The 57,671-nt window shown below is 69.0% G+C and carries 48 protein-coding genes, 2 tRNA genes and 1 pseudogene (1 of these 51 running past the window's edge); 29 read left to right on the forward strand and 22 right to left on the reverse strand.

The features are described 5' to 3' along the window. The coding region (locus tag ACWDLG_RS41465) for a cytochrome P450 (RefSeq protein WP_449930595.1) at nucleotides 1–216 on the forward strand (216 nt) is incomplete at its 5' end. Between the two features lie 76 nt (nucleotides 217–292). Here the strand turns inward: ACWDLG_RS41465 and ACWDLG_RS41470 are convergent. The 3 genes from ACWDLG_RS41470 to ACWDLG_RS41480 form a co-directional block, all read right to left on the reverse strand. After that, a complete protein-coding gene (locus ACWDLG_RS41470) occupies nucleotides 293–3,436 on the reverse strand; it encodes a BTAD domain-containing putative transcriptional regulator (RefSeq protein WP_449930597.1) in 3,144 nt (1,047 codons plus the stop codon). A gap of 818 nt (nucleotides 3,437–4,254) precedes the next feature. Further along, nucleotides 4,255–4,620, reverse strand: a complete 366-nt coding sequence (locus ACWDLG_RS41475) for a DUF2809 domain-containing protein (protein ID WP_449930599.1) — start codon at nucleotides 4,618–4,620, stop codon at nucleotides 4,255–4,257. A 149-nt stretch (nucleotides 4,621–4,769) separates the two neighbouring features. Next, on the reverse strand, nucleotides 4,770–4,904 hold the full coding sequence (locus ACWDLG_RS41480; RefSeq protein WP_449930601.1) for a hypothetical protein: 135 nt from the start codon (nucleotides 4,902–4,904) through the stop codon (nucleotides 4,770–4,772). Nucleotides 4,905–6,211: 1,307 nt separating this feature from the next. Between ACWDLG_RS41480 and ACWDLG_RS41485 the strand changes: the two genes are divergently transcribed. Together ACWDLG_RS41485 and ACWDLG_RS41490 are read left to right on the forward strand one after the other, a co-directional pair. Beyond that, nucleotides 6,212–13,549 carry an RHS repeat-associated core domain-containing protein gene (locus tag ACWDLG_RS41485; RefSeq protein ID WP_449930603.1) on the forward strand — a complete coding sequence of 2,446 codons (7,338 nt, stop codon included), beginning with the start codon at nucleotides 6,212–6,214 and terminating at the stop codon, nucleotides 13,547–13,549. 101 nt (nucleotides 13,550–13,650) lie between these two features. Then, the gene (locus ACWDLG_RS41490; RefSeq protein WP_449930605.1) at nucleotides 13,651–14,082 is read left to right on the forward strand and encodes a hypothetical protein; all 432 of its coding nucleotides are present in this window, start codon (nucleotides 13,651–13,653) and stop codon (nucleotides 14,080–14,082) included. Nucleotides 14,083–14,801: 719 nt separating this feature from the next. Here the strand turns inward: ACWDLG_RS41490 and ACWDLG_RS41495 are convergent. The 4 genes from ACWDLG_RS41495 to ACWDLG_RS41510 all read right to left on the reverse strand — a co-directional run bounded on the left by ACWDLG_RS41495 (nucleotide 14,802) and on the right by ACWDLG_RS41510 (nucleotide 16,638). Further along, complete coding sequence (locus ACWDLG_RS41495) at nucleotides 14,802–14,936, reverse strand: hypothetical protein (RefSeq protein WP_449930607.1); 135 nt, start codon at nucleotides 14,934–14,936, stop codon at nucleotides 14,802–14,804. Between the two features lie 793 nt (nucleotides 14,937–15,729). Continuing rightward, a complete protein-coding gene (locus ACWDLG_RS41500) occupies nucleotides 15,730–16,047 on the reverse strand; it encodes a hypothetical protein (protein WP_449930609.1) in 318 nt (105 codons plus the stop codon). A 121-nt stretch (nucleotides 16,048–16,168) separates the two neighbouring features. Then, on the reverse strand, nucleotides 16,169–16,378 hold the full coding sequence (locus tag ACWDLG_RS41505) for a hypothetical protein (RefSeq protein ID WP_449930611.1): 210 nt from the start codon (nucleotides 16,376–16,378) through the stop codon (nucleotides 16,169–16,171). Between the two features lie 23 nt (nucleotides 16,379–16,401). After that, nucleotides 16,402–16,638, reverse strand: a complete 237-nt coding sequence (locus ACWDLG_RS41510; protein ID WP_449930613.1) for a hypothetical protein — start codon at nucleotides 16,636–16,638, stop codon at nucleotides 16,402–16,404. A gap of 90 nt (nucleotides 16,639–16,728) precedes the next feature. Between ACWDLG_RS41510 and ACWDLG_RS41515 the strand changes: the two genes are divergently transcribed. After that, a complete protein-coding gene (locus ACWDLG_RS41515) occupies nucleotides 16,729–17,016 on the forward strand; it encodes a GntR family transcriptional regulator (RefSeq protein ID WP_449930615.1) in 288 nt (95 codons plus the stop codon). 117 nt (nucleotides 17,017–17,133) lie between these two features. Here the strand turns inward: ACWDLG_RS41515 and ACWDLG_RS41520 are convergent, their stop codons facing one another. Genes ACWDLG_RS41520 through ACWDLG_RS41530 form a run of 3 tightly spaced genes read right to left on the reverse strand, consistent with a single transcriptional unit; the run spans nucleotide 17,134 to nucleotide 18,343 of the window. Then, entirely contained in the window at nucleotides 17,134–17,457 is a 324-nt protein-coding gene (locus tag ACWDLG_RS41520; protein ID WP_449930617.1) for a hypothetical protein, read from the reverse strand. Between the two features lie 8 nt (nucleotides 17,458–17,465). Next, nucleotides 17,466–18,014, reverse strand: coding sequence for a hypothetical protein (locus ACWDLG_RS41525; protein ID WP_449930619.1), 549 nt, complete (start codon nucleotides 18,012–18,014; stop codon nucleotides 17,466–17,468). Beyond that, nucleotides 18,011–18,343, reverse strand: coding sequence for a hypothetical protein (locus ACWDLG_RS41530; RefSeq protein ID WP_449930621.1), 333 nt, complete (start codon nucleotides 18,341–18,343; stop codon nucleotides 18,011–18,013). The genes ACWDLG_RS41525 and ACWDLG_RS41530 overlap by 4 nt, the downstream gene beginning before the upstream one ends. A 136-nt stretch (nucleotides 18,344–18,479) precedes the next feature. Between ACWDLG_RS41530 and ACWDLG_RS41535 the strand changes: the two genes are divergently transcribed. From ACWDLG_RS41535 to ACWDLG_RS41575, 9 genes are all read left to right on the forward strand, one after another. Further along, the gene (locus ACWDLG_RS41535) at nucleotides 18,480–18,653 is read left to right on the forward strand and encodes a hypothetical protein (protein WP_449930623.1); all 174 of its coding nucleotides are present in this window, start codon (nucleotides 18,480–18,482) and stop codon (nucleotides 18,651–18,653) included. 84 nt (nucleotides 18,654–18,737) lie between these two features. Next, a complete protein-coding gene (locus tag ACWDLG_RS41540) occupies nucleotides 18,738–19,052 on the forward strand; it encodes a WhiB family transcriptional regulator (RefSeq protein ID WP_449930625.1) in 315 nt (104 codons plus the stop codon). Continuing rightward, nucleotides 19,052–19,813 (forward strand): hypothetical protein, encoded by a 762-nt coding sequence (locus tag ACWDLG_RS41545; RefSeq protein ID WP_449930627.1) that lies wholly within the window; start codon nucleotides 19,052–19,054, stop codon nucleotides 19,811–19,813. The genes ACWDLG_RS41540 and ACWDLG_RS41545 overlap by 1 nt, the downstream gene beginning before the upstream one ends. A 128-nt stretch (nucleotides 19,814–19,941) precedes the next feature. Beyond that, complete coding sequence (locus tag ACWDLG_RS41550) at nucleotides 19,942–22,158, forward strand: cell division protein FtsK (protein ID WP_449930629.1); 2,217 nt, start codon at nucleotides 19,942–19,944, stop codon at nucleotides 22,156–22,158. Between the two features lie 140 nt (nucleotides 22,159–22,298). Beyond that, nucleotides 22,299–22,517 (forward strand): hypothetical protein, encoded by a 219-nt coding sequence (locus ACWDLG_RS41555; RefSeq protein WP_449930631.1) that lies wholly within the window; start codon nucleotides 22,299–22,301, stop codon nucleotides 22,515–22,517. 13 nt (nucleotides 22,518–22,530) lie between these two features. After that, nucleotides 22,531–23,391, forward strand: coding sequence for a bifunctional DNA primase/polymerase (locus ACWDLG_RS41560; RefSeq protein ID WP_449930633.1), 861 nt, complete (start codon nucleotides 22,531–22,533; stop codon nucleotides 23,389–23,391). Continuing rightward, complete coding sequence (locus ACWDLG_RS41565; protein WP_449930635.1) at nucleotides 23,388–24,971, forward strand: YfjI family protein; 1,584 nt, start codon at nucleotides 23,388–23,390, stop codon at nucleotides 24,969–24,971. Before ACWDLG_RS41560 ends, ACWDLG_RS41565 begins: the two co-directional genes overlap by 4 nt. Then, the gene (locus ACWDLG_RS41570) at nucleotides 24,968–25,195 is read left to right on the forward strand and encodes a helix-turn-helix transcriptional regulator (RefSeq protein WP_449930637.1); all 228 of its coding nucleotides are present in this window, start codon (nucleotides 24,968–24,970) and stop codon (nucleotides 25,193–25,195) included. The genes ACWDLG_RS41565 and ACWDLG_RS41570 overlap by 4 nt, the downstream gene beginning before the upstream one ends. Nucleotides 25,196–25,198: 3 nt before the next feature. Continuing rightward, entirely contained in the window at nucleotides 25,199–26,575 is a 1,377-nt protein-coding gene (locus ACWDLG_RS41575; RefSeq protein ID WP_449930639.1) for a tyrosine-type recombinase/integrase, read from the forward strand. A gap of 150 nt (nucleotides 26,576–26,725) precedes the next feature. Here the strand turns inward: ACWDLG_RS41575 and ACWDLG_RS41580 are convergent. After that, nucleotides 26,726–26,802: transfer RNA gene (locus tag ACWDLG_RS41580), tRNA-Ser, on the reverse strand. A 140-nt stretch (nucleotides 26,803–26,942) separates the two neighbouring features. Between ACWDLG_RS41580 and ACWDLG_RS41585 the strand changes: the two genes are divergently transcribed. The 4 genes from ACWDLG_RS41585 (at nucleotide 26,943) to ACWDLG_RS41600 (ending at nucleotide 31,739) form a co-directional block, all read left to right on the forward strand. Continuing rightward, complete coding sequence (locus ACWDLG_RS41585; RefSeq protein WP_449930641.1) at nucleotides 26,943–27,911, forward strand: restriction endonuclease; 969 nt, start codon at nucleotides 26,943–26,945, stop codon at nucleotides 27,909–27,911. A 342-nt stretch (nucleotides 27,912–28,253) separates the two neighbouring features. Further along, the gene (locus ACWDLG_RS41590) at nucleotides 28,254–29,408 is read left to right on the forward strand and encodes a DNA sulfur modification protein DndB (protein WP_449930643.1); all 1,155 of its coding nucleotides are present in this window, start codon (nucleotides 28,254–28,256) and stop codon (nucleotides 29,406–29,408) included. Between the two features lie 403 nt (nucleotides 29,409–29,811). Continuing rightward, entirely contained in the window at nucleotides 29,812–30,690 is an 879-nt protein-coding gene (locus ACWDLG_RS41595; RefSeq protein ID WP_449930645.1) for a P63C domain-containing protein, read from the forward strand. 569 nt (nucleotides 30,691–31,259) lie between these two features. Next, nucleotides 31,260–31,739: a helix-turn-helix domain-containing protein gene (locus ACWDLG_RS41600; RefSeq protein ID WP_449930647.1), complete on the forward strand. Its 480-nt coding sequence runs from the start codon at nucleotides 31,260–31,262 to the stop codon at nucleotides 31,737–31,739. A gap of 8 nt (nucleotides 31,740–31,747) precedes the next feature. Here the strand turns inward: ACWDLG_RS41600 and ACWDLG_RS41605 are convergent. Next, a tRNA-Arg gene (locus ACWDLG_RS41605) sits at nucleotides 31,748–31,819 on the reverse strand. Nucleotides 31,820–31,936: 117 nt separating this feature from the next. Here ACWDLG_RS41605 and ACWDLG_RS41610 point away from each other — a divergent pair. After that, nucleotides 31,937–32,323 (forward strand): response regulator transcription factor, encoded by a 387-nt coding sequence (locus ACWDLG_RS41610; protein ID WP_449930649.1) that lies wholly within the window; start codon nucleotides 31,937–31,939, stop codon nucleotides 32,321–32,323. Between the two features lie 295 nt (nucleotides 32,324–32,618). On the opposite strand, the gene ACWDLG_RS41615 is transcribed toward ACWDLG_RS41610, so the two are convergent. After that, nucleotides 32,619–35,354 (reverse strand): helix-turn-helix transcriptional regulator, encoded by a 2,736-nt coding sequence (locus tag ACWDLG_RS41615; protein WP_449930651.1) that lies wholly within the window; start codon nucleotides 35,352–35,354, stop codon nucleotides 32,619–32,621. Nucleotides 35,355–35,454: 100 nt separating this feature from the next. On the opposite strand from ACWDLG_RS41615, the gene ACWDLG_RS41620 reads away from it, so the two are divergent. From ACWDLG_RS41620 to ACWDLG_RS41630, 3 genes are all read left to right on the forward strand, one after another. Next, the gene (locus ACWDLG_RS41620) at nucleotides 35,455–36,060 is read left to right on the forward strand and encodes a LysE family translocator (protein ID WP_449930653.1); all 606 of its coding nucleotides are present in this window, start codon (nucleotides 35,455–35,457) and stop codon (nucleotides 36,058–36,060) included. 150 nt (nucleotides 36,061–36,210) lie between these two features. Next, nucleotides 36,211–36,762, forward strand: coding sequence for a TetR/AcrR family transcriptional regulator (locus ACWDLG_RS41625; protein WP_449930655.1), 552 nt, complete (start codon nucleotides 36,211–36,213; stop codon nucleotides 36,760–36,762). Nucleotides 36,763–36,782: 20 nt separating this feature from the next. Next, nucleotides 36,783–37,916, forward strand: a complete 1,134-nt coding sequence (locus ACWDLG_RS41630; RefSeq protein ID WP_449930656.1) for an alpha/beta hydrolase — start codon at nucleotides 36,783–36,785, stop codon at nucleotides 37,914–37,916. 135 nt (nucleotides 37,917–38,051) lie between these two features. On the opposite strand, the gene ACWDLG_RS41635 is transcribed toward ACWDLG_RS41630, so the two are convergent. The 6 genes from ACWDLG_RS41635 to ACWDLG_RS41660 form a co-directional block, all read right to left on the reverse strand. Continuing rightward, entirely contained in the window at nucleotides 38,052–39,239 is a 1,188-nt protein-coding gene (locus tag ACWDLG_RS41635) for a hypothetical protein (protein WP_354911376.1), read from the reverse strand. Between the two features lie 9 nt (nucleotides 39,240–39,248). Next, nucleotides 39,249–39,629 (reverse strand): RidA family protein, encoded by a 381-nt coding sequence (locus ACWDLG_RS41640; protein WP_449930658.1) that lies wholly within the window; start codon nucleotides 39,627–39,629, stop codon nucleotides 39,249–39,251. Between the two features lie 9 nt (nucleotides 39,630–39,638). Further along, a complete protein-coding gene (locus tag ACWDLG_RS41645; protein ID WP_449930660.1) occupies nucleotides 39,639–40,724 on the reverse strand; it encodes an alanine racemase in 1,086 nt (361 codons plus the stop codon). A gap of 150 nt (nucleotides 40,725–40,874) precedes the next feature. Then, nucleotides 40,875–42,416: an N-acyl-D-amino-acid deacylase family protein gene (locus ACWDLG_RS41650; protein WP_449930662.1), complete on the reverse strand. Its 1,542-nt coding sequence runs from the start codon at nucleotides 42,414–42,416 to the stop codon at nucleotides 40,875–40,877. Nucleotides 42,417–42,529: 113 nt separating this feature from the next. After that, nucleotides 42,530–46,174: a DUF4153 domain-containing protein gene (locus ACWDLG_RS41655; RefSeq protein WP_449930664.1), complete on the reverse strand. Its 3,645-nt coding sequence runs from the start codon at nucleotides 46,172–46,174 to the stop codon at nucleotides 42,530–42,532. Then, nucleotides 46,171–46,854, reverse strand: coding sequence for a response regulator (locus tag ACWDLG_RS41660; RefSeq protein ID WP_449930666.1), 684 nt, complete (start codon nucleotides 46,852–46,854; stop codon nucleotides 46,171–46,173). Before ACWDLG_RS41660 ends, ACWDLG_RS41655 begins: the two co-directional genes overlap by 4 nt. A gap of 74 nt (nucleotides 46,855–46,928) precedes the next feature. Between ACWDLG_RS41660 and ACWDLG_RS41665 the strand changes: the two genes are divergently transcribed. Then, a complete protein-coding gene (locus ACWDLG_RS41665) occupies nucleotides 46,929–47,777 on the forward strand; it encodes an arylamine N-acetyltransferase family protein (RefSeq protein ID WP_449930668.1) in 849 nt (282 codons plus the stop codon). Nucleotides 47,778–47,921: 144 nt separating this feature from the next. On the opposite strand, the gene ACWDLG_RS41670 is transcribed toward ACWDLG_RS41665, so the two are convergent. Beyond that, nucleotides 47,922–48,137, reverse strand: coding sequence for a hypothetical protein (locus tag ACWDLG_RS41670; protein ID WP_449930670.1), 216 nt, complete (start codon nucleotides 48,135–48,137; stop codon nucleotides 47,922–47,924). A gap of 216 nt (nucleotides 48,138–48,353) precedes the next feature. On the opposite strand from ACWDLG_RS41670, the pseudogene ACWDLG_RS41675 reads away from it, so the two are divergent. From ACWDLG_RS41675 to ACWDLG_RS41695, 5 genes and pseudogenes are all read left to right on the forward strand, one after another. After that, nucleotides 48,354–48,683, forward strand: a pseudogene (locus tag ACWDLG_RS41675) (serine/threonine-protein kinase); the annotation flags it as partial. Nucleotides 48,684–51,392: 2,709 nt separating this feature from the next. Beyond that, on the forward strand, nucleotides 51,393–51,998 hold the full coding sequence (locus ACWDLG_RS41680; protein WP_449930725.1) for a hypothetical protein: 606 nt from the start codon (nucleotides 51,393–51,395) through the stop codon (nucleotides 51,996–51,998). 344 nt (nucleotides 51,999–52,342) lie between these two features. Then, nucleotides 52,343–54,046 carry an alpha/beta hydrolase gene (locus ACWDLG_RS41685; RefSeq protein ID WP_449930672.1) on the forward strand — a complete coding sequence of 568 codons (1,704 nt, stop codon included), beginning with the start codon at nucleotides 52,343–52,345 and terminating at the stop codon, nucleotides 54,044–54,046. A 553-nt stretch (nucleotides 54,047–54,599) separates the two neighbouring features. Further along, nucleotides 54,600–55,364: a S1 family peptidase gene (locus ACWDLG_RS41690; protein WP_449930674.1), complete on the forward strand. Its 765-nt coding sequence runs from the start codon at nucleotides 54,600–54,602 to the stop codon at nucleotides 55,362–55,364. A 220-nt stretch (nucleotides 55,365–55,584) separates the two neighbouring features. Beyond that, nucleotides 55,585–55,776, forward strand: coding sequence for a hypothetical protein (locus ACWDLG_RS41695; protein WP_449930676.1), 192 nt, complete (start codon nucleotides 55,585–55,587; stop codon nucleotides 55,774–55,776). Between the two features lie 186 nt (nucleotides 55,777–55,962). On the opposite strand, the gene ACWDLG_RS41700 is transcribed toward ACWDLG_RS41695, so the two are convergent. Both ACWDLG_RS41700 and ACWDLG_RS41705 read right to left on the reverse strand, forming a co-directional pair. Beyond that, nucleotides 55,963–56,271: a DUF3817 domain-containing protein gene (locus tag ACWDLG_RS41700; protein WP_449930678.1), complete on the reverse strand. Its 309-nt coding sequence runs from the start codon at nucleotides 56,269–56,271 to the stop codon at nucleotides 55,963–55,965. Further along, nucleotides 56,271–57,038: an SURF1 family protein gene (locus ACWDLG_RS41705; RefSeq protein WP_449930680.1), complete on the reverse strand. Its 768-nt coding sequence runs from the start codon at nucleotides 57,036–57,038 to the stop codon at nucleotides 56,271–56,273. The genes ACWDLG_RS41700 and ACWDLG_RS41705 overlap by 1 nt, the downstream gene beginning before the upstream one ends. A gap of 105 nt (nucleotides 57,039–57,143) precedes the next feature. Between ACWDLG_RS41705 and ACWDLG_RS41710 the strand changes: the two genes are divergently transcribed. Together ACWDLG_RS41710 and ACWDLG_RS41715 are read left to right on the forward strand one after the other, a co-directional pair. Beyond that, the gene (locus tag ACWDLG_RS41710) at nucleotides 57,144–57,317 is read left to right on the forward strand and encodes a flagellar basal body-associated FliL family protein (protein WP_354911351.1); all 174 of its coding nucleotides are present in this window, start codon (nucleotides 57,144–57,146) and stop codon (nucleotides 57,315–57,317) included. Nucleotides 57,318–57,501: 184 nt separating this feature from the next. Further along, nucleotides 57,502–57,671: the start of a metal-dependent hydrolase gene (locus tag ACWDLG_RS41715; protein WP_449930682.1), read on the forward strand. The gene runs 700 nt beyond the window's last position; the window shows 170 of its 870 coding nt (coding positions 1–170); it begins with the start codon at nucleotides 57,502–57,504; the stop codon falls past the right edge of the window.

Consider the following 57,671-nt stretch of genomic DNA (forward strand, 5'->3'; position numbering starts at 1 on the left):
CGGCAGGACGGCGGGCACCTGGCCTTCGGCCACGGCATCCACCAGTGCCTGGGCCAGCAGCTGGCCCGCGTCGAGATGCGGGTCGCCTTCCCCGCACTGGTCAACCGCTTCCCCACGCTGCGCCTGGCCGTACCGGCCGACGAGGTCGCCCTGCGCCCGGAGACGGCGGACGTCTACGGGGTGAAGAGCCTCCCGGTCACCTGGGACGTGGCATGAGTACCAAGAACCCGCGGCTCCTCCGGCGAGTGGGGGTCACGGCAGCGTGATCTCGGCCGGCTCACGCCTGCGTCGTTCAGGGAGCGAGCGTGATCTCGGCCAGCTCACGCCAATCCCACCGCGCACCGTCACGGGTCGCCTCGGCGAACACGGTTTCACCGAGGCGCTTGCGCGTGTCCGTGACGATCCTGGCAACGTCCGGCAGCGAACGATCCGGCGTACCGCGCACCCCGTCGCTCGCCGCGAGCAGTCGCACGGCCTGCTCGTCCTGCCCCTGGCGCATGGCGAGATCCGCGATCCCGATCAACACCTCGGCGATCGTCGGCGGATACGTCGTCCCGATGGCCGCGCGCAACGCCTCGGTCCGATGCGCGCGGGCCTGCTCGAGATCCTCGGTGAGGTAGCCGTACAGGTCCATGGCATAGGCGAGGACGGAGTCGCCTGTCTCCGCGTCGCCCAGCGCCGCCCGCACCGTGGCCAGGTGCTCGCGTGCCTGGTCCGGCTCGCCGCGCCAGCGCGCCAGCTGCGCCTTCGAAAGCGCCAGCCCGGCGAGCGTGCCCGACCAGGCGATCCCGTCCGCGTACCGCTCCGCTTCGGCCATGGCCGACGTGCTGGAACGCTCATCGCCGAGCAGCCAGTACAGCTGAGCCTGCCGCGCCCGCATGCCGACCACGTCCTCGCTCGCACCCAACTCGGTCAGCGCCGTGACCGCCTCGTCGTAGTACTCACAAGCGCGTGCGAACTCGCCGCGCGTGGCGAGCCGGTCGGCCAGGAAGCTCAGCGCCAACGAGATCCCCCACCGGTCGCCCAGCGTGCGGAACTCGGCAAGACCGATTTCGAGGTCGACGTCCACGTCGGTCTCGTCGCGGCCGAGCGTGAGCCGGAATCTGGCACGACTGAGCCTGGCCTGCGCGCGCGCCCATGGATCGTCGCCTGCGATGAGCGGCTCGAACGCGGACAGGACCTCCGTCGGCTCCTCCAGCAGCCGCTCCAGCGGCGCGACGAACCCGAGCAGCGGATGGCGGTACTCGCCGCGCTGGGTGAGCCGGTGCGCCCCGTGGATCCACTCCCGCGCCTGATACTGATCACCACCCGGCCCGGAGGACACGAACACCGCCACGATGCCGTACGCCATCGCCCGCACCTCATCGGACACCTCACCGTGCAGCGAGGCCGCCGCGATGCTCAACGCGGTGCCCTCGGCCCTGTGCCCGCTGAGGAACCAGTACCAGCCCACGGCCGCGACCAGCCGCATCGCCTCCTGGGCCCATCCTTCGGCGATCGCCCCGCGCAGCGCCGCATTGATGTTGTCGTGCTCGGCCTTGAGCGTGGACAGCCACTCCAGCTGCTCGGCCTGACGAAGGTGCGGCTCGGCGGTCTCGGCCAGCTCGGTGACGTAGGCGAGGTGCGCCCGCCGCGCCGGCTCGGTCTCGCCGGCTTCGGCGAGCCGGTGCGCCGCGTACTCCCTGATGGTGTTGAGCATCCGGTAGCGCGGCGTGCCCTCGCCGTCGGCGAGCACCAGGGACTTCTCGATCAACGCGGCCAGCACGTCGAACACCTGCTCCCCGGCGAACGCCTCGTCCCCGCACACCCGTTCGGCCGCTTCCAGGCTCGCCCCGCCGGAGAACACCGAGAGCCGCCGCAGCACGCCGCGTTCGGCCTCGGTCAGCAGATCCCAGCTGTAGTCCACGACCGCGCGCAGCGTCTTGTGCCGGGGAAGCGCCGTACGGCTGCCGCCGGTCAACAGCCGGAAACGGTCATCGAGCCCGCCGGCCAGCTGATCGATGGACATGGTGCGCAGCCGGGCCGCGGCCAGCTCGATCGCCAGCGGCATCCCGTCCAGCGCCCGGCAGATCCGCGCCATGGTCGACAAGGTGTGCGCGTCGGCGCCGATGTCCTGGCGCACCAGACCCGCGCGGTCCCGCAGCAGCCGCACCGCGGGCGAGGACCCGACGTCGGAGAGGTCCGCCCCCTTCGCGGGCAGCGCGAGCGGCTCGACCTGCCACAGCACCTCCCCGGTGATGCCGAGCGGTTCCCTGCTCGTGGCCAGGATCCGCAGCCTCCGGCACTCCCCCAGGAGCCGATCGGCGAAGGCCGCGGCCGCCTCGATCACGTGCTCGCAGTTGTCCAGGATCAGCAGGATCGCGCGCTCCCTGACCGCGGCGATGAGCCGATCCATCGGCTCCCCACCCCGCCCGTCACCGAGCAACGGCTGCTCACGCAGGCCGATCGCGGTCAGGGTGGCCTGCGCCAGCTCACCGCCTGCCCGCACCGAGGCCAGTTCGACCAGCCACGCCCCATCCGGCAGTTCGGCGAGCATCGTCCGCGCGGTCTCCGTGGCCAGCCTTGTCTTGCCCGAGCCACCCGCCCCCGTCAAGGTGACCAGCCGGTGTTTGACGGCCAGACCGGCGACCGCGGAGATGTCGTCATCCTTGCCGACGAAACTCGTCAGCTCGGCGCGCAGGTTCGTCCTGCGGTTCTCCGCCCGCCCGCCCAGCTCGCCGCGGAGCAACGCGGTGTGCAGCGCGGAGAGCTCGGCCGACGGGTCGGCACCCAACTCCTCAGCGAGCCGCTCGCGCGTCCGCTGGTACAGGGTCAGCGCCTCGTTCCCACGCCCCGCCTCGGCGAGCGCTCGCATCAAGGCTGCCACGAACCCCTCCCGCAGCGGGTACGTGGCGACCAGCTCGGTCAGCTCCGAGACCAGCTCCGAGCCATGGCCGAGGCGAATGTCGGCATCCACCCGATCCCCGAGCGCGGCGACGTGGAGTTCGTCCAGACGCGCGACCGCGGCGTCGAACGCGTCGCTGCCCTGCAGTGCGATGTCCGCCATGGCCGTACTGCGCCACAACGCCAGGGCCGAGCGCAGCAGATCCGCCCGCGCCGCGGGCTCGGCGGCACGGGCCTGACCGACCAGGCGCTCGAACCGGTACACGTCCACGGCATCAGGCGCCACAGCCAGCCGGTACCCGCCGGAATCGGCCTCGATCACGCCGTCCGGCAACACCCTGCGCAGCCGGGACACCAACGCCTGCAAGGCGTTCACCTCGTCCGCGGGCGGCTGCTCCCCCCAGATCCAGTCCACCAGCCTCGCCCGCGTGACGACCCGGCCAGGTTCGAGGGCAAGGGCGGCCAGCAACGCGCGCAGCCGAACCCCAGGAACCTCCACCACGGCCTCATCGTGGTTACGGACCTCGAACGGTCCCAGCAATCCGACTCGCACGTCAGCAATTGTGCCGAACCACGGCGACAACCGGCCAACCGCCGCCGAGCACAAGCCACGAACACCGCCGACCTTCACCGGATCGTTATCCCCGCAGGTCGAGCGAATGTGCTGGATATTTCCAGCGGCTGCTACGGCGACCGCCGACTCAAGGACGTCCGCCGACGCGTGATCAGCACCGAGCGAGAGTCCGCGCGGGCTGGCCCGCCTTGCCATCGCGCTGAACCGCCTCGATCAGGCCGCTGGAGATGGAGATCGTGAGTGCCCCCTGGAGGATTCGAACCTGCCCACCCGGCTCCCGAGGCCTATCCACGATCACCGTTCTACCCGCGCCTTCCAGGGGCCGGCCGTAGATCCGGCTGGCAACCGGCCCGAAAGGCCCTCCAAGCCGCGCCGGGTCGAGCACCCACCACCGGTTCGTCCATATTCATGGGAGCCGTGGACCGAGAGCACTTCTTGCGCCGGCTCCAGGCATGTGCGCGGGATGTCACAGTCCGGACACGACGCTGCGGCGGCCATTCACACGAAGGGACGATCACAGCGAGACCGGACGGCCTGCCTGCCCGCGACTGGTGTCGTGCTTTGATGTGCGCCTGCCCGGTGTCGCAGAATCAGCAGAAAGCTGCTTAGAGCGCATCGGTGCACGTCAGAAGGGCACACTCGGCAGCCGTCGAGCCTTCCGCAGAACCCAGCGGAATGTCCTGAGATACGGCGGTCCTGCTTTGCGAAGGCTGGCCGCCGCGCAGGACGAACCCGATGATCTCGCTGCTGTGGGGGCATCCGTACCGTCAGCGTGCCGGTGGGGTGGCGTCCGAGAGTCAGCCGGTCTGATCACCGGATCGGACCAATCGGCGTTCCCAGACCAGGGCCGCGACCACACCGATGGCATAGGCGACCAGGTCCCATGGGTCGGGGAACGCACCGACCAGGACACCGCCGATGCCCGGCGGGGTCATGCCGACTATTTGGTAAAACTCGACGGCGGCGGCGATCGTGGCCGTGGCCAGGGTGCGCCGTGCGGCGGTGGTGCGCCACAGCAGCCCCAAGAACGCGTAGACCAGCATGGTGGCGCCGACGTCGCTCACGTAACCGCGGATGAACGGTTGTCCCGGGCCCCGGTAGAAGAGGGCAAATGCGCCGACGGCGAGGGCGACGCCACCCAGAAGGACCATGGCGCGGCGCATGAGATTGACATCTTCTCCGAATCTCAATGATCAGGACGAACTGATCATAGAGCTCGTCCCTTACGGCGGCATGCTGATTGCGTCAGGTCGGCGACCGCAGTGGAGTGCCATGGCGACGGCATGCCAGCACGCTGGAACGTAGTGACGATTCATCCGGAATGAGGTTCGTTGGCCACCTCATCCACCCGGGCAATCGGCTTGCCGATGTCGAAGTCGATCAGCGCGGCGGCCTTACCGTCCCGGAACACGATGTTGTCCGGCGTGTAATCCATGTGCCTGACCACTTCCGCCGGGTAGGTTCCACCTCACTCCGTCGAAACCATCCTGACCTATCCCGCCCACCCAGACGCCGCATGACCGTCCGCCTGGAAATCTCAAGGCCGCCAGCCTGGATCATGCTGGCCGCCCACCTGACCGTGCACATCGTGCTGGGATTCACTGCCAGCCTTGCCCTGACCCATCTGGCTGTGCTCAGCCGCGCTCAGCGCACCGAATGGCGCTGCTGTTGTCGACGGTTTGGCCCGGCCCGATAAGCGCTGCTCGCCCTAGCTCACCTGCGCAACGGCGACACCTACGCGCATCTCTGGGTGTCATCCCGACTATCGGCATCACCACAGTCGGGCGCTAACGTCTGGAAACCAGTCCCTTTGGTCGGCCACATCCGCGCAGCCCCGGAAAGGGTGCCCTGGTTGACCTATGTGGTGGAGAGCACCCTCATCCCCCGTTGGTGGCGTGCTCACAAGCCACCGTACGGCAGCGGCGGACAGAAGCAACACGGCGTGAACATGCACGTCCTTGCCGACCTTCAGGCTGGCTGGTGTCGACCTCGCCAGATCTGCCAGGCACCCGCCACCCGAGGTTGGCCCACAACTGGCCCACAGCCAGCGAGCTTCAACGAGAACGGGCGGGACTCCGTGAGACTGGAGGCCCGCCCGTACCTGCGCTGTTTGCCCTGGTCGGCGGCCAAAACCGCCGCTCAAGATCGAGTGCCCCCTGCAGGATTCGAACCTGCGCACCCGGCTCCGGAGACCGGCCACAATCATGGCGCTCACCAGGCGAAATGCGCTGTACGAGCCGTTGTCTGTACGCACGCCGTACGTGACGACGTTCACGTACGCTTCCGGGTCGTGCCCGCACGATTGGGGAGCGGATTTACAGTCCTGTGGCGACAGCGCTCTGACCTGCTGATTCACCTGATGCCATGCCCTCCCGGGAACGCGGGGGGAACGATCAACGTCTGCGCCCTTCGATGGGGGTCAACGCGCTGTCCGCGCTACTCGATGCAAGATGTCGCATTCTGTGATCTTTGCATTACTTGATTGGATCTTGTTGTCGTTTCGGACGGAAGTTACGCTTCGTCCGTTTGGCAACATGCTCCGAGCCGCACGAGTCAGGGACCTTGTTTCTGCGTCGGGCGGGTGGAGCTTCGTCCGGCGTCTACGGGCGCCCTTCGTGGTTCGGAGCGTGGCGGCGTATGCGCCGATCTTTGGCATGGGCTCGTTTTGGGTTTGCGGTCTCGGCCGTCACTCTATTGCCAGGTCTTGTTTCGCTTGTCAGCGTGCCAGCCTCTGCGCAGACGCGACCAGGTGGGGTGAGCGAGTTATCCGGCTATCAGGGCCCGGTCACCACACCCAAGCAGATGGCAGGAACGTCTGGTGTCCTGCCGCCCCTGGTAGACGTCTCTGCCACTCAGGCGCGTACAGGTTCTACCGGTCCGAGGAACGCGCAGAAGATCAAGCTTCCCAAGGGTGCTTTAGGGCTCGACAACCGTGCCGCCAGCAAGGCTCTTCCTGAAGACCCGAAGCCGCCCAAGCTTTGGATTCCTCGTGACAAGCGCAAGCAGGAGATGGCCTCCGCGGTGGACGAAAGGGCGGTTCAAACTGCGTCGGCGGACGCCCCGTGGATCGGGCCGGCATTTCCCGAAAATCAAGCCCAGGTCGACACGCTGACCCCCCAGCTCCGTGCGAACGCCTACGGCAGGGGCACGTCAGCTTGGTGGCAGGTGGAGCGCGAATACAAGGTATGCGAACTGACCGCAAGCGGAACCGTGGGAACGTGCCACAAGTCGGCCTGGAAGCCTTGGACTGACCCCTTCTGGAAGGTTCCTGCCGGCAAGTTGCAGTGGGGCAAGACCTACGTCTGGGAGGTCCAGGCCCGGGATACCAACACCATGGAGACCGGCCTTCTGGGCAACCTACGTTTCACCACGGGTGTTCGGCAGCCGATGGTCAGCTCCCTACTGGCTACCAGAGGGGTGAACGGGCAGGAGTTCCACCAGCTGGCGGGGAACTATACGACAGCCTTCACCGACGCCTCGGTCGCGACGCCGGGCGCCGTGCCGCTTTCGGTCGTACGTAGTTACAACAGCCTCGACAGGCGGGCAAAGGCCATGTTCGGCGCGGGCTGGTCGACCCGCTTCGACATGAAGATCGAGTCAGAAGGTGGGACGCTCGAGTCGCTGCTGCTCACCTCACTCGACGGCCGGCAGCTTCGCTTCACCCAGAAGAGCGGAACGAACTCGTACCAGTCACCACCCGGCATGCACTTCACCCTCGCCAAGCTCACTGGTGGGGGCTGGCGGTTGATGGACAAGACCTCCACGGTCTACGAGTTCGACGGCCAAGGCCGCCTGCTGAAGATGACCGACAGCCGTGGGCGAGGGCAAGATCTCACCTATACCGACGGCAAGCTCACGAAGGTTACGGCGACCGGCGGCCGCTCGCTGTCGTTCGCCTGGCTGGGTGACCATGTCAGCGCCGTATCCACCGATCCGGTTGACGGGAAGGCCCTGACGTGGACATACCACTATGAAGGGGATCGTCTGGCCGAGGTCTGCTCACCCGTAGCGGAGCCCAACTGCACCAGCTACACCTACACCAGCGGATCGCGTTATCGGGAAACCGTTCTGGACAGCCGTCCCGTGCACTACTTCCGGTTGGGTGAAGTTCGCACTGAGGAATGGCCGGAGATGGGCACGGTGAAGTGCTTTCCGGACGATGCTGACTCCTTGGGCTGTCAGATGTTCGGGACCGGCGTTCTCACCGGCCAGTCGGGCGCTTTGGCCGGAACCACGAACGCTGCAGCCACCTTCCAGGGCAGCGGACGCTCGTCACACTTCGACTTGGGCCCCACGCTGCCCAGACTGGGTGACCAGGTGACGATCGAATCCTGGTTCAAGACCACGAAGTCCGGGTTCATCTATTGGGCAGGGCGTTCGGAATGGAACGTGTCCGCGCCCGGCTATGGAGTGCCAGCGCTCTACGTCGGCACGGACGGCAAGTTGCGTGGCCAGCTCAAACTCGCCCTCGGCGCGGAGGCGCCTGCTACCCCGGTGACCTCTCCTCAGGCCGTAAACGACGGCCAGTGGCACCACGCGGCCATCACAGTGGCCAACAACGTCACCACGCTCTACGTGGACGGAGCAACTGCCGGAACCGGGGCCATGGGCGTCGAGGACTGGGACTGGATCGACGGTTCCGTGATCGGATCTGGTGCGGCGGACTCTACGGTTCCAGGAACCCCAGCCGGTCGCAGCCAGTCAACCGAGTTCGGCTTCGAAGGTTCCATCGACGAGTTCGCGCTCTACGACCGTGCACTGACCCCGGGAGAGGTCCGTGCGCACTACGAAGCGCGTGCAGAGGCTCCCTTCTCCCTAACTAAGATCACGCTCCCATCGGGGCGCGCATGGATGTCCAGTACCTATGACGCCGCCAGCGGCAGGCTCGCCACGTACACCGACCCGCACGGCGGAACGTGGAAGGTGGGCACACCTACTCTCGACTACACCAAATGGCTCGACACCGTGACGGTCACCGACCCGCGTGGCGGGACGCTGACCTCCGAGCACGACGCTTGGCGTGGCCAACGGCTGGTAAGCGAGATCGATCAGTTGGGTAAGAAGATCAGCTATGCCTATGATACTGGCGGTTTTCCCGCGAAGATCACTGACAGGAACGGCAACGTCCTGGAGCGCACATTCGACAAGCGGGGTAACGCGCTCAGCAGCAAGACTTGTTGGGACTTGTCCAGATGTCAGACCTCTTACTCCGAATACCACGTGGATGAGCAGAACGAGTTCGATCCGCGTAATGACCGAATGACAGTGGCGCGGGATGCGCGATCATCCAGTTACATCGACAACACCTATGCCACCAAGTGGGAGTTCAACGCTCTGGGCGAGGTCGTCAAGGAGACCACGCCGGCGACGGCTGACTTCCCTAACGGTCGTTCGACAGCCGCCACGTACACCGATGGCAGTGAGGCGGCCATCGGTGGCGGCACCATGCCAGCGGGCCTGGTGGCGTCGCGGACCGACGCGCGGGGCAACACGTGGACCTATCGGTACACCGCGGCGGGTGATCTGGCCGAGCAGACCGATCCGGCCGGGCTGGTGACGAAGCTGAGCTATGACGCGCTCGGCCGGCTGATCGACTCGACTCAGGTGTCGCAGGCCCATCCGGGCGGGGTGAAGAGCACGTTCACTTACGACGAGCTGAGCCGACCACTGACGCAGACCGAGCCGGGCGTGAAAAACGAGACCACCAACGTCACACACACCAGGCGCACGACGCTGGCCTACGACGCGGACGGCAACAAGCTCAGCGAGAAGGTCTCTGACTTGACCGGAGGTGATGCCGAGCGTTCCACCGTCTACACCTACGACGCGCTGGGACGGGTGGAGACGATCACCGGGCCGGAGGGCGGCGTCGTCAGGCAGAGCTGGAACACTCTGGGCCAGTTGGTGCGGGTGACCGATGCCCGAGGCACGGTGGTCGAGCACGGCTACAGCAACCGCGGCGAGCTCACCACCCGCACCTTGAAGGGGTGGACCGGCAGCCCGGTCAGTCCGACGCCCGCGAAGGACGTCGTACTGGAGTCGTTCTCCTACGACCCGGGCGGCAGACTGGAGGCGCAGGTGGACGCGATGGGCCGCAAGACCTCCTACACCTACTTCGGTGACAACCGGCTGGCCACGAAGACCGCCAAGGACGTCAAGCTGAATGGGTCCACCACACCGCGCGATGTGGTACTCGAGAACCACACCTACGACGCGGCCGGCAACCGAACCAAGCTGGTGACCGGCGGCGGCACCGCGACGACCGAGTTCGTCTTCGACGCCGCCGCGCGTCTGACCTCGCAGACGTTTGACCCCGGTGTGCTGAGCCGCAAGACGGCCTTCACCTATGACGCCAACGGCAACGTGCTCAAGACCACGCTCACCGGCGCCGGTACGGCGCGCGCCGAGGTGACCGAGTACGCCTACAACAAGGTCAACCAGGTCACCAAGACCACCGTGGAGAACGGCGACGAGGACATCGTTTCCACCTCCACCTATGACGACCGCGGCTTGCTCACCTCGACCACCGACCCGCGTGGCAACGTGAGCGGCGCCAACGAGGCGGACTTCACCAGCACCATGCGCTACGACCTGCTGGGCCGCCCCGTCGAGGTGACCGGACCGCAGGTCAAGGTGGACAAGGCGGGTACGTCGAGCACGGCGCATCCGTCGGCCCGCTTGGGTTACGACACCTTCGGGGCCACAACGCATGAGACTGATGCCGAGGGCCGTACCGTCACCTCGGTCTTCAACAAGGCCGGCCGCCTGACCAGCAAGACTGCGCCCAGCTACACGCCGCCCGGCGGCACCGCGATCACGCCGACCACGACCAACGCCTACGATCCGGCCGGACAGCTGATCCGCACGACCGATCCCCGCGGCTATGTCACGACGTTCGAATACGACCAGCTCGGCCGGCAGGTCCGTATCACGGACCCGGCTCCAGAGGGGGAGACCGCTGGACGGTGGGTGACCGAATACGACCTGGCGGGCGAGAAGCTGGCCGGTATCGATCCGACCGGCGCCCGCGTCGAGGCCACCTACGACGACCTGGGCAGGAAGATCACCGTCACGCAAGTCGAGCGCAAGCCCACCTCGGCGGCCTACACCACCACGCAGACGTACAACGACGCTGGTTACCTCACCAAGACGGTGGCGCCGGGCAACCGCTCCACCAGTTTGGAAGTCAACGCGGCCGGCGAGGTGATCGAGAGTAAGCCCACCTCGGTTTCCTACGCCAACAAGATGGCCTACGATCCTGCCGGTCGTCTGCTCAAGGTCACGGACCCCCTCGGGAACGCGACTGTCGCCGAGTATGACCTAGCCGGCCGCAAGACCAGTGTGAAGGACCTCAACGCCGCTGGCACGGTGCTGCGCACTACTGGTTACGGCTACGACGCCGCGGGCAACCCGAACAGCACCACCAGCCCGGAAGGGCGCATCACCCGGCAGACCTTCGACGCGCTCAACCGGGCCACCTCGCTGATCGAACCCGTCTCCGCGGACAAGTCGATCACTACCAGCTTCGGCTACGACGCGAGCGGCGCGCGTACCCGGCTGACCGATGGCCGCGGCAACGCCACGTGGACCAGCTACAACAGCCTCGGCCTGCAGGAAACGGTCACCGAGCCCGCCACCACTGCGCACCCCAACCTTGCCGACCGCACCTGGACCAGCATCTACGACGCGGCAGGCAACCAGGTCAGCCTCGTCCAGCCCGGAGGGGTGCGCATCGACCGCACCTTCGACCACCTCGGCAGGCTCACCAAGGAGAGCGGCACTGGCGCGGAGACGAGCACATCGGACCGCACCTTCGGCTACGACCTGGCCAGCCGCCAGACCAGCTTCGGCAACCAAGCGGTGGAGTTCAACGACCGCGGCCTGATCACCAAGATCACCGAAGGGTCAGTGCAGCGCACGGCCTACAGCTACAACGAGCTCGGCATGCCCAGCCAGCGCGTCGACGCTGCCGGCACTGCGAACTTCACCTGGGACAATGTGGGACGGCTCGCGACGGGCAGCGACCCGGTGACCGGCCGCACGCTCACCTATGGCTACGACAACGCCGACCGGCTGACCTCCATCACGCCGACCAGCGGTCAGGCCGGAACGCAGACCTACACCTACGATGCGCTGGACCGGGTGGAAACCCACACGCTGAAGAACGGCTCCGGCGCCCAGCTCTCGAAGATCACCTATGGGTGGGACAAGGACGACAACCTCACCAGCAAGGTCACTGCGGGACTTGCCGGCGCCGGCAGCAACACCTACGGCTACGACCACGCCGGACGCCTGACCTCCTGGACCGCGCCCGGCGGAACGACCACCAGCTACGAGTGGGACGCCTCAGGCAACCGCACCAAGGCCGGCGACAAAACCTTCACATACGACGAGCGCAACCGCATCACTTCAGGCGACGGCACGGACTACACCTACACCGCTCGCGGCACCCTGGCCACCGAGACGAAAGGCGGCACCACCCGCAACCTGAAGTTCAACGCCTTCGACCAGCTCGTCAACGACGGCGAACTCGCCTACACCTACGACGCGCTCGGCCGACTGACCAGCCGTGCAAAGGCGGGAGCCACCCAGCACTATGCCTACTCTGGGCTGGCCAACGACATCGCCACCATCACCGACAACGCCGGCGCCGTCCAGGCCAAGTACGGCCGCGACCTAGCCGGAGGCGTCCTGGGCGTCCAGGAAGGCGGCGGCGCCGTCGTCAGCGCACTGACCGACCTGCACGGCGACCTCTTGGCGACCTTCAACGCCACCGCGCTGGTTGACTCGACCGCCTACGACCCGTTCGGCCAGGTCACAGTGCAGGCCGGATCCAAGCGCACCCTCGGCTACCAGGGCGAGTACACCGACCCGGACACCGGTAAGGTCAACATGCACGCCCGCTGGTACCAGCCTGGTACCGGCACCTTCAGTGCACGCGACTCCTGGACACTAAGCCCTACCCCCTCGATCCAAGCCAATCGCTACGGCTATGCCAATGGCGAGCCACTCACCAGCACTGACCCCAGCGGTCACAGCCCATTGAGGGACGGCTACGCGAACGGCATCCCTGCCGGTCTCCCCTACTACGATCACGACACCGTTGTATCGACGCTTCAGCGATACGGAATCTCCACCGGTGGGGGAGGAACCGAGTTCTGTTCAGGCAACTTGGGACCGTGCGACCTATCGGGCGCTGGAGCCTGGCCCGATGGGGCGCTGTACGGCCCGGGAGGCGTAGGGCAGTTGGGCTACCGTGACGGCAAGCGCGTGTGCAGCATGGCAGAAGGGGGCGACTGCTACCAGCCCTGGTACATCCCCAAGGATGTCAAGTGGTGGAATACCCCCAAGGAGCTTCGCGAAGAAATAATGGAGTCATATGATCCGGCGATGACAGATGACGATTTCACCGCACTCTGGGCGAACTCCGTCCTAGAAGCGCTTGCCCGCACTAACAAGAACGGTGGAGCGTTTCCCGCAGGCCAGGGAAAAACAGACTCGGACTGGCTGGAAGACTTGGGTGAGCGAGCAAAGAAGGGGCTTGACCTCTTCATTCCCGGCGCAAAGGTATGGTTCTGCCAGAAATTCACTGGGACGAAGGACTGTGGCGGATTTGCAGGTGTGGCCAGCAAAGAGTGGGCGAAGTTTGGCGCAAAACTGCGCGAGCTTGCGGAGCACATTCTAAAAAATGCCGGCCTATCTGCGGAGCTCGTTAAGAAAATCATTGTCGAAAATGATATAAAGGAAGTCGAAGCGGCCGTTCGTGGGTGGGCTCGCGCGAACGGCGCTGACTGTGCCAGAGTTCTCCATGGCATGACCGCCTGTGGCGGATTGCCTGACAAGCTAGTCCCCAGGAGTGCGATCACAATTGGTAGCGTAGTGCTCACGGATATGTCGCTAAAGGAGTTCAGGCAAAACGTCAAGCTAGTGAATCATGAGTACAGGCACAATCAGCAATGGTATCACTATGCCAACAAGACCGGCTTCTGGTTTTCCTTTGCGATCCTGTACTGGATCGAAGGAAGTAATCCTTGTACCAATAGATATGAAAAGCAGGCCGGCTGGACGGATGGGGGTTATGCATGTCCATAGCATCCCTGGGGCGTACTTCTCGTGTCTTCGCGGTTGGCATCCTAGCTGCAGCGGCGACGTCGAGCCTCGTTGGCTGTACGACGAGGGAGGCTTGGGGGGGTGTGGGAATAACCATTGATTCCAAAGGCGCGTTGTTGATCGCGGTTGCATGGTGTGGTGAGCAACCGGACGGGCTCACGGTATACCGAGGCGGTGGCGAAAACGCTGTCAAGGTTATTACTCTTCTGGCGCCCAAGCTCGAAGGCTCTATGGCGGCGGTGAACATTCAACAGCCTGAAGATGGGTGGCGATTTGCAAATCTCCCCGTCAAGCTAGAGGCCAACACCGAATACACGGCTTTCGCATGGGACAGTGAACATAAGGATTACTATCAATCAACGCCACTTCGCCTTGATATGGCAAAGCGCTTGAAGGAAAACCAGATACTCGCGCCCCGCTATAACGAGAAGGCGGAAAAAGTTGAAGAGGCGATCTTTTCGCCATCGAGCTTTACTGCACGGATGCAGGAGGGCTGTCGAACCGTGCGGCGCTAGTTTACCTGAGATGATGAAATGGGCGTTTGGGTGAGAAGCGCCTCGAAGTCGGGCAGGAAATGGAAGCTAGGCGCTGGCGCTGGCGCTGGTGATTGATTGATCCATATTTTGCCGAGCGTGATCTCTGGACGCGTGTGGGGCCTCGAACGACCGGCCATGCATCCACTGTTTGCGCGAATGGTGTGGGTGAATGCGTTTGCTAAGACGCTAAAGCCAGCCGTGTGTGAAAGCGGCATGAGCAGACCCATACCCAGGACGACGAGAGCCACCCGCTGGTGCTGATGGTATGATTCACGTCTTTTCAGTGGCGGAGATCTCATGACTTGCAGGCCGCTGAATCCACGGAATCTCGCACTTCAGCTCTTTTCGCTCAGCTGTCGCGCTGGGCGCCAGCCGGCCAGATGACGTGGACGGCAACGGCCCGCCGCTGTGCAGTAACGACGACACTGGCTGTGCCGCCGAACCCGAGAGCGGGCAGGCCATCCCACACGGCGATGAGCTTGTCTGCGTGGTCCAACAGGGCGGTTGTTTTAGCGGAGAGGCCACGGTGGCCAGTGACGGCGATGCGGATCGTTGACTTTCCTCAGGCTAGAGGAGGGCTGCGCGCAGCTGGTCGTCGAAAGCACGGACTGTGGGAATGTCGGGGCCGGTGGATGACCCGCTCGGAGCCGTAGGCAAGCCCAACCGAAAGAGCGTTGGAGGCCAGACCGAACGCCTCCTTATGCCCCGGCCAGGGTCCTGGCCGGGGCGATCTCGGCCACCAGCACGCCGCGCTGCTTGGCGGCGGGCTGCACTGACGGCAGCGAGTCCGCGAATGCCGCCACGGCGGCCTCGGCGCCGCGCAAGCGGACCATGGCCAGCGCGCGGTATCCGGCAAGCTTCGCGTGATCGAAGGGGAAGACTCAGGGCCATGGCGGAGCCGCGGCGCGTTCACTGGCTCGCACGGCCGCGTCGGCTTCGCGGAGCGCGACCATTGCGGACGCTTTGTGCAGCGCGCTGGCGCGGGCCAGGGTGGTGGCCGCCGTCAGGCCAGGGCCCTGATGCTGGCCAGCCAGGCACCAGTGGTGGCCGGCGGACGCTCGCCCAGTTCTTGCTAGCCCTGGCCAGGCGTGCACGGCCAGGAAGCAAAAGCCAATGCGCCGAATCTCCGAAGTCACCAGATGACCGCCACTGTCCGCCAGGCATCGAGGTCTCATGGAAGATCAGGTTGCGACCCTCGGTCGCCCCGGAGGGCGACCGCCACGGGGAGATCAAGGAGAACGACCGCGCCGACCTGATCACGATCGCAACCTCAAGGCTCTCAACGTCGCCAAGGCGATACACCGTGGCGGTCGCCCTCCGGGGCGGCCGAGGATCGCAACTTTGCCCTCGAGTGGATCCGCCACAACGTCGGGGGTGGCGGTCGCCCTCCGGGGTGGCTGAAGACCGAGGGCCGAAACGTCGAAGCGTTGCCGTCGGCGAGCTGGTCGACCGGTGACGATCAGCAGGCTCCCACACACCCGCGACGCCTGGTGAGTAAGTGTCACTACACGGGCGATTCATAGTCGCTGAATCCGCGCAATCCGCAGAATCCCCATCGACGGCCATCGGACAGGCAGGCAAGGGCGCGCGTCTGCGCCGAGATGCGTTCCGCAGAATCCAGCAGAACTACGCAGATTCGGGGCCCTGCTGCCCGCGACGGGCGGCGCGGAGGAGTTGCCCAGCTCGGGCCTTGGACAGCCCGAGCTGCACGGCGAGCTCCGACACCGAGAGGGACTCTGCCGTCTGGATTCGCGACGCGGCCCCGGCTCTCACCCGGGCGGCGTCATCGGCCATCTCGCGTATCTGCTCGGCGAGCCGAGTGGCGATCAGGTAAGCAATGTGCAGGTCGGGTTCGGACCGCATCTGCCGTACCGCTTCCTGATATGCGCGTCTGAGCGCGAACAGCGCAGCGTCCAGGCTGGCGACGTCGGAAGGTTCCTCCACGAGTGCTCCCTGATCAACCGTTGGCGGGACAACTGCGGGTGGTGGGCGCGGCGGCGAGTCGCGACACGGGCCGTCCTTTGGGATGGGCGTGGGCAGGACGGGGCGCTCGCCGCCGCGCCGCTCAGGGGTGTCTCGCGCGAGCGATGCGGCCGGCGCACTCTTTGCAGACGGAATCGCCGACGCGCCAGGTGAACAGCTGGCCGAAGCGGTTGCCCACCCTGGCGGTGCGTCCGCACACGGCGGTCACGGCCTGCGAGACGGTGGTATCGGCCTGGCGCTCGACGAGACACCAAGGCCCGATACCGCTGATGACCAGCGCGAAGCGCTCCATGAAGGCGTCAGATGTGGTCCACATCAGGACACTTCGCCGTTCGCGCTGGCAAGGAGGACGACGAGCCCGAGAGGGCTGTAGTGGTGGATCGTCCGCTTGCAGGTGCAGCCGGGCTCCCAACATGCCCCGGTGGCCCGCCAGATGCCCTCGGAGCGTTCGATGAGCCAGTCTGGATACGCCTTCTGGATCGACTGAGCGAATGCCTCGGCCTGCCCCTGATTCAGGTCGAGAGTGATGCGCGAGAAACCTGGCACTCTCATGCGCTCAGGATAACGCGGTATAGAGCGGTATGCAGCAGCATGCCGCTACCTATGTGTTTGTGCAGCTCAGGGCCGTTCTAGGTTGCTGTTATGGCAGAAGAGCACGGCATTCCGCCGTTCGACCCTGAGGGTGCGGTCTACGTCTACGCAGCGATGGCCGATCACATCGCCGCCCGCATCGAGGCGGGCGAACTGCGTGTGAATGCCCGTCTCGCAGGAGAGCGAGCCTTGGCCGAGGAGTACGGGGTGGCGCTCGGTACCGCTCGCCGTGCGATCGAGGAACTGCGTCAACGTGGTCTGGTCGTGACCCTGCCGGCCAAGGGGACCTTCGTGGCCGCGCCACAGCCTGCGAGTGATGGCGAAGCGGACGCGGTCTGATTCTGCGGAGTTCTGCGTGATTCCGCTGAGCGCGGGCGACGCCTACTCAAAGCCGTAAGCCCCCAGAAGATCGCTCCGCTGGAGGCTTACTGCGGATTGTGCGACGACGTTCCCGTGTCACATCTCGTCGTTGCGAACCTCCGCCGCCAGTGTGACGGTCACGCCCGTCGCCTGATCCACCGCAGAGGCGTGGAGGCGAATGCCGTAGTCCTGCTTGATGCCGTTCGGCCATGCCTCCGCTCCGAGGGCTGACCGCCAGGCCTCGAAGTCGTCCTGTCGTCGAATCGGGTCGACCGCCTCGCAGTGCCCGGCGAGTATCGGTTCGGACTGGGCGCTCGCCACGGTCCAGGCGATGACCGGCAAGTCCTCGCGGGCGGCCCGCTCCAGGAGTACGCCCAGCAATTCGTACGCCCGACGCTGATGCTCAGAGTGTTCAGCCATGCCTACCCCTAAGCGATCTGTCCATCGGCGATGGTGATGGGCTCCTCGCCGCGCTTGTGGTCGTACATCCCGGCCAGCGCAGGGCGGAAGGCCGCAAGGTGCTGCCGCCATGTGTCGCACAACGCGTCACGAGCCGAGGAGTCGGTCTGCAGCAGGAATTGCAGGTGGCGCATTCCGTGCAGGAGAACGTCTATGTACCGCGGAATCGGCGCCTCGGTCGCCTCGACCTCGATGGGCTTGCCGACGACGTCGGTCAGGGCCGGGCTGATCGGCTTCGCCTCGGGCCACTGGTCGCGGACGTAGTCCAGGCAGTCGATGACCGCGACATAGGTCAGGATGACGGCCTGGCCGTCAGCGCGCCAGGAAGTCGAGTGCAGAAGCTTCACGCCCGAAGCGGCCTTGTTCGCCTCCAAGAGGTCGGTGACAGCCGTGTGCGGGTCGCTCTCCTGAAGGATGGCCGAGGAGCGCCACGCGTCGCTCCCGCTGATCAGCCAAATTCCGGTGGGGTCCGCCGAGACCGGCCAGACCTCTACCCGAACTTCGGTGCGCTCGCTCACTGAGTCTCCTTCGTCGCGGTTCCACGCTGATCGGTGGCGTCCTTCGCCGTCTTGATCAACTGGGCTGCTCGTGCCTTCGACACTCCGATGCGGCCGGCCAGATCGGCCAGCGACATCCGCTCCTGCTCGAAGATGCGGGCGGCGGTAAGCGCGCGATGATCTCCAGAGGCTTCGATGAGCCGTCTGAGCGTCTCCACGAGTTCCGTTGCCCCGCCGTACGCACGGTTGGGATCGGGCTCTGCGTCGATCGCAACCACTGCCGCTTCGAAAGCGCGCCCGAGGTCAGCAAGCGCAGTTTTGACCGCCTCGCTCACGCCTTCATCTGTCATGCCCATCAGCGTAGACGCTTCGTCAAGGGGGGACTAGACAACACGCGTGTAGTACCCCCTTGACGATCGTGCAGGGGGGCCTATACGGTCGATCGTGTAGCGCCCCCTACACGGGCGGTCGACCTGGAGGAAACCGATGATGATCCCGACGCAGCAGTCCCGCCGCATCATGCCGACCCTGCTCGGTATCGGCGCTCTGTTCTTCGTCGTCCGCGAGCCCGCCAAGGCGGCCGAGTTCGCCACGAGCGCCCTGGACGCCCTGATGAAGATCGCCGAGGCCATTGCGACCTTCGCCTCTCACCTCGGCTGAGACCCACCACACGCGAAGAGGGACGGCCCCCATCCGCCAAGACGCAGGCCGCCCCTCACTCCCGGTAAAAGGAGCAACACCATCATGACCCGTAAGTTCAACCGCGTAAATCGCTCCATCCACCCCTCGCGCACGGCGATCGGAACGCCGTGGCGGACACAGGGGGAGATTCTGCTCCCCGAGTGCGTCTATGACCCGGAGCTGCACACCGGGCCGATCGACACGATCGAGAGTGCCGACCAGCGCGCCGCGCGTGAGAACGTCGCCCGCGACGTCTGCGCCGGCTGCCCCGCGCGGCAGCTCTGTGAGCTGTACGCGCTGCGGGTCCGCCCCACGTCTGGCATCTGGGCCGGCCGTACCGCCGCTGAACTCGCCGAGTACCGGGCGGAAGTGGCGTGATGAAGAGGAACACGATGTTGGTGCTTCTCGCCCTGCCCGCCGCTGTGGCCACCTGGTCCGGGTGGGTCGGGCTGGGGGAGAAGACCGGCTTCGGCATGGTCACCCCACTGCCCGGCATCGCGGATGGTTTCCAGATCAACACGGCCATCACGCTGCCAATCGGTGTGGAGACCTATGCCGCGTACGCCCTGGGCGCGTGGCTGAAGTCCGGCGGACAAGTCAGCGACACCACGCGGACGTTCGCCAAGTGGTCGGCCATCGGGTCGCTGGCGCTGGGGATGCTCGGCCAGGTCGCCTATCACCTGCTGGAGATCTCCGCTCAGGCTAAGGCGCCGGACTCGATCACGGCGGCCGTCTCCGTTCTGCCGGTGCTGGTCTTGGGGATGGGTGCCGCTCTCGGTCACCTGCTTGCCCGCGATGCGGCTCAAGTCTCTGAATCGCCTGTCGAACAGGCCGGCGACATGCCCGAGGCCACTCCAGCCAGCCCGCAGCCCGAGACGCCGCCACATGCGGCAAAGCCGCTCAAGACGATCAAGCGGACCGTCGCCGGTATCGAAGACCTCATGCCGATCGGCCGCAGCATCGCCGCCGACCTGGCGGGCCGAGGTCTCACGCTGACCCGTGACCGGCTGTTGAAGGCCGTTCGCGACACCGGCCGGTCGATGTCCTCGGACCGCGCCTCGGCGTTGCTGGCCCGACTCAAGAGCGAGGCCGAGACCAGCGCTGCGCCAGCCGTACCGAAGCAGCGCCGGGCCGCCTGACGGCCACTGCCGTCCACCGGACGGACCCGCATCCGTCTCCGGCCACAAGCAGGGGCGCGGACTCATCCGCCAAGACCAGACCGCGCCCCGCCACCCCGCAACCGCGAAGACCACGAGGTGACCTCATCATGACGCACGACCCCTTCGACCCCGACGACAGCTCGGACGGCAGAGACGCGGACATCGTCCACCTGGACGCCGCCCGCGCCGGACGCCACCCGTACGGACCGACCGCCGACCGTCCCGAAGAGACGGACCGGACCGCCGCCACCGCTGCGGACGGACCGGTTCTCGAAGGCGAGATCGTCCGCGTGGACCGGCCCGGACCGGACCGGACCGACTGGCGGACGGACCTGGAGGCAAAGGCCCGCGCCCGGCAGCCGATCGTGCCGCTGTGGCTGCGGTCGGCGGACGAAGCGATCGAGACCTTGAAGTGGGTGGGCCTTCACTACCTGCACGTCGGCGGATACCAGCTCGCCCGCGCGCCGCTGTACGGCGGACGGCTGGCCGTACGCTCCCCACGCGGCTTCGCCCGCCTGGTCGGCGGCATGGTCCGCTGGACGTTCGACCTGGAGGGCGAGCCCGTACGGCTGGCCGCTGTGCGGAAGACGGACCCGGAGAACTACCTCAAGCTGAGCAGGCAGCGTGACTCCCGCGTCCGCCTGCGCGTCTGGATCACGGGCGCCGCCCTCGTGACGCTGCTGATCGCTGCGATCGTCGTGTCCGACCAGCCGACCCACGTGCAATGGACGGCGCTCGCCGTCGCCCTGGCCGTCCTCGGCGTCATCGGCAAGCCCGCCGATCGTCCGCTCATCAACCGCGCCGTGGTGCCGGCCAACGTGGAGCGGCTGACCAGTGACATCGTCATCCGTGCGCTGACCGCTCTCAGCATCGCCGGCATCAACCAGGCCATCGCCAAGAACCCGAAGGACGCCATCCGGTTCGTCGCCCCGATCACCCGCGACGGTCCGGGATGGCGGGCCGACATCGATCTGCCGTACGGCGTGACCGTGGCCGACGTGATGGACAAGCGCGACCGCCTGGCCTCGGCGCTGCGTCGCCCGCTCGGGTGCATCTGGCCCGAGGGCGACAGCTCCATTCACGAGGGACGGCTGATCCTGTGGGTGGGCGACAAAGACCTGTCCAAGACCGTCGTGCGGTCCCCACTGGCCAAGGCGAGCAGCCACGACGTGTTCAAGGGCATCCCCTTCGGCAGCGACCCGCGTGGACGCCCCATCGTCGTGCCGATCATCCAGCACAACATCCTGATCGGCTCGCTGCCCGGCCAGGGCAAGACCGCCGCCGTCCGCGTGCTGGCCTCGGGGGCGCTGCTTGACCCGACCGTGGAGGGCTGGATCCACGAGCTCAAGGGCACCGGCGACCTCGACCCTCACGAGCAGAACTGCCACCGCTACGTCTCCGGCATCGAGGACGAAGCCATCGCCTACGCCGCCGACTCCCTGACCCTGCTGCGCAAGGAGGTCATGCGCCGCTCGGGCGCCCTCAAGGCGCTGCCGCCCGACCTGTGCCCGGACAAGCGCGTCACCCGCCAGATCGCCGACAAGCGATCTCTCGGACTCCACCCGCTGGTGTGCATCATCGACGAGTGCCAGAACCTGTTCGCGCACCCTGAGTACGGCGGCAAGGCCGGCGACGACGCCGAGTTCATCATCAAGCTCGGGCGCGCTCTCGGCGTGGTGCTGATCCTCGCCACCCAACGCCCGGACAAGGACAGCCTGCCCACCGGCATCTCGGCGAACGTGTCGATCCGGTTCTGTCTGCGGGTGGCCGGCCAGATCGAGAACGACATGATCCTCGGGACGTCCGCCTACAAGAACGGCGTCCGCGCCACGGTGTTCGTTCCCGAGACCGACGCCGGTATCGGCTACCTGGTGGGCGCGACCCCGATGCCGAAGGTGGTCCGTTCGGCCTACCTCGACACCCCGGCCACCCAACGCATCGCCGATCGCGCTCACGCCCTGCGCGCCGACCTCGGGACGCTGTCCGGGCACGGCCTGGGAGAGCGGCCCGAGCAGCTCACCCCGTCCTACGACCTCCTGGCCGACATTCTCGCCGTGGTCCCGCCCTCCGAGGCCAAGGTCTGGAACGAGATCGTCGTGGACCGGCTGGCTGATCTCCGCGGCGAGGTCTATGGGCCGTGGGCGGCGCTGGAGGGCGGCGCGAGGACGGCTCAGCTCACGGCGGCGCTCAAGCCGTACGGCATCAAGACCATGCAGGTGTGGGGCACGCCCGAGGGCGGCGGCAAGGGCGCGAACCGCATCGGCATCGCCCGCGACGGCATCATGAGCGCCATCACGAAGCGTGACCGTGGAGCGGCTTCGTAGAGCCCGGGATCGCCTCTAGACCTAGAGGCCGACCCCTCTAGGTCTAGAGGCTCCCCTAGAGCCGGAAACGCCTATCCACCAGCGATCTAGCGCCTAGACCCTGACCTGCGCAAACCCCGGAATCGGCCCTGGAGGCCCTCATGGCGACCGCCATCGTCCTGCTGGTGCTGCGCCTATCGCTCGTCACTCTCGGTTACATCGGCTTCTGTCTCGCGTCCCCGTGGGGCGTCTGCCGCCGCTGCGCCCCCGGCGGCAAGAACCGCACCTGCCGCGCCTGCCACGGCACCGGGATGCGGCCCCGTCTCGGCTGGCAGCTCTACGTCTACTTCCGCCGCCTGCGCCGCCACGGCAACCACTGATCTGGAGATCCACATGCACGACCTCACCCGGTACGCCCTGGCCGCCGCCGCTCGCGGATGGCACGTCTTCCCGCTCACGCCCGGCCAGAAGCGCCCCTTGCGCGGCTTCACCGATTGGGAACGGCAGGCCACCACCAGCGCCGCACGCATCCGGCAGATGTGGGCACGCGCGCCGTACAACATCGGCATCGCCTGTGGCCCGTCTCGCCTCTTGGTGATCGACCTGGACGTCCCGCAGGACGGGGATGATCCACCGCCGCCGGAATGGGCCTCGCCCGGTGTGCATGACGGCGCCGACGTTCTCGCCGTGCTCTGCGAGCGGGCCGGAGAGCCTCTGCCGTTGGAGACCTTCACGGTCCGCACGGGGCGCGGCGGCACGCATCTCTACTTCTCCACCCCGCTCGACGTGGAGCTTGGCAACTCGGCCGGCAAGCTCGGCTGGAAGATCGACACCCGGGGGCGCGGCGGCTACGTCGTCGGCCCTGGAAGCCGGGTGGGCTCCGGAAGGTATGAGGCCATCCACACGGCCGCCCCGGCGCCGCTCCCGTCCTGGCTGGCCGAACGTCTCGCAGTCGACCCCATGCAGCCGGCACCCCGGCCCGCGGTGGGTCACGCTCTCGGCTACGCGCTGACCGTCATGCGCGCAGAGGTGGAACGCGTCCTGGCCGCCGTTCCTGGCACCCGCAACGACACGCTCAACGCCGCGGCCTTCGCTCTCGGTCAGCTCGCTGCCGCGGATTTGCTGCCGCGCCACCTGGCCGAAGCCTGCCTGCAGAGCGCGGCCGAGGCCATCGGGTTGCCGGCCCGTGAAGCGTTCGCCACGATCCGTTCCGGCCTCGACGCCGGACACCGCCGGCCGCGGAGGGCGGCGTGACCACCATCACCGACCCGCACGCCGCCGCCGACGCCCTGTTGAGCAAGCTCGGCGCGGCCGAGCAGCTTGCCGAGCTGCAGCAGGCCGCGCAACCGTGGGACAAGCCGGCGCCCTTCGGCCAGCGCCGCGAGCTACCGCCGTTCCCCGTGTATGCGCTTCCCGCGTGGGTGGCCGAGCACATGTCCGCCGTGGCGGAGGAGACGCAGACGCCGCTCGACCTGGCGGGCTGTGTCGGCCTGGCCGCGTTGTCCACTGCCGCCGGGGGCCGAGCGGTGGTCAACGTCCGAGGCTCGTGGACCGAGCCGGTCAACCTCTTCGTGCTGGTCGCGATGCCGCCCGGCTCGCGCAAGTCGGCCGTCTTTCGCGCCATGACCGCGTCGCTGCACAGCGCGGAGAAGGCGCTGGCGGACCGGATCGGCCCGCAGATCACCGAGGCCGAGGTCGCCCGCCGCCTCGCTGTCGACATGGCCGAGAAGGCCGCCCGCACGGCAAGCGGCGCGCGAGGCGAGGCCGCACCCGAGGCCATCGCCGAGGCCCAAAGCGCCGCCCTGGCCGTGGAGGGCATCAAGGTGCCGGTGCTGCCCCGGCTGGTGGCCGACGACATCACCCCGGAAACGGCCGCGAGCCTGCTCACCGAACAGGGCGGACGACTGGCCGTGCTCAGCGCAGAGGGCGGCATCTTCGCCACACTCGCCGGACGCTACTCGGGCACGCCCAACCTGGACCTGTTCCTGAAAGGGCACGCCGGAGACGCGCTGATCGTCGACCGACGAGGCCGCACGGAACGGGTGGACAGCGCCGCTCTGACCATGGGCCTGGCCGTACAGCCGGAGATCATCGCCGACATCGCGAGCATGCCGGGATTTCGCGGCAAGGGCCTGCTCGGGCGCATCCTCTACAGCCTGCCCAAGAGCAACGTCGGCTACCGGCGTATCGACCCGCCGCCGGTGCCCGAACCCGTCGCCGCCCGCTATGACGCCAACCTCCAACGGCTCACCATCGGCATGCACGCCTGGGACGATCCCGCCCGCCTGGTGCTGTCCGCCGAGGCCGACGAGACCTTCACCGAGCACCGCCGACGGACCGAGACTCGCCTGCGCCCTGACTCGGGCGACCTCGGCCACATCACCGACTGGGCAGGCAAGTTCGACGGCGCGGTGATGCGCCTAGCCGGCCTGATCCACCTCGCCGCCCATGTCGACGACGGCTGGCGACGCCCGATCAGCGCCGACACCGTCAACGCTGCCATCGCGCTTGGCGAGTACTTCACCGCTCACGCGCTGGCCACCTTCGACGCCATGGGCGCCGACACCGACGTAGACGGCGCTCGCACCGTTCATGCCTGGCTTGAGCGCACCGGGACGGCCCGCTTCACCGTCCGCGAGGCCTTCACCGCGCTCTCCCGCAGCCGCTTCCGGAAGGTGGCCGAGCTGGAAGGGCCGCTGGACCTGCTCGAACAGCTCGGGTGGATCCGGCGCGAGCCCGAAGCGCCCCGCAGCGGACCAGGCCGCCGCCCCTCCCCCTCCTACGCCGTCCACCCCTGCCTGTCCGGTCACGCCTTCGAAGGGACGACGAAGTGAAGCCGACCGCCATCAACATCCGCCACGCCAGCAGCCGCACCGGCACCTGGATGAGCGTCCCCGAACTCCTCGAAGAGCTGGACATCAAACGGCGCACCTGGCAGCGCTGGCGAGCACTCGGCAGGACCCCGCAGTGCCACCGCCTGCCCAACGGCGAGCTCCGCATCAAGCGCCGCGACTTCGAGACGTGGATCGACTCCCTGGCCGAGAGAAAGGCGAGCTGACCCATGAAGAGCTACCGCGTCCGCATCTGGAAGGTCTGCACCAAGAAGGCCGGCAACCGCCCCCACATGGCCCGATGGGTCGTGGAAGAGAAGGTGTTCACTGAACACTTCGCCACATGGGAACTCGCCGACAGCTTCCGCGCGAAGCTGAAGAAGGCCGCCCAGAACGGCGAGGCGTTCGATACCGAGACCGGCTTCCCCGACTCCATGCTCCGCGCCCAGAACACGACGAGCTGGTACGCCCACGCCGTCGACTACGTCGACGCCCGCTGGGCCAAGGTCTCGGGGAGACAACGCATCTCCATCGCTGAAACCCTGGTGGCCGTCACCCCTGTCTTGGTACGCGATCAGCGGGGTGCACCAGACGCGGACGTATTGCGCGCCGCCTTGTATAAGTGGGCGTTCAACAAGCAGCAGCGCGCCGCTGACAAGCCTGACGAGATCGTCCAGGCCCTCGATTGGATCTCCAAGGCATCGATCCCTGTCAGCGACCTCGCGGAGTACGACCGCATCATCGCCGCTCTCGAAGCATGTGCAAGCAAGCGCGACGGCACCGCTGCCGCACCCGGGTATTACAGTCGCCGTCGACGCGTGCTGTTCAACGTGCTCCGCTACGCCGTCTCCAAGAAGCGCCTCGTCAAGAACCCACTCAGCGAGGACCTGGATTGGAAAGCGCCCGAGGCCGAGGTCTGCGAAGAGATCGACCCTGCCGCGGTGGCATCACCAGAACAGGTGCGAGAGCTACTCACCGCTGTCAGCTACGCCGGATGGCGGCGAGGGGACCGGCTCGTGGCGTTCTTCGCCTGCATGTACTACGCCATGATGCGGCCCAGCGAGGTCGCAGCCTTGCGGCAGCACGACTGCACGTTGCCCGAGAGGGGTTGGGGACGGCTCATGCTCAGCGGCTCCGCGCCCGCGGTTGGCACCCAATGGACGGACAGCGGCCAAGTGCACGAACACCGAGGGCTCAAAGGCCGGCCCCGCAAGGCCAAGCGCTCAGTCCCCATCCCGCCGCAACTGGTCGCCATCCTGCGAAGCCATATCCAACGATACGGCGTAGCCCCTGATGGCCGACTCTTCCGCACAGAACGCGGCGGAGTGCTCCACAAGTCCGGCTACATCCGCACCTGGAAGACCGCTCGCGCCCTGGCACTCACGCCCGCACAGGCCGCCAGCCAGCTTGCCAAGCGCCCCTACGACCTCCGCCATGCAGGGGTTTCTCTGCGCCTCAACGCCGGAGTCCCCGCCACCCAGGTCGCCCAGTGGGCAGGCCACAGCGTCGAAGTCCTGCTAAAGATCTACGCCAAGTGCATCGACGGGCAGGACCAGGTCTGGCACAAGATGCTCGACGGCGCACTTGAGGACAACGCTTCGCCGTAGCCGCGCCGAGAAGGATGACGAACGATCGACCAGTCGTTCCCCTCCGCTCAGGACCGTATTGGCGAAATTGATCACAGAAGGTGGCTCCATGATCACAAATGCGATCATGGAGCCGCATGCATGATTGGCATGATGTCGCCGACAGATCGATGGTGCCCCGTACAGGGGTCGAACCTGCGTCTGGCTTCGAGCCAGCGCGCGGCCTCGTCTTCGCCAGGGGAAACGCTCCCGCAGTCACACCACGACTCGCGACCACACGGGAATTGGACCTTGAAAATCGACATCCGATTCCGACGCAGGATGGCGACATCGCTGTTTGACCAAGATCGCGGATCTAGATACAGTGCGGGAGACTTATCACGATCTTGTGGAGGAAGACATGACCACGCCGACTCCCCCCGCCTCCCCCACGTGGACCCTCAAATCTGGCCACCCCATCGAGCGCAAGAAGCTGCACGAGGACTTCGGCGGACGCACTCAGGGCGGCATCGGGCCGTCCAGTCGCACTCCGAACGTCTTCGTCTTCACCGACCCGATCGCGGGCGAGAAGCACGGCTACTTCGACGGATGGATGCCCGACGGCCTGTTCCACTACAGCGGCGAAGGGCAGTACGGCGACCAGCGGATGATCTCCGGGAACGCGAGCATCCTTAACCACAAGAAGGAGGGACGCGCACTCCGCCTCTTCCAGGGCGCCCGCGGCACCGTCATCTATCTCGGCGAGTTCGAGGTGTACGGGGAGGACCCCTGGTACGAGGCGGATGCGCCGGAAAGCGGTGGCGGGCCGCTGCGTCGTGTCATCGTCTTCCGGCTGAAGCCGCTCGACACGGCTCCTCAGCCTCCACAGACCAAGCTGGCCCGGCTTCTGGACGACGCAAAGACTACCGGGGCCGAGGATCAGGTCCAGGACCTTCCACTGGAGCAGCAGCTCACCGAGCGCAGCTTCGTCAACCCGGCACAGGAGCCGTACGAGGCGGAGCGGAAGGAGGCCAGTCTGGTGCAATCCCTGGGCGACTATCTGCGCGGCAAGGGGCATTCGGTGGGCCGGCACCAGATGCTGCCCCAGGGGGAGACGCGGCCGCTGTTCACCGACCTGTACGACAAGGACCTGAAGCTTCTGGTGGAGGCCAAGGGCAGCGTCACCCGAGAGAACATGCGCATGGCGATCGGTCAGCTCGCCGACTACGGCCGATTTCTCCCCGAGGCTGCCCGCGCGATCCTGGTACCGACCGAGCCTCGCGCCGACCTGATCACGCTCGCTCACAGCCAGGACATTGTCGTCATCTGGCCCATCAAAAGCGGGTACGGCATCAGCAAGGCCGACTTCAGTCTGTAGAGGTGAGCACACAGGCCGCCGGTCATGCACCGGTGGCTTGTGCCGTCTGGCGGTTCTCACCTGCAGCGCCTGGCGGCGGGGAATACGCCCCAAGCTATCTATGGCACCTGCGGTGCGGTACCGATGCTCGGCACCTTTCTTTACCACTCTCCATGTTCCGACAAATAGCTCAGATGAGAACTTATTGGCGCAAACCTCTCGCTACGCGAGCATCTACAGCCTCTACGTGACTCGAAATACCGACTACGCGAGATTGACGTACCACTACGCGTCCTTTACCTTTGCTTTAATGGCAGTACGGAGGCCGGCTTGGCCTTCCTCGGGCGTAGGAGAGTCACGTCTATGGAACTTCAGCTTCCCGGAATCGGATACAAGCAGGGCAACCGCCTCATGGTGGTCACTGCCATGGACCCGATCGCGCTGGTGAAGACCGTCACCGAACCCGACCCCTGGAATCCGGTCGGTGGTCAGCCACACGGCAACCGCCCGGTCGACAAGCAGCACCGCAAGGGGATCGCCGAGTACCTCGAGAGTGAGGCGAACTTCGTCCTCAACTCCGTGGTGCTGTACGCGAAGCCACAGGAGGCGCGATTCGTCCCGACGGACAATTACAAGGAGGCCAACGTCCAGCTCGGAACGCTGTACCTCAACTACGGGGCACAGTTCGACGTTGGAGATGGTCAGCACCGGATCGGCGCCTACTCCGACGTGATGAAGACGCACCCGGATGAGGAATCGCCCATCCGTAAGCGCATGCGTCAGAGCGGCCAGCCGGTCGTCATCGTGATCGACGACGACCCTCTGCACCGTGCACAGGACTTCACGGACCTGCAGCGCAACACCAAGCCCCAGACCGCCAGTCTGGCGATGAGCATGGACCGCAGGCAGGCGATCAACCGCCAGCTGATCAAGCTCGTCCAGGACCCCAAGCTGCCGGTCTTCGGTGAAAGCGCCAGCCGGGTGGAGTTCCTGGGCGACTCCCCTGGGAAGTACAGCGCGAAGCTCTTCTCTTTCAAGACCATCCGCTACCTCAGCGGAACCGTTCTCATCGGCGTGAGCCAGCGCACGACAGCCGGCTGGGACAGGGCAGTGAACGAAGCGATCGAGAATGATCCTCAGAAGACTGAGCAGATCTTGCACGAGCTCTGGGACGGTTTCGGGCGCTGGCCGGATATCGCTCCTGTAATCGAGGGAATCAGGACGACCGCTAATCTCCGCGAGGAGACCTACCTGACAAGTGCCGGCGTCCTCTACGCGATCGCGTATGCCGTCCACCGGGCGAACTACGACCACCACATCCCTGTCCGCAAGGCCATGGAGAAGCTCGCCGCGGTCAACTTCTCGCGCGTGGAGCCGATCGACAGTCAGGCCCTGAGCGCCAAGGACACAATCTTCGCTGGTACGCTCATCGACCCTGAGACCGGGAAGGTCGGATCTGGACGTCCTGCTTGGGAGGCTGCCAGCACCGATCTGCTGGACGTCATCACCAAGGACTAGCCTGCCAAATTCATGGGCGGCGCTATCTGCACCGCCCATGAACTTGCTTACTGTTCGATGACGGGCCAACTAGTTCAACTGACCCCAGCACGGTGAAGTAGAGGCTTTTGCAGCTCGTCACCCCTATCAATGCAGGTTCTACACGTCAATCGTCAGCTATCTCGCTGACTCTCGGCACCCACTCCTCAGGCCGCCGTAGAGACTGCATTGGATACGAACGGCGCTACGCTCCGGGCGAGACTCTCAGATACCTTGTTTTCCAATAACATAGACTCCATAGAACCCGTCCAACCCGATTTCAGCCCGGACGCCCCAATAGCCCTGTATCGGCATCTTTGTCCGACTCCAGCTTCCGCCGATACATCAACTAGTGGTTCTAGACTCTATGCATCTGGAGGCTTCAGTGAACGCCATCAATCAGCCCTCTATACCCCCTAGCCCTTTCGCCAAGCACCGCGGCGTGCTACCGCTGGGACGCTACGAAATAGAGTGCTATGTCCTCGACAATGGAGAGCGAGTCCTCGCCCTTCGCGAGGTAGTACGTGCGCTCACCGATACCGACAGCGGTAACCTCGACAACTATATTGGCGCCCAAAGCCTACAGCCCTATCTGAATAGTAAGGCAATTCTGAACTCGGCAATCGAATACCACATACCCGGCACGCAATTTATGGGCAAGGGAATTCGGGCGGAATCGTTCCTTGAGATCTGTCATGCCTACGTAAGCGCATTAGCGGATAACGCCCTGAGCACGGAACGCCAGAATCAGGTCGCGACCCGAGCCAGTATTCTCCTTTCAGCATGTGCCAAGGTTGGCCTCATAGCCTTGATCGATGAGGCGACGGGCTACCAGTACGAACGAGCAGAAGACGCCCTACAGCTCAAGCTTCGCGCCTATATTTCGGAGGAGCTCCGAGAGTGGGAAAAGACCTTTCCGGATCAGCTCTGGGAAGAGTTTGGCCGCCTGACAAGATGGCAGGGCCCACTACACTCTCGACCTAAGTGGTGGGGAAAGCTAGTAATGGAGCTCATATACGAGGCGCTCGATCCGGACGTAGCCAAGGCGCTCAAGGAGACAAAGCCAAATCCACGTCACGGACAGAACTACCACCAGTGGCTAACTGAGCACAAAGGACTAAAGGAGCTAATAACTCACATCAATCAGGTAATTGGTATTGCGAAAACGTGCGACACCATTATGGAGTTGCGAGAAAAAGTGGCTTTCCATTACGGGAGGCAGCCCCTCCAACTAACAATTATGTCGTTACCTCAGCAGAAGTAGCGCATCCCCTCAACGACAAGTGCGGGGGTTGTGGTCATCTCCTCATCGGGCAGGCATAGCCATGCCGGGCCAGGCGCCTGGGGTCAAGCCGTCGTTTGGGTGTTACAGGCGTCCCGGTGACCTTCCTCCTCCGCTGGTTAGCCTGCTCGCACTCGACGGCTTGAGCTTGGGCGGCTGGTCTGGCATCCCTCCGAGGGGCCGGCGAGGAGATGACCGCCCGTCCATACCCGCACTCCTTCCAGCTCATCTCCGAGGAGGGCCGGGAGTGCAGGGGGCGGAGCCCCTTGCACTCCCGGTCTCTGTAAGGACCAGACCTCGTCGCCCTGGTCGTCGTCCTCTAATGCTGGCTTTCGCTCGTCTGCGGCGTCTCGTCTCGGCGTTTCTGGAGCGCGCGGGTGGTGACGGCCGGGACCGGCCGAAGAGCCGCATGCCCGGCCGGCTGGCCGCCCGGCGCGGGTGCGGGCCACCGAAGGCGGGCCGCTTTAAAACCGTGGAGAAAGTTCTCATCCATGGTGGGTGTCCTGTCTTTGTCCTGTCCCGGGAGATGCTTGACACCTCTGTCCCACCACATGCTTGACGGTCGCTGTTTTCGGCTATGCCGTGGTGCGTCGTTTTTGCGGGCGTCGTGCTGCGGGAGGCCGGGATTGGCGCTGGTGGATTTGTCTGTTGTCGAGCAGCGGTATCGGGCGGTGCTGGCCGGCGGTTCGGTGACTCAGGTCGCCGGCGAGGTCGGGGTGGCGCGGCAGACGTTGTCGGGCTGGGTGTCGCGCTATCGGGAGTCGGGCCTGGCCGGGTTGGTGGATCGCTCGCGGCGCCCTTTGTCGTCTCCGTCGCAGATGAGCGCGGAGGTGGAGACGCTGGTGTGTGAGTTGCGTCGGTACGGCGCTGAGATGGCGTGCTGCTCCACGGCCATCAGATCGCGACCAAGATCGGTACGTGGCTGGTACGTGATCATGGGCATTCGCTTGCCACCGGCAGCATTCGGTGGCACACCCCAGAAACGCAAAAGACCTGCATTTCTGCAGGTCAGTGCGTGTATCACTAGCTAGATCGAGTGTGCCCCCTGCAGGATTCGAACCTGCGCACCCGGCTCCGGAGGCCGGTGCTCTATCCCCTGAGCTAAGGGGGCTCGACGACTGACAACGTTACCAGCATTCACCCACCACTCTGCACCACGTTGAAGCTCCGAGCACACATCCAACGAAAACCGCACGGGCGGGCCTCACGACGGGTTACCTTGGCGGCCGTGGGCGATGATCTGGGCAGGGTGCTTGTAGTAGATGATGACGAGGTCATCAGGCAGCTCATCGCGGTCAATCTCACCTTGGAGGGTTTCGAGGTGGTGACCGCGACGGACGGCCAGGACTGCCTCGATCAAGTCTTGGACGTGATGCCCGATGTCATCACGCTCGACGTGATGATGCCCCGGCTGGACGGTTGGGAGACGGCCTCACGGTTGCGCACCGACGAGGGCACCGCCCACATCAAGGTGGTGCTCATCACCGCAAGAGCCCAGGAGTCGGACCGGCGGCGCGGGCTGGGGATCGGGGTTGACGCCTACCTCACCAAGCCGTTCGATCCTGCCGAGCTGATCCAGGTGGTCAGGGAGCTGGCGGACAGGGCCAAGGCTTAGGGCGGATCTCGCCGCCGGCGGGGCCGTCCAGGTGTCGGGTGGAGATGCGCGGGCAGGTCGGTCTGCGGCCGTTCAGGGGCCGTGGAGCGGCCTACGGCGGCGGATCCGGGCTGGAGTCGCCATGGGCCTGGATGGGGCCGGTGGAGGCGTGCCGGGCCGCCGGATGTGGTCGGTTCTCCTACGGGCACCCGGTGCCCGGCTTGGTTGGCGCCTGCGGCTGCGGGCCTGGAACACGCGCCAGGCGAAAGCGCGCTGGCTGCGGGCCTGGAACACGCGCCGCGTGAAGGCGCGCGGGCTACGGCAGCAGGCCGTGTTTGCGGGCGATGGCCGCCGCCTCGGTGCGGGTGGAGGCGTCGAGTTTGCCCAGGATGTTGGAGACGTGGACGCTCACCGTCTTCTGCGCGATGAACAGCCGCTCGCCGATCTCCCTGTTGCCCAGCCCTTCGGCGACCAGCGACAGCACCTCCGCCTCTCGCGCCGTGAGCGTTCCTGAGGGCCCGGAGCCGGTGAACCTGGCCCGCCGGCCGAACTCGTCGAGCGCGGCGGCGAGCGGCGCCGCCCCGAGCTTCGCGGCCGTCTCGCGGGCGAGGGTCCATTCTTCCTGCGCGGCGGTACGGTCGCCGGTGGCCAGGAGTGCCTCGGCGAGTCGCTGGCGGGAGCGGGCCACCTCGTAGGCGAACCCGTAGGAGAACGCCTCGACGACTTCGCGCCACTGGCCAGGGTCGGAGCGGCCGTGGACGCGCGCCCATTCGGCCTCGGCGCGCAGCCGCCAGGCTCGGCCTTCGAGGCCCATCTCGCCGCGCTCGCCGTCGGGCCCGTTGGAGGCGGCGTGGCGGGCGCGGGCGATCAGCTCGTCCGCGCCGTCGGTACGGCCGAGCTCGCTCAGCGCCGCCAGGCCGGTGCTCACGATGCGGAGGGTGCCGGGGTCGCTCGGGCTGAGGATGTCGAGGACCGCCTCGACGTGGTCGAGGGCGGCGGCCGGGTCGCCGTTCCACAGGGCGTGCTCGGCGGCCAGGCCGCGGGACATGTAGGCGACGAGGTCGTCGCTCCAGAACGGCTGCAGCCAGGTGAGGCGCTCGGCGACGTTCGGCAGCCCGCGGGCGACCTCGATGAACAGCGCGAACGACGAAAGGGTGGACTCGGGGACGGTGCCGGCCCGGGTGGGGAAGCGGGCGGCGACGGCCTCGGCGGCGTCCCATTCGCCCGCGACGTAGTGGATGAGGAAGCGGAGGAAGCGCAGGTCGGTGCCGTAGGTGCTCCAGGACAGCCCGGTCTCGCTGGCCACGGCGATGCCGCGCTCGGCGACTTCGGCGGCCTCGTCGAGACGCCCGAGGTCGTAGTGGAGGCGTGCGAGGTTGAACAGGGCGCGCAGGTCGATGGCGAGGTTGCCGGAGGTGCGGGCGGCAGCCGTACCGAAGAGGCGCTCGGCGTGGGCCCAGTCGCCGCGCAGCGCGGCGGCGGCGGCGAGGGTGACCAGGGCGCTGGCCTCCGCGTCGGTGGCGCCGGCCGAGCGGGCGGTGGCCAGGGCACGCTCGGCCAGCTCCTCGACCTCGCCGTGTCGGTCGGTCCAGGACAGGCAGCGGGCGAGGGTGGCCAGGGCACGGGCCAGGACGACGGGCTCGGTGGCGGTGGCGACGGCGGACTCGGCGACGGCGACGGCCTCCTCGCTCTGGTCCATCTCCCACAGGTAGGTGGCCAGGCGTTCCTGGACGTCGGGGCCGGTCGGGACGGCGCGCAGGCGGGCGATGGCGCCGTGGTTGTCGCCGCTGTCGGCGGCGGTGATGGCGCTGCGCATGGCCAGGGCACGCCGGGGCTCGCCCGCGCGCCGTTCGGCGTCGGGGACGCGGTCCCACAGCTCGAGGACCTGGTCGTAGTGGCGGTGGGCCTCGGCGGGGGCGCCGAGGCGCTCGGCTATGCGGCCCGCCTCGGCGGAGGCGGTCAGGGCGCCGACCAGGTCGTGGCCGGCGAGGTGGTGGTGGGCGAGTTCGGCGGGCGAGGTGAGCCGCGCGGCGAAGGCGGTGTGGAGGCGGGTGCGCTCGCCCGGCAGCAGGTCGGTGTAGACGGCCTCCTGCAGCAGCGCGTGGCGGAAGGCGTAGCCGTAGCCGTCGACGCGGAGCAGACCACGGGAGACGATCTCGCGCACGGCCTCCTCGAACTCGCCGACGGGCAGGCCGGAGATCTCGCGCAGCAGCGTGTCCTCGACGCGGCGGCCGGCGACGGCGGCGGCGCGCAGGACCCGCTGGCCGGGCTCGGACAGCACCTCGACGCGGGTCAGCAGGAGGCTGGCGAGGCTGTCGGGCAGCGCCTCGCCCTCGGCCATGGCGGCGAACAGCTCCTCGGCGTAGAAGGGGTTGCCGTCGGCGCGGGCGACGATCTCGCCGAGGCCGCGGGCGCCCACCTCGCCCAGGGTGGTCACGTAGTCGGACATCTCGCCGGAACCGAGCGGGCCCAGCTCGATGGCGGTCACCGAGGGCAGCCGCTTGAGCTCGGCGAGCACGGGGCGCAGCGGGTGGCGGCGGTGCAGGTCGTCGGTGCGGTAGGTGCCGACGACGCAGACGCGCTCCGACTGCAGCATGCGGCTGAGGAAGACCAGCAGGTCGCGGGTGGAGCGGTCGGCCCAGTGGAGGTCCTCGATCACGAAGAGGACGGGCTGGATGTCGGACAGCATGCCGAGCAGCGAGCCGAACAGCCGCTGCTGGGTCAGCCCCGAGGAGGACGCGGCGGCGCCGCGGTCGTCGAGCAACTGGCCGAGGATGGGCCGGGCGGCGACGGCGGCGGCGAGCGCGGGCTCGCGCAGCGCGTCGGCCAGCGGCAGGTACGGCAGGGCGTCGCCGAGCTCGGCGCACTGGCCGACCATGACCTGGACGCCCCGACGGCGCGCCTCGGCGACCAGCTCGGTGGCCAGGCGGGTCTTGCCGATGCCCGCGTCGCCGCCGACCAGGGCCACGCCCGCCCGGCCCGTCACGGCGTTGTCGAGCACGCGAACGAGCCCGCCCAGCTCAGCGGAGCGCCCGATCATCAGCCCGTTCATCCGGCCACTATGCCATGACCGGCGGACATTCCCATTGGACCCACGGAAACACCGGTCATTGGACCACATCCATGGACCAAGTCCGGCGTAGCGTCAGCGCATGCTTCTCTTTCTCGCCGCCTCGCTCACGCTGGTCCTCATCCCCGGGCCGAACCACCTCTACATCGCCGCCAGGGGGCTGTCGCAGGGCAGGTCGGCGGCGCTGGCCAGCGCGTTCGGGGTGGAGACCGGCACCCTCGTGCACATCGCGGCCGCGGCCGCCGGCCTGTCCTACCTGATCGCGCAGTCGGCGACGTGGTTCGCGGTGGTGAAGTGGGCGGGTGTGGCGTACCTGGTGTATCTGGGGGTGCGGACGCTGACCGGCAAGGAGGAGCTGACCACCCGTACGGCGGAGCCGCAGCCGCTGCGGGCGGTGTTCCTCGAAGGCGTGCTGGTGAACGTGCTGAACCCCAAGGTCATCCTGTTCTTCCTGGCGCTGCTGCCGCAGTTCGTCGACCCGGCGGCCGGGTCCCCTGCGATGCAGATCGTGCTGTACGGCGGGACGTTGCTGCTGCTGGGGCTGCTGTCGGACATCGTGTACGCGTTCATGGCGGGGGCGTTGAGCGATCGGCTGGCCAAGCGGGTCACGGCGCTGCGGTACGTCAGCGGGCTGGTCTACATCGGCCTGGGCATCGCGACGGCGTTCACGGGCCGTCGCACCGCATGAACCGCCGTCGCGCCGCATGAACCGCAGCCGCACCCCCTGAAGCGCGACCGCACCGCCTGAACCGCGGTCGCACTGCCTGAAGCACCGTCGCACCGCCTGAACCCGGCTTTCACCCGCACAACGCAACGGTGCGTTGCTACGATCGCCCGTATGGCACCGCGCAAGCAGCAGGAGATCTTCGAGGCCACCCTCACCCTGCTGGCCGAGCGCGGCTACGAGGACCTGACCATCGAAGGCGTCGCCGAGCGGTCGGGCGTCAACAAGACGACCATCTATCGCTGGTGGCCGTCCAAGCCCGCCCTGCTGGCCGCCGCCCTGGTCGAGGCCGACACGCTCGCCCTCGACCAGCCCGACACCGGCACGCTGCGCGGCGATCTCGAAGCCCTGGTCGACGGCATGATCGCGTTGATCACGCGCCCGCCGTCGAGCGACATCGCGGTGGCCGCGCTCGGCGCCGCCGTACATCATCCGGAGCTGAACGCGCGGGGGTTCTTCGCCGACCGGTTCGCCCGCGAGCGGGAGGTCTTCGAACGGGCCATGGCCCGGGGTGAGCTCGGGGACGACACCGATCCGATGCTGCTCGTCGACCTGCTGGCGGGCGCGGTGTGGGTGCGGGCGGTGTTCAGGGGGTTGCCGCTGGAGGCCGGGTTCGCGCGGCGGGCCGTGTCGGCGGTGCTCGACGGGGTGACACCACAGCAGTAGCCGCCCACAAGGGAGCCGCAGTGATCCGACGCCTGCTCGCCGCCTGTCTCGTCACGGCGCTGACCGCCGTCGGCTGCGCCACGGGTCCGGCGACACCTCCCAGCGGCGCGGGTACGGCGGCGCCGCCGAGCGGCGCGGGTAGGGCGGCGCCGCCGAGCGCCGCCACCCCGGCGACACCCCCGAGCGGCCCGGGCCCTGCGGCACCCCCGAGCGCCGCCACCCCGGCGGCACCCCCGAGCGCCGCGACCCCGGCGGCACCGAGTGGTTCGACTCCGGCGATGCCGCCGAGCGGCGTCACTGCGGCGACGCCGTCGAGCGGCGCCGGTCCCGGGAGGCCGACCGCGCCCGTCATCGTGTCGGAGCGGCGGGACGGCCGCCTGGTCACACTCGTCGTCGACTCCCCCGCCGTCGGGCGGGAGGCGGAGGTCCAGATCCTGCTCCCCTCCGCCTGGCGTCCGGGCACCCGCTGGCCCGTCCTCTATCTGCTCGACGGCTGCTGCAGGGAAGCGGGCAGCGCGTGGGTGACCAGCGGCAGGGCCGACCAGGTGACCGAGGACGCCGGCGTGATCGTGGTCATGCCGGAGGCGGGCTTCGCCGGCTTCTACAGCGACTGGCTGGACGGCCCCCAGTGGGAGACCTTCCACCTCACCGAGGTCCGCGAGCTGGTGGAGCGGCGCTATGGCGGCACCGGCAGGCGGGCCGTCGCGGGCCTGTCGATGGGCGGGTTCGGGGCGCTGTCCTACGCGGCGCGGCATCCCGGCATGTTCAGGGCGGCGGCCTCCTTCTCCGGCCTGCTCGACGTCAGCCGGCAGGACGTCGACCACCTCACCTCCCTGTCCGGCGACGACCCCGGCAAGCTGTGGGGTACCGACCTCGCCGCGCACAACCCGACCGCGCTCGCGGGCAGGCTGAAGGGCATCCCCGTCCATGTCTCCTGCGGGAACGGCGAGCCGGGCCCGCTCGACGGGCGGAACACGCCGAAGGACGTCGGCGAGGAGTTCGTCGAGAGGGAGAACCGCGCCTTCGTCGCCGCGGCGAGGAGGGCGGGCGTCAAGGTCACCGTGAACCTCTACGGCCCTGGCACGCACCGCTGGCCGTACTGGACGAGAGAGCTGGAGCGGGCGCTGCCGATGCTGCTGGCGAGTGTCAGGTGACGCGGGGCCGTACCGGTCACGAGCGTTGACCGACGCGCGGCCCACGCTGCTCGCGAGCGTCCGTCGAAAGACGCGCGGCCTACGCTGCTCGCCAGCGTCCGTCGACCGACGCGCGGCCGGTGCCGCGCGTGAGCGTCAGCCGAGCGCGGCCGGGATGCGGTCGAGCGTCGGGTACGGCACCAGCCCGTAGGCGTAGAAGTCGACGGCGGCGGCGCCCGCGGCCTTGGCGGCGCGGACCTTGGCGACGAGCCGGTCGGCGGTGTCGCTGTCGGGGTGTCCGGGCCGCAGGACGGCGCGCACCTCGCGGTCCTTGCCGACCGAGCGCAGGTAGGCGGCCACGTCGTCGGCCACCCGGGCGGCGTCGCGGGCGTAGCCGAGGACGCCGAAGGACGGCACCAGGTCGCCCAGCGCGACCAGGTCGACGCCGAGCTGCCACGCGTCGTGGGCGGCCAGGCCGGGCGAGGGCAGGCCGTGCTTGTAGCCCTTGACGGCGCCGGTGGCGTCGATGAACGTCAGCTGCGACCCCTCGGCGGCGACCGCGGCGGAGACCTCGGACACCAGCGAGGTGACGGTCTCGGAGCGGGCGCGGGCGTAGTTGACGACGTCGGGCCCGGCGTAGGCGGTCAGCGCCGCCCTGGTGACCTCGCCCTGCGCGGGCGGCTCGCCGTCCAGGACCGCGCCGACGATGCGTGAGCACTCGTCGCGGGCCACCTCGGCGTTGACACCCAGGTCACCGGCCCTGCGCATGCAGAAGTCGCAGAAGCACAGCGCCATGAGGTAGGCGTCCATGGGCCCGAGCGGGACGAACGAGCGCTCGGCCTTGAGCGGGCGGTAGTGCAGCGACTCGGCCACCACGCTGTCGACGCCGAGCCGGGCCACGGCTCTGGCCAGCGCGACGGCGTAGAGCCTGACGTCGGGGTGGGCCGGGCACAGGTCGGTGGGGTAGCCGCGGTCGCCGAAGCAGTTGCGCACGGTCACGTCGGGGTGCTGGGCGCCGATCGTCTCGTTGCGCAGGAACACCGTCCAGCCGTGGAACTTCAGGCCGCGCGCCGTGCAGGCCGCGCGCAGCCCGTCGAGGACGTCGAGATGACCGGGAGCGGGAAGCAGGCGCAGCTGCCCGAACAGGTCGTCGGGCAGCGAGAAGTGCGCTCCGTCGTGGCGGAGGGTGAGCCTGGACAGCCCGTGCGGAGTGACGTCGCGGGTGCCGTGGTGCACGACGCCGACGGTCACGCCGCCGACGCCGTAGCCGCGGATCCTGTCGAGCACCTTCTCCATGCCCTCGCTGCGCAGATCCTCGGCGAAGACGTACACGGAACTGTCCACAGGCGAACCCTACGCGCTCTTGTGCGCGACGAAGTCGATCTCCACGAGGATGTCCATCAGGTCCGAGCCGACCGTGGTCCTGACCGGGTACGGCTGGGTGAAGTAGGACTTGTAGACCTCGTTGTAGGCGGCGAAGTCGCGCTTGAGGTGCTGCAGGTGGACGGTCGACTTCACCACGTCGTCGAAGCCGAGCCCGTGGGCGGCGAGGATGGCGCCGAGGTTCTTCATGACCTGGTGGGTCTGGGTCTCGATGTCGTCGCCGACGATCTCGCCGGTCTGCGGGTCGAGGGGGCCCGCGCCGGAGGTGTAGACGAAGTCGCCGACCACGAGGCCCTGCGAGTAGGCGCCGACGGGGGCCGCGCCCTCGGCGGTCCTCAGTTCCTTCTTCACCGGATCTCCTTAGAAGTGGGTGGTGATCGTGCCGACGACGGTGTAGTCGTCGTCGACGAGCGGGAGCACGCGCCACTTGTCGAAGGCGGTGCAGGGATGGGAGACGCCGAAGGCGACCAGCTCGCCCACCTCGAGCGCCCCGTGGACGACGGTGTGCTGGTCCTGCATCTTCACCACGGTCAGGCCGGGCCTGCGCGGGATCGGCAGGCCCTCGTCGTAGGGCGCGTCGCGCTTGCCCATGCCGATGATCGCCAGGTCCGGTTCGGGGGTGGACAGCACGTGCGCCCAGATCTCGAAGGCGGGCCGCAGGGAGCCCTCGATCCGGTTGAAGGGCGTGCGCTCGCGGTAGTAGCCGTCGTCGTGGGTGACGTAGGCGCCGCTGCGCAGGATGATCTTCGCCTGGGTGGTGACGAGCTCGCGGCCGATCACGTCGAACCACTGGCTGCCGCCGACGCTGAGCACGGGCGCGCGGATATGCTCGACGGCGTTCTGCAGGATCGCCAGGTACTTCCGGACGTCCTCGGCGGTCTTCAACGCCCCCTCGTAGCCGGCCACGCCCGCGAGCTCCACGCCGTCGCTCGCCCGCACGTAGGCCGCCAGGTCCAGCAGGTCGTCGAACTTCCTGCAGCCGGCACGCCCGCCGTGGTGCCCCATCTCGACCAGCACCGGGAACGGCCGGCGGCCCGCGTGCCGGGCCAGGATGTCCACCCCGGCCCGCGAGTCGACGAAGCTCACGAACTCGAAGCCGGGGTCGCGGTCCAGCTCGGCGGCGGCCCAGGCCAGCCCGGCCGGGTCCACGACCTGGTTGGCGACCATGATCCGGGAGGCGCCGAACCCGCGCACGGCCATCGCCTGGCTCGGGGTCGCGACGGTCAGGCCCCAGGCGCCCGCGTCGAGCTGCATGCGGGCGATCTCGGGTGACATGTGGGTCTTCGCGTGGGGCGCCAACAGCATGCCGTGGTCGCGGGTGAAGGCCGCCATGGTGGCGATGTCGTGCTCGAGCGCGGTGCGCTTGACCACCATCAGCGGGAACGTGAACGCCCCGCCGAACACGGGCTGTCCCAGGACGTCCGCCCCCGACCGAAACCCCTTCATCGCACAGACCCTACCTTTCCGCCGCGGCTGCTGATCTCCAGCCCTCCCCTGTACGGCAAGCCGTCCCACGCGCCTCCGTGGTCACCGGCGCGCGCCCGCCGGAGGGACGCTCCTCGTGCGCGCGTGGCCGGGCGCCGCGACGGCGTGCCGTCACCCTGTGGGGCGCAGCGCCCGCCCCGGCGTGTGGCCGGTCAGCGCGCCGCGCGACAGCACCGGCACGCCCGAGACCAGCACCTCCGAGATCCCCGTCGCGGGGGTCCGCGGCGCCGCGTACGTCGCGAGGTCGGCCACCGTCGCCGGGTCGACCACCACCACGTCCGCCACCAGCCCCGGCCGCAGCAGCCCCCGGTCGAGCAGCCCGAAGCGGCGGGCGGGATGCGCCGCGAGATGCACCGCGGCCTGCTCCCACGTCCAGTCGCCCAGTTCCCTCACGTGGACGCCGAGGAAGCGGGCGAAGGCGCCCCAGCCGCGCGGGTGCGGGTGCCCGCCGACGTAGATCCCGTCGGAGCCGCCGGTGTGCGCGGGGTGGCGGAGGATCCGCCGCACCGACTCCTCGCCTGCGGGCCCCTCGTCTGGCCTGGCCACCACGCATCCCGCCTCCAGGCGGGTGTCGACCAGCAGCCGGCGGCAGAACTCCGCGGGTGTGACCCCCTTGCGGCCCGCCGCCTCCACGATGGTCAGCCCCTCGGTCCACTCCTGGCCTGGCGCGTGCGACACGGTCAGCCGCGGCCACAGGTCGTCGAGGGTCGGCCACCAGTCGGCGAGGGAGGACGGCGACTCGAGCATGTCGAGCGCCCTGTCCACCTCGGCCGCGGGCACCTGGGGCGGCAGCACGATCATCGCGAGGATGGTGCTGCCGCGCAGGTAGGGATAGGTGTCGAAGGTGAGGTCCACCTCGCGGGCGAGCGCGTCCTCCACCAGCGGCAGCAGCACGTCGGCGGGACCGTGCAGGTGGGAGACGTGCACCGGGGCGCCCGAGTCGCTGGCGATCTCGACCACCTCGGCCATCCCGACTCCGGCGCCCGTGCCGTAGGCGCGCATGTGGGTGACGTACGGCAGCGCGCCCAGCGGCCGGCAGAGCGCGGCCAGCTCGGCGGCGGAGGCGTTGCGCCCCGGCAGGTACTCCAGGCCGCTCGACAGGCCGACCGCGCCTTCGGCCAGCCCCCGCTCGACCCGGTCGAGCATCTGGGCGAGTTGCTCGGGCGACGCCTCGGCGGGAGAGGCGCCCATGACGTCGTAGCGGATGGTGCCGTGCGGCAGCAGGTAGGCGGTGTTGAGCGCGGTCGCCCTGTCGTACCCGGCCAGCAGCTCGGCGACGCTCGCCGCGCCGTCGAGAAAGGGGTGCACCCCGTTGACGGCGGCGAAGTAGCGGGTGGCGTAGCCGACCGTCGCCGCCGAGCCCGGCGCGTAGGACAGGCCGTCCTGGCCCAGGACGAACGTCGTCACCCCCTGGCGAAGCGCCGCGAGCTGCACCTCCGCGTCGAACACCAGCGCGTCGCCGTGGGCGTGGCAGTCGACGAACCCCGGCATCACCAGGCGCCCAGTGGCGTCGATCACCTGCCCCGCCGGAGCGCCGGCGAGCCGGCCCACCGCGGTGATCCGCTCGCCGGTGATCCCGATGTCCGCCCTGAACGCCGGAGCCCCGGTGCCGTCGAGCACCCGCCCGCCACTGATGACCACGTCGAAAGTCACAGGCAGATTCAATCATCACTCTGAATTGCTGCATTTCGCGCGGCGCATTTCGCAGTGGAAACGCAGGCCGCGGGACCGCGATCTCTTTGCGAATACGCGCGGGAACGGAACGGTCAGTACCTGCCCGAGCGGGCCGCGCACGCCGTGGCCGGCAGGACCGGGTGCCGGGCGAGCAGGTCGCGGGCCTCGGCTCTGGCGAGGTTCCAGCCGTTCCACGGGTCGGGCTCGGCCAGGCCGTTGACACGGACCACGTCGGCGAGGACGCAGCTGCGCAACGGCTCGGGAAGCCTGTCCAGCGCAGGGACCGCCTCGGCGCCGAGATCGCCGACGTAGTCCTGGTCGATGCGCTCGACCCCTCTGACCTCGACCTGGGTCTCGGCCACCCGCAGGTCGGGGTTCCACACCGCGAAGGCCAGCACCCCGATCCCGGTGATCATGACGATGGTCCGGGGCAGCCACGCCGAGCGTCCGCCCGCCAGCCGTACGCCGCCGGCCACCAGCACGACCGCGAACACCGCGCCCAGCCACCAGATGGTCGCGGCGACGGAGGCGCGCAGGCGCGACAGACCGTAGGCGTCGGTGTAGAGGTCGAGACGGTGCATCGCCGACACCAGGATGACCAGCGTGAAGGCGCACAGCACGCCGAGCAGGATGCCCAGCGCCCAGCGGTCGCCGCGCTCGGCCCGCACCACGCTGCTGGCCACCGCGACGATCGCGAGCACGAAGACGCTGACGATCATGAGCTGGAAGAAGCCCTGCCGCGCGTAGTCGGCGTAGGTCAGGCCGGTGGTGCGCAGCAGCCAGGCGTTGCTGCCGAACAGCGCGGTGACCTGGACCGCGACGAACGCGGCGAACAGCAGGTTGAGCCCGGTCAGCGGCACCACCCACAGGCTGCGGTTCAGCCGGGTCCTGAAGGACGGGCTGACGGGGTCGGCGACCGGGCGCATGGCCACCAGCACGGTGGCGGACATCAGCACGGCGAAGACCGCGAAGACGAACACGCGCAGCGGAAGCGTGCCGACCCAGTCCGGCGCGGTGAAGAGGCGGTCGAGGAAGGAGGCGAAGACCTTGTCGGCGGAGGCGAACAGCAGGCCGAAGACGGCCAGCAGCACGGCGGTGATGGCGAGCGCCGCCACCTGCGGCATGACGCGCCGCCGTACGGTCAGCGTCTTCAGCGGGCCGGCCAGGAACCAGGGGACGGGGAAGACGGCCAGCGCCACCGAGATGCCGCCCCTGATCAGCGCCAGCCAGCCGCGGCCCGCGCCGGAGACGGCGATCGCGCCGAGCCCCCCGGCGGTCGCCAGCAGCAGCGGCAGCAGCCAGTCGGCGTCCCTGACCGTGACCATGGCGACGAGCGCGAAGGAGAGCAGGCCGTAGGCGACGGTCCACGGGGTGGCCCTGCGCAGGACGGCGGGCATCGCGGCGGCGCCCAGCACCAGCGCGACCAGCGCGATGCCGAGCCCGGCCTGGGCGTCGGGCAGCGCGACGGCGGCGAACACGCCCACCCCGAAGGCGGCGGGCAGCAGCCAGCGCGGCGTGTCGGGGAGCTCGGGCCTGGGGAAGAGCGGCGGCGGCACGTACGGCGGGGCGGGCGGCCGCGGGCCCTGCGGGAACGACGGACCGCCGGGGCCCACGGGACCGCCAAAGGCGCCGGAAGCGGGGTCGCCAGGCCCCCTGGAACCGCCGGGCCCCACGGAACCGGGACCGGCGGGACCGGGACCGGCGGGACCGGGACCGGCGGGACCGGGACCGGCGGGACCGGGACCGGCGGAACCGCCGAAACTTGTGGGACCGCGACCCACGGGACCGTCGAGGCTTGCGGCACCGCGACCCACAGGACCATCGAAACTTGCGGCACCGCGACCCACAGGACCGTCGAAATTTGCGGGACCGCCGAGATTAGAGGGACCGCCGAGACCCGCGGAACCGGGGCCTACGGGACTGCCGAGATTGCCGTGACCCGCGGGACCGCCGAGACTGCCGTGACCGCCCGGCCCCCAGGGACCGCCAGGACCTCCGTGCCCGTGACCCTCGGGAACGCCGGGAACGCCGGGATCTCCCGGACGTCCAGGCGCGACGGCGGTGACCGGAGCGGTGTGGGGGGCCGACTGGGCCCTGACCGATCCGATGGCCGAGCCGACGGCCGCGCCCGCCGCGCTGACCACCAGCATGACCAGGATGCCCGCGGCGCTGCCGAAGAAGATCCCGATGAAGAAGGCCAGGAACAGGCCGATGAGGAAGCCGGTCGTCAGGCCGATCACAGTCCACAGGACTGTGCTTCCCACCCCGCGGACGGGCCTGGGCGGCGGCGCCTCGCCCGGCCACGCCACACCGGGTCGCGCCGCCGGACCGGAAGCCACACCAGTAGCCGGGCCAGGAGCCGGGCCAGTAGCCAGACCATCGGCCACGGCCGCCGCCGTCGACACAGCACTCGACCCAGAGGCCGCTGCAGCGACCGACGCAGAGGCGGGGACATCGGCCGACGCCGCGGCCGAGACAGCGGCCGGGAGAACGGCCAGCTCGGCGGCGACCGGGCCGTCGGACACGCCAGAGCCGGCGGACGCGCCAGGGCCGGGAGCCGCGAGCCCCGGAGGAGCGGCGACCGTGTCCGGAGCGGAGGACGGGACCGGGTCCGGTCCCAGGTCCGGGGCAGGGGCGTCCGCCAAGGGCTCGGCGGGCCGTTCCTCCGCCGATGGCGCCTCGCGATCCCGCGGGCTCGGCTTCGCCCCTTCAGGGGCGATCCCCAGTCGCGCCATGTCGGGTTCCATCGTGATCCTCTCTGGAAGGTCGACGACCATGCGGCACCCCGCGCCGCCGTCGATGCGAATGGCTCCTCCGTGCAGTTCGACGATCTCCTTGACGATCGCCAGGCCGAGTCCCGATCCCCCGGCGTCGGCCGCCCGCGCCGCGTCCAGTCTGGAAAAGCGCTCGAACACCCTCGTCCTCGCCGTCTCGGGGATCCCGGGCCCGCCGTCGGCCACCATCAGCCGCACCCCCCTGCCGTGGCCGGCCGCCGACAGCGTCACCAGGCCGGCGGGAGGGCTGTGCCGTACCGCGTTGTCGAGGAGGTTGGCCAGGACCTGCGCGAGCAGGTCGGGGTCGGCGCGCACCACCAGGCCGGGCGCGCAGACGGGCCTGATCGTGACGTCGTCCCTCGCGATGGCGGCTTCGCGCGCCGCCTGGTCGAGCAGCGCCTCCAGGGCGACCGGCTCGGCCTCCAGGTGCCGCACGCCCGAGTCGAGCCGCGACAGGTCGAGCAGCTGGGCGACCAGGCGGCCCAGGCGTTCGGTCTGGGCGAGGGCGGTGCCCATGGTGACGGGGTCGGCGGCCGAGACGCCGTCGACGACGTTCTCCAGCACCGCGCGCAACGCCGTGATGGGCGTGCGCAGCTCGTGCGAGACGTTGGCGACCAGCTCGCGGCGCTGCCGGTCCACCTCGCCGAGGTCGGCCGCCATCGCGTTGAACGCCCGCGCCAGCTCGCCCACCTCGTCGCGCGAGGTGGTCCTGACACGCAGCGTGTAGCGGCCCTTCGCGATGGTCTGGGCCGCCGAGGCGAGCTGGCGCAGCGGCTTGGTCATGCCGTGCGCCATCACCTGCACCATGATCAGCGCTAGGACGCTCGCGACGGCGATCCTGACCTCGCGGGAGGCGCCCGCGTTGAGGCCGACCTCGTTGACGACGAACGCCGTGCCCACCGCCAGGACGATGACGATCCCCAGCTTCACCTTGATGCGGCCGAGGAAGTCGAGGGGTCTCATCGGCGGACCAGGGCGTAGCCGACGCCGTGCACGGTACGCACGACGTCGGAGCCGAGCTTGCGGCGCAGCGCCCGCACGTGGCTGTCGACGGTCCTGGTGGCGGCCGCCTCGGAGAAGCCCCAGACGTCCGAGAGCAGCCGTTCGCGCTCGAAGACCTGGCCGGGACGCTCGGCCAGGCGGCGCAGCAGGTCGAACTCAGTCCGGGTGAGCTGCGCCTCGGTCCCGCGCACGAACACCCTGCGGGCCGCGGTGTCGATCTCGACCTCGCCCACCCTGATCACGGTGTCCTCGACCGCCAGCTGGGCGGCCCGCTCGACCCTGCGCAGCAGCGCGTGGATCCTGGCCACCAGCTCGCGCATGCTGAACGGCTTGGCGAGGTAGTCGTCGGCGCCCACGCCGAGCCCGACGAGCACGTCGGTCTCCTCGCCGAGCGCGGTCAGCATGAGCACGGGCACCGGCCTGGCCGCCTGCATCCTGCGGCACACCTCCAGGCCGTCCAGTCCCGGCAGCAGCCGGTCCAGGATCACCAGGTCGGGTTCCGCCCTGCCGTACGCGAGGAGCGCCGCCTCGCCGTCGCCCGCGACGCGCACGTCGAAGCCTTCGGCGGCCAGCCGGTTGCGTACGGCGAGCGCGATCGTCTCGTCATCCTCGACCACGAGGATGCGTCGCTGGTCTGCCACGGACAGCAGCGTAGAAGGGACGTGTGCAGACGACACTCCCCAAGATGTGCACATCCCGTGCAGACTTGTCGGTCGTGGACATCACCGCCTATCTGAGCAGGCTCGGCCTGACAAGCGCGCCGCCCTCGCTCGACAACCTGCGGGCGCTGCACGCCGCCCATGTCGAGCGCGTGCCGTACGAGGCGCTGGAGATCTGGCTCGACCGGCCGACCTCGCTCGACCCGGAGGAGTCGGCGGCGCGGATCCTGCGCGGGCGCGGCGGCTACTGTTACCACCTCAACGGTGCGCTGTACACGCTGCTCAAGGCGCTCGGCTACGAGGTGACGCGGCACGTCGGCGGCGTCCAGAACCGCGGCGACGAGCCCGGCGTCACCGGCAACCACCTGGTGCTGACCGTGCGGCTGCCCTCCGCCGAGGGCCCGGACGCGTGGCTGGTCGACGCCGGGCTGGGCGACGCGCTGCACGAACCCCTGCCGCTGGCCGAGGGCCGCTACCGGCAGGGCCCCTTCGAGTACGGCCTGCGGCCCTCCACGGTCGCCCCCGGCGGGTGGCGCTTCGACCACGACCCGCGCGGCTCCTTCATCGGCATGGACTTCGGCATGACACCGGCGGAGATGCCGGAGTTCGCGGCGATGCACGAGCACCTGTCCAGCTCTCCGGAGTCCGGCTTCGTCCGGGTGGCGACGCTCAACCGCAGGGACGCCTCAGGCGTCGACGTCCTGCGCGGGCTCGTGCTGACCAGGATCGGCGACGACACCACCTCGACCACGCTGGACACCGAGGCGGCCTACTTCGCCGCCCTGGAGGGCGTCTTCGGCATCAGCCTGCCGGCCGCCGACCGGTCGCTGCTGTGGGGCAGGCTGGTCAGGGCGCACGAGGCCTGGACGGCGTCGGCGAGCACCTCGTCGACGGCGACGGCCTGACGCCCGGCACCTGCTCGGTCGCGGAGCAGCCGACCACGTAGGGCGTCCCGGCTTCTCCAGGACCTCGTACGGCGCGCCCCAGAACGGCCCGCTCAGCGAGAGCAACGTGTCCCAGAACGGGCCGATCAGCGAGACCGGCGCGCCTCAGAACGGGCCGGTCAGCGAGAGTGGCGCGACGTCCCTGTCGGTCATCCGGTCGAGCCTCGGCTCGGGCACGCCCGCCACCTCGGCCGGCCGGGCGGCCGGCTCGCGATGGACCAGGTCGCCGCCCGCAACGGCCTGTGCAGCGCCGACTCCCTCGCACGCCCCTGACAGCCAGGACCGGCCGCACTGGGCAGCACCGACTCCCTCCGCACGCACCTGACAGCCAGGGCGGGCCGCATGCCGACCGCCTGCCGAGCCGCCATCACTCGCCAGCGGTAATGGTCGCATTTCTCGACAAACCGCTATGGTGCTGTGTCGCTGCACGCGTGTGGATGGAGATGACCCATGAACGGCCCACGCCGGCTGGCCGGACGCTATCGGCTGCTGCACCCGCTGGGCGCCGGATCTCTCTGGCTCGCCGCCGACGACCTGATGCGCCGCGACGTCGGCATCAGAGAGGTCCGGCTCCCGCCCGACCCCGCGGCCCACAGGGAACTGTGCGGCGCGGTGGGGCGCGAGGTCGGACTGGTCACCGGGCTCGGCCACGCCTCCATCGAGCCCGTCCACGAGGTGATCGTCGAGGACGGCACGCCGTGGCTGGTGGTCGACCTCCCCCAGGGACGCACCCTCGAACAGACCGTCCTCGAACGGCACCCGCTGCCGGCCGTCCAGGTGGCCAGGATCGGCGTGCATCTGGTGGCGGCGCTGCGGGCCGTCCACGGCGTCGGAGTGGTCCACGGCGACATCCAGCCGGCCACGGTCATCCTCACGCCGACCGGACGCGCGGTGCTGACCGGCTTCGGCGTGGCCACCCCCTTCCGGCCCCCGGGGGTGGGGCCGGCCGCCGACCTGTGGTCGCTGGCGGCGACGCTCCACTTCGGCCTGGAGGGACGGCCCCCGCAGCCAGGGCACCCGATCGGCGGGCCGCTCGGGCCGGTCCTGACCGACATGCTGCACCCCGACCCGGCCGCCCGGCCGTCCGCCGAAACGGTGGCCGCCGCCTTCGCCGAACTGGCCGGAACGGCAAGCCTGCCCCCCTCGGCCGCCGCGTCTCCCGCGCCCTCCTCCCCCACCTCCTCTTCGGACGCCGCGCCTCCCGCCTCCTCTCCCTCCGCATTCGCCTCGCCTCCAGACTCCCCGCCTGCCTCGCCTGCCTGGCCTTCGGACTCCTCCCCCACCTCGCCCGCGGACTCCTCATCTCCGGACTCCGCACCCGACTGGCCTTCGGACTCCTGGCCGGGCTCAGAGGCCGGGTTGCCGCCGTCCGCCACCCCTGCGGGAGCACCGCCCTCCCCCGCGCCAGCCTCCAGCGAGCAGGCACTCCCCACGCCGCCGCCCACCGGCGAGCCGCTACCGTTCCCCCCACCGCCTCCCGACGGCTCGGCACCCTCGACCCCGACAGCCTCCGACGGCTCGGCACCATCCGCTTCTTCCCCCTCCAGCGGCTTGGCGCCTTCAGGTCCCTCCGCCTTGGACGGATCGGGGCCGTCCGCTCCGTCGGCCTCTGATGGATCGGCGCCCTCCGCCCCGGCGCAGACAACGCCTACCGGATGGACACCCTCACCCTGGGAGCCCGACCCCGCCGCGCCGTCCCCGTTCAGCCCCGCGCATCCGGTGGCGACCCCCGCGTCCGGCCCCTGGTCACCGACCGCATCCGCCGAGGACCCCGACAAGACGCAGGTCGTCACCGTCCATCGTGGCCATCCCGCGCCTCCCGCGCACGAGTCCCTGGACGTCACCCGCCCGGCGTCGCGCCCGGACTCGCAACCCTTCGACGGCCTCGAGCCCGCCCGGCCCGCCCGCCCCTCGGAGGACGCCTCGCAGGTCCCCGGACCCGTCACCATAGAGGACGCTCCGCAGGTCCCCACGGTCCTCCCCCCAGAGGCGGCCACGCCCGTCCCCTCGGAGGCCGCTCCCTCAGAGCCGGCCATGGCGTCTCCGGTCGCTCCCTCGGGCCAGCACCCCACACCCCCGGCTGACCTCTCCGGCCCGCCTCTCATGGGCACTCCCCCCGGCCCGCATGCGTCGTACCCGGACACTCCCTCCGACCCGCACACGCCGTACCTGGGAACTCACACCGACCCGCACGCGCTTCAGCCGGGTGTTCCCTCAGGCCCGCACGCGCTTCAGCCGAGTGTTTCCTCAGGCCCGCAGGTTGTGCCCTCGGGCGGTGCTTCGGGTCCGGACGCTGTGCCTGCGGAAGCCCCCGCCGGCCCGCAGCCCGCGTTCGAGAGCTTCGGTCCTCACGCGGCGCCGCTCCACATCGCCTCTGCCGAGCCGACGGAGCACGAGCAGGACTCCGGTCTCGACGCCATCGGGCCTGACGGTGTGCTGGGCGCGACCGGAGACACCCCGCCCACTCCCGAGGCCATGAACCCCGGCCTGGCCGGTTCGCCGTCTGGCCCCGAAGCCATGCCGCCCGCTGCGGGAGCCACGCCCGAGGTCGGGCTGCCCGGCCCCGCGGGTACGCCGCCCGGCCCTGACGCCATGCCGCCGATCCCCGCTGGCCTGTCACAGGGACCGGAAGCCCTACCGCAGGGCCCGGGAAGCATGTCACCCCATGCAGGGATGCCGCCCCATGCAGGGCCACCTCATGCAGGGATGCCGCCCCATGCAGGGCCACCTCATGCAGGGATGCCACCTCATGCGGGGATGCCGCCCCATCCGGGAGGGATGCCCCAGGGTCCGGGGGGCATGCCCGGGGTCGGCCAGCCGTACCCTCCGGCGGGGAACGGCCCCGCCCCCACCGGAAGTGGCCCCGCGCCGTCCGGCAAGCCCTCGTTGCTGCGCCGGGTGCTGCGGCGGGGCTCCAAGGACAACAGCAAGAGCGCTCCCCCACAGCCCGCCGCGCCGCCCGCCGGATGGGGCGCCCCTCCCGCCACTCCACCCACGCTGGGCGGGCCGGTGCCTCCCGACGCTTCCCCCCTGCCGGGCGGACCGATGTCTCCCGACCCTTCTGCCCTGTCCGGCGGACCGATGCCTCCCAATGCTTCTCCCCTGCCCGGCGGGCCAGTGCCTACCGGCGCCCCCGGAGGGCCGTGGGGGCAGCCGCAGGGCCCCGGCGCGTGGGGTCCGCAGCCTCCGGCGCCCCCCGGAGCGTGGGGACCTCCCGGCGACCACAACCCCACCCCGTGGGGACCACCTGGCGGCCACGGCCCCGCGGCCTGGGGACCGCCCGGAGAGAACGCCCCCGCACCACTGGGACCCGAGGGCAACGTCGCCGCGCCGTGGGCACCACCCGAAGGGAACGGCCCTGCGCCGTGGGCCCCACCCGAAGGGAACGGCCCCGCGCCGTGGGGAACGTCCGAAGGGAACGGCCCCGCTCCCTGGGGACCCTCCGAAGGAAACGGCACCGCGCCGTGGGGACCCTCCGAGGGGAACGGGCCTGGACCGTGGGGGCCGGCGGAGGGGAGTCCGCCGGCGGGCCGGCCTCCGGCGAGTTGGGGAGCCGCCGCGGACGCCGCGCCGCCCGTGCTGGCGTCGACGCCCGGCGAGCCCGATCCGGTGCCGATCGTCGAGACGACCGCGCCGTTCCGGCGGCCGACGTTCACGGGTCCGCTGGTGCTGACCGCGTCCCCGGAGCAGCCGCCGAACAAGGCCGGCAGGAACGAGTCCGCCCCGGACCAGCCGCCGCGCCCCCTCGAGCACATCCTGCACGCGGCCGGACCGCTGGCTCCCGAGGAGGCGGCGGCGGTCGGCCTGGGCGTGCTCGACCTGCTGGCACCGCTCCACGGGGCCGGTCGCTTCCATGGGGACGTGCGGCCCGAGACCGTCCTGGTGAACGGCTCGGGGGCGGTGACGCTGGCCGATCCCGCGCCCGCGCCTGCCATGTCCCCCTACTCCGCTCCGGAGGGGAACGTGAGCCCCGCCGCCGATCTGTGGGCGCTGGGCGCGACGCTGTTCACCGCCGTCGAGGGACGCGCGCCCGCACCGGGGGCGCCGCTGACGAGGGCGGGGGCGCTGGCTCCTGTGCTGTTCCGTCTGCTGTCGGGTTCGCCCGGCCAGCGGCTCACGGCCGACGAGCTACGGCTCGACCTGAAGACGATCGCCGCCGCAGCCACCTCGTCGCGCCCCTGACGCGTGCTTTCCGGACCAGGCTCGGAAGCGCCCCTGACGGGCGCACTCCGGACCCGGCCAGGAAGCGATCCCGACAAGCGCATTCCGGATCCGGCTTGGAAGCGCCCTTGACGGGTGCTCTCCGGACCCGGCTCGGAAGCGCCCCTGACGGGTGCTCTCCGGACCAGGCTCGGAAGCGATCCCGACGAGCGCTCTCCGGACCCGGCCCGGAAGCGATCCCGACGGGTCCGCCGCTCCTCCGACCGGCTCGGCGCGCTCTGCCGGGTGCGCCGAGCGCGGTGGGAGTCCGACGGCCGCGCCCCTGATGCCGCGCGCTCGCGGGGTCTCGTCGGTAGTCTCATCACGTGATCTTTCGGGTCGTGCTCGCCTTAGCCCTGACCGTTCCGCCCGTCACCATCTCGCGAGAGGCCGGCCCTCGCCCCTGCCCGGTCGCCATGCCGCCCCGTACGACCTGCGGCTTCCTCGAAGTTCCTGAGCGCAGGGACGCCCCGGACAGGAAGATCAAGGTGGGGTACGCGGTCCACGTCTCCACCGCCAAGGACCGGAAAGCGGATCCCGTCGTCTACATGAGCGGCGGTCCGGCGTCGGCCTCCCTCCAGCTCACCGGGTTCCTGAGCCAGATGTTCCCCGATCGTGACGTGGTGGCGGTCGAGCAGCGCGGCAGCAAGTACTCCGAGCCGACCCTCGGCTGCCCCGAGACGGCCGAGGCGCTGCTCGGACAGCTCAGACGGCCGCCCGCCGACCTCGCGGCGGCGGCCCGCCGGTGCCGGGAAAGACTCCAGAAGCAGGGCGTCGACCTGCGGGGATACAACACGAAGGAGATCGCGGCCGACGTCGTCGCGCTACGCAAGGAGTTGGGCTACGCGTCCTGGAACCTGTTCGGCGTCAGCTACTCCACCAGGGTCATGATGGACGTGGCCGCGGCCGACCCTCAGGGGGTGCGGTCGGTGGTGCTGGACTCGTATCTGCCGGAGAGCGTCGCGTGGTACGACGACGCCGAGCGGAATCTGGCCGACACGACGGCGCGGCTCGGCGTTCAAGACGCCTTCAACGCCATGACCGCCAGGCTCAACGCCAGGCCCGCCGAGGTCACCACGAACGATCCGCTGCTCGGCAGGACGTTCACGGCCCGAGTCAGCGGCGACGACGTGGCCACGATCATGGCCGAGGCGCTGCACGAGGCGGACGTCGCGGCGGTCGCGCCCGCGATGATCGGCGCGCTCGCCACGGGCCACGACGAGCTGCTGCAACCGCTGGCCGACGCGGTGGGCGAGGGGTTGGTGTCGCACGAGTTCGGGCTGTATCACGCGGTGCAGTGCCAGGACGAGATCCCGTTCAACACCTTCACCCCAAGATCCCGACTTTTCACGGTAAATGGAGATAAGGCGGTGTGCGAGGCTTGGCAGCTCCCCAAGGCCGAGCCCGTGAACGCCACCACCAAGGCCCCCGTCTACGTCCTGGGCGGCCAGTACGACCCGACCACGCCCACCAGGACCAGCAAGCCGGCGGCCGAAGCGCTCCCCAACGCCCGCTTCGAGGAGTTCGCCCGCGCCTCCCACGCGGTCTTCCTGTCCAGCGCCTGCGCCCGCCGCAAGATCGTGGAGTTCCTCGACGACCCGGCCCAGCGCACGGCCGCCCCCTGCCTCGACGACACGGACCAGACGCCGGGCGACCTGCACGTGACCGGCGCCCCGTACCAGATCTCGAAGTCCCCGTGGCTGGCCGCGCCCTTCGCGCTGTTCGCCCTCGTCTGCCTGATCCAGCTGATCGCCGGCACGCTGAGGGGCCGGGCGCTGGCGGCCTTCGGCGGGCTGTCCGGCGTGGCGTTCGCCGGGCTGGTCGGCCAGTCCGTCTACGCCCTGATCAGCACGAACGAGACCGCTCTCGCCGTCGGCGTGCCCGGCACGGTGGTCCTCTACACCTGGATCGCCGCCGCCTCGGCCGCGCTGACCGCCGCGGCGCTCCTCCGCGACCGCCGGTGGCCGCACATCGCCGCGGCCGTCATCGGCGCCGGATTCCTCGCCTGGTGGTTCGCCTGGTTCCTGTGACGGGCATCCGCGAGCTCGACGCGGTTTCAGCGGGCGGCATCATCCTGTCCATGCCTGGCAGCACCCGCCGAGGAGACGCGCCCGGTTCGACCGGACCATCGTTCCAGAGCGGGTTCCCGGTCTTCTCGCTGAGGTTCGCCGGCGATCCCGCCAGCTGGACCGATGCCCGTGACCTGCTCGGATCCTGCTTCCGCCGGCCCTGGTGGGAACCGCGCTCCGCCCAGGGCGATCATCGGCGCCGGGCGGCGAGATCACCCCTCCTGCCAACGCGCGCGAGGGATTCGAAGGGCGAGCCTGGAATCCGGGCCGAGCATGATCCCGCCTCTCTGTGCGCGACCTACGGCGATGCGCCGCTTCGGGCCTCGTCGCACCGACCCGGGCGACGGGCCGAGGAGGGGGTTATCCCTACCCTGAGTTGACGTGCTGGCGTGATGACCCGGCCGTTCTTCGATGGATAGCGTGATCTTGTCTTAATCCTCCATTGAAGGGGTCAACCCCGTTGTTTGGCATGGAATCGTTCCGTCGCGGTCTGTCACGGTCCACCATCGTTGCCGTGGCAGGCGCAGCCTGTCTCGCGGCGACGGCCGGGAGCGCCGGCGCGATCATCAACGGCAAGGACGCCACGCAGCCCTACTCGTTCATGGCGTCGATCCCGATCTCGGCGCCGAGCCAGGGCCTCGAGGACGGCGTGTGCGGGGCCGTGCTGGTCGACCCGCAGTGGGTGGCGACCGCCGCTCACTGCGTCGACATGGAGGTCGGGTCGATTCCCGCCGGAACGATCCGCATCGGCAGCGATCAGCGGAAGACCGGCGGAACGGTCCGTAAGATCGCGCAGGCGGTGACCCACCCCCGCTACGCCCAGGACTCGCCCAGCAAGAACGACATCGCGCTGGTCCGCCTGGACCGTCCCGTCTCCTACCAGCCCATCCCGATCGCCCAACGGCCAGGACGGCCCGGCACCCCGACCCGGATCATCGGCTTCGGCATCACCGAGTTCAACCGCGACCCGGCCGGCTGGAAGATGTCCGACAAGCTCCAGGAACTCGACACCCGCAGAGGCGCGGTCTCCGAGTGCGGCCCCGGCTTCGCGGGCAGCACCCGGCTGTGCACGATCAGCCGGGTGCCCAAGGCCATGGCGTGCAACGGCGACTCCGGCTCTCCGCAGGTCCAGCGCGGCAGGGGCGGCCGGTGGGAGCTCATCGGCGTCACCTCGGGACCCGGCGCCAAGAGCCCTTCCTGCGCGGAAGGTCCCGGCCTCTACACGAACGTGCCCGCCTACGCGGACTGGATCCGCACGACGATCCGCGCGTACAGCTGACCGCTTGCCGGTGCTCCTGACATGACGGATCGGGCGTGCCGGCTGCGCACCCGTTCCCCGGACCTGCCGGCGGGGTGACGGCGGTCGGGCGGGGCTCGGGAGGTCCGCAGAAATGAGATATATCGCGGATGGAACCCGGCGGAGGCTCCCACTCGTTATATCGGCGACGCAGAATGTGGAGAGGCGGGGCGCGGGCTCCGCGTTCGGAGGGATGTTGAGGATGTCGCCCGTCCAGAAGTACGCCATCGGCGCCGGTGTCGCCGTCCTGCTGTCGTGGATCTTCCTGCCCGGCTGGCTCACCCTGCTCGTGCTGCTCGGCGTCGTCGCCGCGCCCGTGGTCGGCTACATGATGCTCGACCCGTCGCAGCGTGAGCGGCTCAAGAGGGCCCGCAGGCGCGGCATCGGCCACTGACCGCAGCGACCCGCGCCGGTCGCAACGGACCAAGCCATGGCCGGCCGTGGCCGGGTCGTGGCCGGGTCGCGATCCAGCACGCCGGACCAGCGGTCCAGCACGCCGGACCAGCGGACACGGAAGGAGGCCGTCACCCCGGGTGACGGCCTCCTTCCCATCTGTCGACGGCCGCGTCGGAGCCGCCCGTCAGGCGGCGATGGCCTCGTGCACCTTGGCGGTCACCCTGCGCTCGATGTAGAACGACAGCAGCGGCACGGTGCCCGCCAGCATGACGCCGAGCATGTACCCCCAGGTCCAGCGCGCCTTCATGCCGAGGTTCATGACCGCGATCAGGTAGAGCATGTAGAGGAACCCGTGGATCGGCGAGACGATCTTGGAGGGTTGGGGGACGTCGAAGCCGTACCGCAGCACGATGGCCGTGCAGAGCACGAGCAGCATGGTGCCGACGATGTACGCGAGGACCCGGAAGGGCTTGAGTGCGGACTCCACGAGCATCAACCTTCTAGAACGGCTTCGGGTTCAGGGGACTTGCTGGAACGTACGGCGTCGCGGACGAAGTGGAACCACATGAACACGGCGAACCCCGCGAAGATCCACCAGTTGGCCGCGTAGGCGAGGTTGCGCCAGGTCAGCGTGCCGCCGGTGACCGGTGGTGGCACCTTGACGGGGGTGAGCCCGGGGGTCTGGGCGACCACGAACCCGTTGCGCACCTTCTCCCCCCGCCACAGGTTGATCAGCTCGGCCGTGGAGACCGTCTGCACCTGGCCGGCGGGCACGCCCTCGGCCCGCCGCTGGACGCTGTCGGTGTTCTGGGGCGCCCGCAGCCGCCCGCTCACCGTCACCTGGCCGGGCGGCACGGTCACGCCCGGATCGCCGGCCTTGGCCACCCATCCGCGCACGGTCGGCATCAGGGTGCCGTCGGTCAGCCTGATCGGGGTGAGCACCCAGTAGCCCTGGCCCCTGGCGACGTTGCCGCCGGGCGCCGACACGTCGGGTTTGCGGTCGGCGACGAGCAGTTGCCTGGCCGCGTCGTAGGAGCCGGAGACGGTGACGCGCCGCCCCACCGAGGTGCCGTCGATCTGGGCGCCCACCTTGCTGAGCGTCTCGACGGCGACGGGACCGGGGTCGGTGGTCGCCGTGGGCTTGCCCGAGTCCTCGAACACGCCGAGCTGCCAGCGGCCGAGCAGGATGAAAGAGACGAGAACCCCGATCGCGAGCAGGTGCAACCCGAGCATGCGGGGTGCGAGCAGGGTTCTGAGCATGCGTCCACGCTATCCGGCGATACCTGCGGTCCGATAATCGAGTGCCCTTACCGGGTCACGCTAAAAGGTGCAAATGCACCAGCTGATCCCGCTAGAGTGCAACGCATGTCTGACCAGCACATCGATCCCGCGGGCAACACCCAGCAGTTCCGCGCGTTCGCCCAGCGGGCCGAGAACGAGGCGGCGGCCGAGCCCAAGCGCTCCTCCGTCCTGCCGATCATCGCCGTGGTCCTCGCCGTCGCCATCGTCGGCGTGATCGCGTACCTGCTCCTGGTCTAACCGCCCGGGGGCCGTCCCACCCGCCGCTCGACGAGGTCGCGGCGGGTTCTTGTCGTTCCGGGACACCGTGACGCCCGGTCCCGTGATCCTTCCGTACGGTCACCACCTCTGGACCAGGGCACGCATCTCTGTCTACATTGGACTCTGTGTCCAATAAAGTCGACGTCCACCTGTGGAGGGCGGCATGATCCAGCCGCGCAGGGTGCGCTTCTCGTGGGAGGACACGCCGCTGCACTGGGTGCCGGGCGACCCCTTCTCCACGCACCTGATCAACGTGCTGCACCTGCTGCTGCCGGCGGGTGAGCGGTGGTTCGTGCACGTCTTCAAGCAGGCCCTGCCGTACGTCACGGACGA

The sequence above is a fragment of the Nonomuraea sp. NPDC003727 genome, from assembly GCF_053586935.1.

Bases quoted from the DNA above. Each gene is read 5' to 3' on its own strand.
- ACWDLG_RS41475 (WP_449930599.1), bottom strand. From the start codon at position 4,620: ATGCGCCGCGCCATGGTCCTTCTGGGTGGCGTCGCCCTCGCCGTCGGC.
- ACWDLG_RS41495 (WP_449930607.1), bottom strand. From the start codon at position 14,936: ATGGTCCGCTTGCGCGGCGCCGAGGCCGCCGTGGCGGCATTCGCGGAC.
- ACWDLG_RS41505 (WP_449930611.1), bottom strand. From the start codon at position 16,378: ATGGAGCGCTTCGCGCTGGTCATCAGCGGTATCGGGCCTTGGTGTCTC.
- ACWDLG_RS41510 (WP_449930613.1), bottom strand. From the start codon at position 16,638: ATGAGAGTGCCAGGTTTCTCGCGCATCACTCTCGACCTGAATCAGGGG.
- ACWDLG_RS41515 (WP_449930615.1), top strand. From the start codon at position 16,729: ATGGCAGAAGAGCACGGCATTCCGCCGTTCGACCCTGAGGGTGCGGTC.
- ACWDLG_RS41520 (WP_449930617.1), bottom strand. From the start codon at position 17,457: ATGGCTGAACACTCTGAGCATCAGCGTCGGGCGTACGAATTGCTGGGC.
- ACWDLG_RS41530 (WP_449930621.1), bottom strand. From the start codon at position 18,343: ATGACAGATGAAGGCGTGAGCGAGGCGGTCAAAACTGCGCTTGCTGAC.
- ACWDLG_RS41535 (WP_449930623.1), top strand. From the start codon at position 18,480: ATGATGATCCCGACGCAGCAGTCCCGCCGCATCATGCCGACCCTGCTC.
- ACWDLG_RS41540 (WP_449930625.1), top strand. From the start codon at position 18,738: ATGACCCGTAAGTTCAACCGCGTAAATCGCTCCATCCACCCCTCGCGC.
- ACWDLG_RS41545 (WP_449930627.1), top strand. From the start codon at position 19,052: ATGAAGAGGAACACGATGTTGGTGCTTCTCGCCCTGCCCGCCGCTGTG.
- ACWDLG_RS41550 (WP_449930629.1), top strand. From the start codon at position 19,942: ATGACGCACGACCCCTTCGACCCCGACGACAGCTCGGACGGCAGAGAC.
- ACWDLG_RS41555 (WP_449930631.1), top strand. From the start codon at position 22,299: ATGGCGACCGCCATCGTCCTGCTGGTGCTGCGCCTATCGCTCGTCACT.
- ACWDLG_RS41560 (WP_449930633.1), top strand. From the start codon at position 22,531: ATGCACGACCTCACCCGGTACGCCCTGGCCGCCGCCGCTCGCGGATGG.
- ACWDLG_RS41575 (WP_449930639.1), top strand. From the start codon at position 25,199: ATGAAGAGCTACCGCGTCCGCATCTGGAAGGTCTGCACCAAGAAGGCC.
- ACWDLG_RS41590 (WP_449930643.1), top strand. From the start codon at position 28,254: ATGGAACTTCAGCTTCCCGGAATCGGATACAAGCAGGGCAACCGCCTC.
- ACWDLG_RS41600 (WP_449930647.1), top strand. From the start codon at position 31,260: ATGCTTGACGGTCGCTGTTTTCGGCTATGCCGTGGTGCGTCGTTTTTG.
- ACWDLG_RS41615 (WP_449930651.1), bottom strand. From the start codon at position 35,354: ATGAACGGGCTGATGATCGGGCGCTCCGCTGAGCTGGGCGGGCTCGTT.
- ACWDLG_RS41620 (WP_449930653.1), top strand. From the start codon at position 35,455: ATGCTTCTCTTTCTCGCCGCCTCGCTCACGCTGGTCCTCATCCCCGGG.
- ACWDLG_RS41625 (WP_449930655.1), top strand. From the start codon at position 36,211: ATGGCACCGCGCAAGCAGCAGGAGATCTTCGAGGCCACCCTCACCCTG.
- ACWDLG_RS41645 (WP_449930660.1), bottom strand. From the start codon at position 40,724: ATGAAGGGGTTTCGGTCGGGGGCGGACGTCCTGGGACAGCCCGTGTTC.
- ACWDLG_RS41655 (WP_449930664.1), bottom strand. From the start codon at position 46,174: ATGAGACCCCTCGACTTCCTCGGCCGCATCAAGGTGAAGCTGGGGATC.
- ACWDLG_RS41695 (WP_449930676.1), top strand. From the start codon at position 55,585: ATGTCGCCCGTCCAGAAGTACGCCATCGGCGCCGGTGTCGCCGTCCTG.
- ACWDLG_RS41700 (WP_449930678.1), bottom strand. From the start codon at position 56,271: ATGCTCGTGGAGTCCGCACTCAAGCCCTTCCGGGTCCTCGCGTACATC.
- ACWDLG_RS41705 (WP_449930680.1), bottom strand. From the start codon at position 57,038: ATGCTCAGAACCCTGCTCGCACCCCGCATGCTCGGGTTGCACCTGCTC.
- ACWDLG_RS41710 (WP_354911351.1), top strand. From the start codon at position 57,144: ATGTCTGACCAGCACATCGATCCCGCGGGCAACACCCAGCAGTTCCGC.